At 64.7% G+C, this 55,608-nt stretch carries 55 protein-coding genes (2 of these 55 running past the window's edge); 36 read left to right on the top strand and 19 right to left on the bottom strand.

Annotation, left to right across the window (positions count from 1 at the left end; all coding sequences use genetic code 11):
* The 8 genes from trbE to H8S47_RS05360 form a co-directional block, all read left to right on the top strand.
* Positions 1-139, top strand: the 3' portion of a protein-coding gene (trbE, locus tag H8S47_RS05395; protein WP_187502888.1) for a conjugal transfer protein TrbE. The gene continues 2,297 nt to the left of window position 1, outside the view; 139 of the gene's 2,436 nt are visible here — the last part of the coding sequence; its start codon lies beyond the left edge, outside the window; the stop codon is at positions 137-139.
* Complete coding sequence (gene trbJ / locus H8S47_RS05390) at positions 136-879, top strand: P-type conjugative transfer protein TrbJ (protein ID WP_187502887.1); 744 nt, start codon at positions 136-138, stop codon at positions 877-879. The genes trbE and trbJ overlap by 4 nt, the downstream gene beginning before the upstream one ends.
* 4 nt (positions 880-883) lie before the next feature.
* A complete protein-coding gene (trbK-alt, locus tag H8S47_RS05385) occupies positions 884-1,210 on the top strand; it encodes a putative entry exclusion protein TrbK-alt (RefSeq protein WP_187502886.1) in 327 nt (108 codons plus the stop codon).
* Between the two features lie 2 nt (positions 1,211-1,212).
* Positions 1,213-2,520 (top strand): P-type conjugative transfer protein TrbL, encoded by a 1,308-nt coding sequence (gene trbL, locus H8S47_RS05380; protein ID WP_187502885.1) that lies wholly within the window; start codon positions 1,213-1,215, stop codon positions 2,518-2,520.
* A 21-nt stretch (positions 2,521-2,541) separates the two neighbouring features.
* Positions 2,542-3,225: a conjugal transfer protein TrbF gene (gene trbF, locus H8S47_RS05375; RefSeq protein ID WP_187502914.1), complete on the top strand. Its 684-nt coding sequence runs from the start codon at positions 2,542-2,544 to the stop codon at positions 3,223-3,225.
* Between the two features lie 89 nt (positions 3,226-3,314).
* Positions 3,315-4,280 (top strand): P-type conjugative transfer protein TrbG, encoded by a 966-nt coding sequence (gene trbG / locus H8S47_RS05370; RefSeq protein ID WP_235982621.1) that lies wholly within the window; start codon positions 3,315-3,317, stop codon positions 4,278-4,280.
* Positions 4,277-5,524 carry a TraB/TrbI/VirB10 family type IV secretion system protein gene (locus tag H8S47_RS05365; protein ID WP_187502883.1) on the top strand — a complete coding sequence of 416 codons (1,248 nt, stop codon included), beginning with the start codon at positions 4,277-4,279 and terminating at the stop codon, positions 5,522-5,524. Before trbG ends, H8S47_RS05365 begins: the two co-directional genes overlap by 4 nt.
* Positions 5,521-5,748 carry a DUF2274 domain-containing protein gene (locus tag H8S47_RS05360; protein ID WP_187502882.1) on the top strand — a complete coding sequence of 76 codons (228 nt, stop codon included), beginning with the start codon at positions 5,521-5,523 and terminating at the stop codon, positions 5,746-5,748. The genes H8S47_RS05365 and H8S47_RS05360 overlap by 4 nt, the downstream gene beginning before the upstream one ends.
* Here H8S47_RS05360 and H8S47_RS05355 read toward each other — a convergent pair.
* Positions 5,736-6,635, bottom strand: a complete 900-nt coding sequence (locus tag H8S47_RS05355; protein WP_187502881.1) for a LysR family transcriptional regulator — start codon at positions 6,633-6,635, stop codon at positions 5,736-5,738. The genes H8S47_RS05360 and H8S47_RS05355 overlap by 13 nt on opposite strands.
* 3 nt (positions 6,636-6,638) lie before the next feature.
* Positions 6,639-7,646: a zinc-dependent alcohol dehydrogenase family protein gene (locus H8S47_RS05350; RefSeq protein WP_187502880.1), complete on the bottom strand. Its 1,008-nt coding sequence runs from the start codon at positions 7,644-7,646 to the stop codon at positions 6,639-6,641.
* Between the two features lie 212 nt (positions 7,647-7,858).
* Here H8S47_RS05350 and H8S47_RS05345 point away from each other — a divergent pair, with 212 nt between their 5' ends.
* The 7 genes from H8S47_RS05345 to H8S47_RS05315 all read left to right on the top strand — a co-directional run bounded on the left by H8S47_RS05345 (position 7,859) and on the right by H8S47_RS05315 (position 16,879).
* Positions 7,859-8,749, top strand: coding sequence for an AraC family transcriptional regulator (locus H8S47_RS05345; RefSeq protein WP_187502879.1), 891 nt, complete (start codon positions 7,859-7,861; stop codon positions 8,747-8,749).
* Positions 8,750-8,852: 103 nt separating this feature from the next.
* A complete protein-coding gene (locus tag H8S47_RS05340) occupies positions 8,853-9,452 on the top strand; it encodes a TetR/AcrR family transcriptional regulator (RefSeq protein WP_187502878.1) in 600 nt (199 codons plus the stop codon).
* Between the two features lie 197 nt (positions 9,453-9,649).
* Positions 9,650-11,287, top strand: a complete 1,638-nt coding sequence (locus H8S47_RS05335; RefSeq protein ID WP_214654946.1) for an efflux transporter outer membrane subunit — start codon at positions 9,650-9,652, stop codon at positions 11,285-11,287.
* Positions 11,284-12,426, top strand: coding sequence for an efflux RND transporter periplasmic adaptor subunit (locus tag H8S47_RS05330; protein ID WP_187502877.1), 1,143 nt, complete (start codon positions 11,284-11,286; stop codon positions 12,424-12,426). Before H8S47_RS05335 ends, H8S47_RS05330 begins: the two co-directional genes overlap by 4 nt.
* Positions 12,423-15,536 carry an efflux RND transporter permease subunit gene (locus tag H8S47_RS05325; protein WP_187502876.1) on the top strand — a complete coding sequence of 1,038 codons (3,114 nt, stop codon included), beginning with the start codon at positions 12,423-12,425 and terminating at the stop codon, positions 15,534-15,536. The genes H8S47_RS05330 and H8S47_RS05325 overlap by 4 nt, the downstream gene beginning before the upstream one ends.
* Positions 15,537-15,569: 33 nt before the next feature.
* Entirely contained in the window at positions 15,570-16,463 is an 894-nt protein-coding gene (locus H8S47_RS05320; protein ID WP_187502875.1) for a MipA/OmpV family protein, read from the top strand.
* Positions 16,464-16,672: 209 nt separating this feature from the next.
* Positions 16,673-16,879 (top strand): hypothetical protein, encoded by a 207-nt coding sequence (locus tag H8S47_RS05315; RefSeq protein ID WP_187502874.1) that lies wholly within the window; start codon positions 16,673-16,675, stop codon positions 16,877-16,879.
* Positions 16,880-16,984: 105 nt separating this feature from the next.
* Here H8S47_RS05315 and H8S47_RS05310 read toward each other — a convergent pair whose 3' ends face one another.
* Complete coding sequence (locus tag H8S47_RS05310) at positions 16,985-17,482, bottom strand: MarR family winged helix-turn-helix transcriptional regulator (protein WP_187502873.1); 498 nt, start codon at positions 17,480-17,482, stop codon at positions 16,985-16,987.
* A 47-nt stretch (positions 17,483-17,529) separates the two neighbouring features.
* Between H8S47_RS05310 and H8S47_RS05305 the strand changes: the two genes are divergently transcribed.
* Both H8S47_RS05305 and H8S47_RS05300 read left to right on the top strand, forming a co-directional pair.
* The gene (locus H8S47_RS05305) at positions 17,530-19,050 is read left to right on the top strand and encodes an FAD-dependent oxidoreductase (protein WP_187502872.1); all 1,521 of its coding nucleotides are present in this window, start codon (positions 17,530-17,532) and stop codon (positions 19,048-19,050) included.
* Between the two features lie 424 nt (positions 19,051-19,474).
* The gene (locus H8S47_RS05300; protein WP_214654945.1) at positions 19,475-20,116 is read left to right on the top strand and encodes a TetR/AcrR family transcriptional regulator; all 642 of its coding nucleotides are present in this window, start codon (positions 19,475-19,477) and stop codon (positions 20,114-20,116) included.
* Positions 20,117-20,494: 378 nt separating this feature from the next.
* Here the strand turns inward: H8S47_RS05300 and H8S47_RS05295 are convergent, their stop codons facing one another.
* The 5 genes from H8S47_RS05295 to H8S47_RS05275 form a co-directional block, all read right to left on the bottom strand.
* Entirely contained in the window at positions 20,495-21,745 is a 1,251-nt protein-coding gene (locus tag H8S47_RS05295) for a MipA/OmpV family protein (protein ID WP_187502871.1), read from the bottom strand.
* 185 nt (positions 21,746-21,930) lie between these two features.
* Positions 21,931-24,237: a TonB-dependent receptor gene (locus H8S47_RS05290; RefSeq protein WP_187502870.1), complete on the bottom strand. Its 2,307-nt coding sequence runs from the start codon at positions 24,235-24,237 to the stop codon at positions 21,931-21,933.
* A 37-nt stretch (positions 24,238-24,274) separates the two neighbouring features.
* A complete protein-coding gene (locus H8S47_RS05285) occupies positions 24,275-25,240 on the bottom strand; it encodes a FecR family protein (protein WP_187502869.1) in 966 nt (321 codons plus the stop codon).
* Positions 25,230-25,796 carry an RNA polymerase sigma factor gene (locus tag H8S47_RS05280; protein ID WP_187502868.1) on the bottom strand — a complete coding sequence of 189 codons (567 nt, stop codon included), beginning with the start codon at positions 25,794-25,796 and terminating at the stop codon, positions 25,230-25,232. The genes H8S47_RS05285 and H8S47_RS05280 overlap by 11 nt, the downstream gene beginning before the upstream one ends.
* A complete protein-coding gene (locus tag H8S47_RS05275; RefSeq protein ID WP_187502867.1) occupies positions 25,786-25,965 on the bottom strand; it encodes a hypothetical protein in 180 nt (59 codons plus the stop codon). The genes H8S47_RS05280 and H8S47_RS05275 overlap by 11 nt, the downstream gene beginning before the upstream one ends.
* 293 nt (positions 25,966-26,258) lie before the next feature.
* Here H8S47_RS05275 and H8S47_RS05270 point away from each other — a divergent pair, with 293 nt between their 5' ends.
* A complete protein-coding gene (locus H8S47_RS05270; RefSeq protein ID WP_214654944.1) occupies positions 26,259-26,738 on the top strand; it encodes a Rossmann-fold NAD(P)-binding domain-containing protein in 480 nt (159 codons plus the stop codon).
* A gap of 323 nt (positions 26,739-27,061) precedes the next feature.
* Positions 27,062-28,027 (top strand): MBL fold metallo-hydrolase, encoded by a 966-nt coding sequence (locus H8S47_RS05265; protein ID WP_187502865.1) that lies wholly within the window; start codon positions 27,062-27,064, stop codon positions 28,025-28,027.
* 19 nt (positions 28,028-28,046) lie between these two features.
* On the opposite strand, the gene H8S47_RS05260 is transcribed toward H8S47_RS05265, so the two are convergent.
* Positions 28,047-28,958 carry a LysR family transcriptional regulator gene (locus H8S47_RS05260; protein WP_187502864.1) on the bottom strand — a complete coding sequence of 304 codons (912 nt, stop codon included), beginning with the start codon at positions 28,956-28,958 and terminating at the stop codon, positions 28,047-28,049.
* Positions 28,959-29,044: 86 nt separating this feature from the next.
* Here H8S47_RS05260 and H8S47_RS05255 point away from each other — a divergent pair, with 86 nt between their 5' ends.
* Complete coding sequence (locus tag H8S47_RS05255; RefSeq protein ID WP_187502863.1) at positions 29,045-29,926, top strand: MBL fold metallo-hydrolase; 882 nt, start codon at positions 29,045-29,047, stop codon at positions 29,924-29,926.
* Positions 29,927-30,196: 270 nt separating this feature from the next.
* Here H8S47_RS05255 and yczR read toward each other — a convergent pair whose 3' ends face one another.
* On the bottom strand, positions 30,197-31,657 hold the full coding sequence (gene yczR / locus H8S47_RS05250) for a MocR-like transcription factor YczR (protein ID WP_187502862.1): 1,461 nt from the start codon (positions 31,655-31,657) through the stop codon (positions 30,197-30,199).
* A 61-nt stretch (positions 31,658-31,718) separates the two neighbouring features.
* Here yczR and yczE point away from each other — a divergent pair, with 61 nt between their 5' ends.
* The 7 genes from yczE to H8S47_RS05215 all read left to right on the top strand — a co-directional run bounded on the left by yczE (position 31,719) and on the right by H8S47_RS05215 (position 37,404).
* Positions 31,719-32,342, top strand: a complete 624-nt coding sequence (yczE, locus tag H8S47_RS05245) for a membrane protein YczE (protein ID WP_187502861.1) — start codon at positions 31,719-31,721, stop codon at positions 32,340-32,342.
* 189 nt (positions 32,343-32,531) lie between these two features.
* A complete protein-coding gene (locus H8S47_RS05240) occupies positions 32,532-32,996 on the top strand; it encodes an RrF2 family transcriptional regulator (RefSeq protein WP_187502860.1) in 465 nt (154 codons plus the stop codon).
* Positions 32,986-33,879, top strand: coding sequence for an NAD(P)/FAD-dependent oxidoreductase (locus H8S47_RS05235; protein ID WP_187502859.1), 894 nt, complete (start codon positions 32,986-32,988; stop codon positions 33,877-33,879). The genes H8S47_RS05240 and H8S47_RS05235 overlap by 11 nt, the downstream gene beginning before the upstream one ends.
* Positions 33,880-33,882: 3 nt before the next feature.
* The gene (locus H8S47_RS05230; protein WP_187502858.1) at positions 33,883-34,560 is read left to right on the top strand and encodes a class I SAM-dependent methyltransferase; all 678 of its coding nucleotides are present in this window, start codon (positions 33,883-33,885) and stop codon (positions 34,558-34,560) included.
* Positions 34,561-34,957: 397 nt separating this feature from the next.
* A complete protein-coding gene (bla, locus tag H8S47_RS05225; protein ID WP_328805431.1) occupies positions 34,958-35,794 on the top strand; it encodes a subclass B3 metallo-beta-lactamase in 837 nt (278 codons plus the stop codon).
* Positions 35,795-35,800: 6 nt separating this feature from the next.
* Positions 35,801-36,466 (top strand): DUF969 domain-containing protein, encoded by a 666-nt coding sequence (locus H8S47_RS05220; RefSeq protein ID WP_187502856.1) that lies wholly within the window; start codon positions 35,801-35,803, stop codon positions 36,464-36,466.
* Positions 36,463-37,404 (top strand): DUF979 domain-containing protein, encoded by a 942-nt coding sequence (locus H8S47_RS05215; RefSeq protein WP_187502855.1) that lies wholly within the window; start codon positions 36,463-36,465, stop codon positions 37,402-37,404. Before H8S47_RS05220 ends, H8S47_RS05215 begins: the two co-directional genes overlap by 4 nt.
* On the opposite strand, the gene H8S47_RS05210 is transcribed toward H8S47_RS05215, so the two are convergent.
* Genes H8S47_RS05210 through H8S47_RS05200 form a run of 3 tightly spaced genes read right to left on the bottom strand, consistent with a single transcriptional unit; the run spans position 37,383 to position 39,531 of the window.
* Positions 37,383-37,874, bottom strand: a complete 492-nt coding sequence (locus H8S47_RS05210; RefSeq protein WP_187502854.1) for a cupin domain-containing protein — start codon at positions 37,872-37,874, stop codon at positions 37,383-37,385. The genes H8S47_RS05215 and H8S47_RS05210 overlap by 22 nt on opposite strands.
* Entirely contained in the window at positions 37,874-38,968 is a 1,095-nt protein-coding gene (locus H8S47_RS05205) for a Gfo/Idh/MocA family protein (protein ID WP_187502853.1), read from the bottom strand. Before H8S47_RS05205 ends, H8S47_RS05210 begins: the two co-directional genes overlap by 1 nt.
* On the bottom strand, positions 38,968-39,531 hold the full coding sequence (locus tag H8S47_RS05200; protein ID WP_235982614.1) for a gluconokinase: 564 nt from the start codon (positions 39,529-39,531) through the stop codon (positions 38,968-38,970). Before H8S47_RS05200 ends, H8S47_RS05205 begins: the two co-directional genes overlap by 1 nt.
* A gap of 359 nt (positions 39,532-39,890) precedes the next feature.
* On the opposite strand from H8S47_RS05200, the gene H8S47_RS05195 reads away from it, so the two are divergent.
* On the top strand, positions 39,891-41,003 hold the full coding sequence (locus H8S47_RS05195) for a lactonase family protein (RefSeq protein WP_187502852.1): 1,113 nt from the start codon (positions 39,891-39,893) through the stop codon (positions 41,001-41,003).
* Positions 41,004-41,030: 27 nt separating this feature from the next.
* Here H8S47_RS05195 and H8S47_RS05190 read toward each other — a convergent pair whose 3' ends face one another.
* Entirely contained in the window at positions 41,031-42,602 is a 1,572-nt protein-coding gene (locus H8S47_RS05190; RefSeq protein WP_187502851.1) for a carboxylesterase/lipase family protein, read from the bottom strand.
* 94 nt (positions 42,603-42,696) lie between these two features.
* Positions 42,697-44,028: a metal-dependent hydrolase family protein gene (locus tag H8S47_RS05185; RefSeq protein ID WP_187502850.1), complete on the bottom strand. Its 1,332-nt coding sequence runs from the start codon at positions 44,026-44,028 to the stop codon at positions 42,697-42,699.
* A 352-nt stretch (positions 44,029-44,380) separates the two neighbouring features.
* Here H8S47_RS05185 and H8S47_RS05180 point away from each other — a divergent pair, with 352 nt between their 5' ends.
* The 5 genes from H8S47_RS05180 to H8S47_RS05160 all read left to right on the top strand — a co-directional run bounded on the left by H8S47_RS05180 (position 44,381) and on the right by H8S47_RS05160 (position 50,934).
* Positions 44,381-46,822 (top strand): TonB-dependent receptor plug domain-containing protein, encoded by a 2,442-nt coding sequence (locus tag H8S47_RS05180; RefSeq protein ID WP_187502849.1) that lies wholly within the window; start codon positions 44,381-44,383, stop codon positions 46,820-46,822.
* A 132-nt stretch (positions 46,823-46,954) separates the two neighbouring features.
* Positions 46,955-48,103 (top strand): glycosyltransferase, encoded by a 1,149-nt coding sequence (locus tag H8S47_RS05175; RefSeq protein ID WP_187502848.1) that lies wholly within the window; start codon positions 46,955-46,957, stop codon positions 48,101-48,103.
* A gap of 69 nt (positions 48,104-48,172) precedes the next feature.
* A complete protein-coding gene (locus H8S47_RS05170; RefSeq protein ID WP_187502847.1) occupies positions 48,173-49,576 on the top strand; it encodes an NAD(P)H-dependent flavin oxidoreductase in 1,404 nt (467 codons plus the stop codon).
* Between the two features lie 283 nt (positions 49,577-49,859).
* Positions 49,860-50,486, top strand: coding sequence for a LysE family translocator (locus tag H8S47_RS05165; RefSeq protein WP_187502846.1), 627 nt, complete (start codon positions 49,860-49,862; stop codon positions 50,484-50,486).
* Positions 50,487-50,643: 157 nt separating this feature from the next.
* Positions 50,644-50,934, top strand: coding sequence for a hypothetical protein (locus H8S47_RS05160; RefSeq protein ID WP_187502919.1), 291 nt, complete (start codon positions 50,644-50,646; stop codon positions 50,932-50,934).
* A 229-nt stretch (positions 50,935-51,163) separates the two neighbouring features.
* On the opposite strand, the gene H8S47_RS05155 is transcribed toward H8S47_RS05160, so the two are convergent.
* Both H8S47_RS05155 and H8S47_RS05150 read right to left on the bottom strand, forming a co-directional pair.
* Complete coding sequence (locus tag H8S47_RS05155; protein WP_187502845.1) at positions 51,164-51,355, bottom strand: hypothetical protein; 192 nt, start codon at positions 51,353-51,355, stop codon at positions 51,164-51,166.
* 87 nt (positions 51,356-51,442) lie between these two features.
* Complete coding sequence (locus H8S47_RS05150; RefSeq protein ID WP_187502844.1) at positions 51,443-52,441, bottom strand: 2-hydroxyacid dehydrogenase; 999 nt, start codon at positions 52,439-52,441, stop codon at positions 51,443-51,445.
* 126 nt (positions 52,442-52,567) lie between these two features.
* On the opposite strand from H8S47_RS05150, the gene H8S47_RS05145 reads away from it, so the two are divergent.
* Positions 52,568-53,065, top strand: coding sequence for an SH3 domain-containing protein (locus tag H8S47_RS05145; protein ID WP_187502843.1), 498 nt, complete (start codon positions 52,568-52,570; stop codon positions 53,063-53,065).
* A gap of 124 nt (positions 53,066-53,189) precedes the next feature.
* Here H8S47_RS05145 and H8S47_RS05140 read toward each other — a convergent pair whose 3' ends face one another.
* Both H8S47_RS05140 and H8S47_RS05135 read right to left on the bottom strand, forming a co-directional pair.
* Complete coding sequence (locus H8S47_RS05140; protein WP_187502842.1) at positions 53,190-53,573, bottom strand: endonuclease domain-containing protein; 384 nt, start codon at positions 53,571-53,573, stop codon at positions 53,190-53,192.
* Positions 53,574-53,649: 76 nt separating this feature from the next.
* Positions 53,650-54,843, bottom strand: coding sequence for an acetyl-CoA C-acyltransferase (locus H8S47_RS05135; RefSeq protein ID WP_328805430.1), 1,194 nt, complete (start codon positions 54,841-54,843; stop codon positions 53,650-53,652).
* An 88-nt stretch (positions 54,844-54,931) separates the two neighbouring features.
* On the opposite strand from H8S47_RS05135, the gene H8S47_RS05130 reads away from it, so the two are divergent.
* Both H8S47_RS05130 and H8S47_RS05125 read left to right on the top strand, forming a co-directional pair.
* On the top strand, positions 54,932-55,183 hold the full coding sequence (locus tag H8S47_RS05130) for a hypothetical protein (protein ID WP_055879041.1): 252 nt from the start codon (positions 54,932-54,934) through the stop codon (positions 55,181-55,183).
* On the top strand, positions 55,176-55,608 hold the 5' portion of the coding sequence (locus H8S47_RS05125; protein WP_187502840.1) for a prepilin peptidase. Its footprint extends 323 nt past the window's final position; the window shows 433 of its 756 coding nt (coding positions 1-433); it begins with the start codon at positions 55,176-55,178; its stop codon lies off the right edge, out of view. The genes H8S47_RS05130 and H8S47_RS05125 overlap by 8 nt, the downstream gene beginning before the upstream one ends.

Genomic DNA, 55,608 nt, shown 5'->3' with positions numbered 1-55,608 from the left:
CAAATCCGATCAAACCCGCATCGCCGAACTTGTCGGCGAGCATGGCCGCGACCGTTTCGCGGCCGCCTGGCTGCGCGCGCGCGGAGCCGGCTGGGCGGCCGATCTCCTCCCTTCCGCGCAAGAGGAACCAACCCCATGAAGCCCCATATCCTTCGCCGCACGCTGCTCGCGGCCGCCGCCGCCTTGTCGGTCGCGACCGTCTCAGCGCCCGCCCAAGCGCAGTTCAGCGGCATCGTCTACGATCCGACCAACTATGCGCAGAACGTGCTCTCGGCCGCCCGCGCACTGGAGCAGATCAACAACCAAATCCAGTCGCTGCAGAATGAAGCGACCTCGCTCATTAACCAGGGGCGTAACTTGACCTCGCTGCCGCTCAATCAGCTCTCGGAGTTGCAGGGCCAGTTCCAGCGTACACAACAGCTGCTCGGCCAGGCGCAGCGGCTTGCCTACGATGTCCAACAGGTCGACCAGCTTTTCGAGCAGAAATACCGCGGGACCAATCTGACCGGATCGGACCGGGCATTGGTCGACGACGCCAAGAGCCGCTGGCAGAACAGTGTCGCCGCATTCGAGGATGCGTTGAAGGTCCAGGCGGGCGTGGTCGGCAATATCGACGGGTCGCGCCAGACGATGGACCGGCTCGTCACCGCCAGTCAGTCCGCCGACGGCGCGCTGCAGGCCGCGCAGGCGGGAAACCAACTCATCGCCCTGCAATCGCGGCAACTCGCCGACCTCACCGCGCTGGTCGCGGCGCAGGGGCGGGCGCAATCGCTCGACATGGCCCAGCGCGCAGCCGCCCAGGCGCAGGAACAGCTGCGCCGCTTCCTGATACCGCGCACCGGCTATGTGCCCGGCAACGCGCGCATGTTCCACGACTGATCCGATGGACACCAAGCTCCTCGCCCGGATCGGCGCCGTCATATTCGTCGCGGTCGCGATCACCATGACGGCGATCGAGCTCAGCCGCGACCCCGAGGCTGGCCGGGACGAAACGCGGGTGGCGCGGCCGGCGGCGGCTTCGGCAGATCCGCTGATGGCCGAGCTCCAGCGCTGCCAGATGCTGGGGCAAGCCGGAGCCACCGATCCAAACTGCCTGCGCGCCTGGGGTGAGAACCGTCGACGGTTTCTTAGCTCCGGCGCTAGGCCCGCCGCCCGCATCGCCGATGGCGCTGCGCCAGCCACCAATGGGGCCTCGCCCAAGGAGAATTGACCATGGGCGGCACCGGCGTCGTCGATCGCTTCCTCGAAGTGTTCACCAGCTACATCGACAGCGGCTTTGGTCTGCTCGGCGGCGAAGTGGCGTTCATCGCCACCACCCTGATCGTCATCGACGTGACGCTGGCCGCCCTGTTCTGGACGTGGGGCGAAGGCGACGACATCATCGCCCGGCTGGTCAAGAAAACCCTGTTCGTCGGCATCTTCGCCTACATCATCGGCAACTGGAACAGCCTGGCACGCATCGTCTTCGAAAGCTTCGCCGGGCTCGGCCTCAAGGCTTCCGGCACCGGGTTCACCACCGCTGAGCTGCTGCGTCCGGGCCGCGTCGCCCAGGTCGGGCTCGACGCGGGCCAGCCTATCCTGGAATCGATCTCCGGCCTGATGGGCTATGTCGCCTTCTTCGAGAATTTCATCCAGATCGTCGTGCTGCTGATCGCCTGGCTGTTCGTGATCCTGGCCTTCTTCATTCTGTCCATCCAGCTCTTCATCACCCTGATCGAGTTCAAGCTGGCGACACTCTGCGGCTTCGTGCTCATTCCGTTCGGCCTGTTCGGCAAGACCGCCTTCATGGCCGAGCGCGTGCTCGGTCATGTCATCTCGTCGGGTGTGAAGGTGCTGGTCCTCGCCGTCATCATCGGCATCGGCTCGACCCTGTTCGACGAGTTCACCGCCGGCTTCGGCGGCGCCACGCCGACGATCGAGGACGCGATGACCATCGTCCTGGCCTCACTTTGTCTGCTCGGCCTCGGCATCTTCGGCCCCGGCATCGCCAACGGTATCGTCTCCGGCGGCCCCCAGCTCGGCGCTGGCGCCGCTGCCGGAACGGCGCTCGCCGCAGGCGGCGTCCTCGCCGGCGGCGTCGCCGGAGCCAAACTTGCTGCCGGGGCGGGTGCCAGCGCCTTCGCCGGCGCAGCCACCGGCGGCTCCCGTGTGGCGGGCGCCGCCAGCGGCGCCTATGCGCTCGGCTCCGCCGGCAAGACCGGCGCCGGTGCAGTAGCTGGCGGCATGAGCGCTGTCGGCCAGGCGGCCGGAAGCGCGGCCATGTCGCCGCTGCGCCGTGCCGCCAGCGCGATGCGAGACAGCTTCCGCCAGGGTGGCCGGTCGGCCCTCACCGGTACGGGCGGCACGATCTCCGGCGGACCTGCGCCGGATTCGCGCAGCCCCTCCGGGCCACCCGCCTGGGCCAAGGCGATGCGCCAGCGCCAGGCCGTTACGCATGGCGCGACCGTCGCTGCCCATACCCTGCGCGGTGGCGACGGCGGCGGCTCCGGCGCCGCCGTCGACGTCAGCCAGAAGGATTGATCCCCAGAAAGGCCTATGAAGATGTTTCGACGCCCCAATGTTCGCTACGGCAAGACCCCCGAGCCCGAGACGCCCTATCAGCGCGCCGCTCAGGTCTGGGACGACCGCATCGGTTCGACCCGCGTCCAGGCCAGGAACTGGCGCCTAGCATTCTTCGGCACGCTGGCGCTGTCGGGCGGCCTGACCGCCGGCCTGGTCTGGCAATCGGCGCGCGGCCACATCGTCCCGTGGGTGGTCGAGGTCGACAAGCTCGGCGAAGCGCGCGCCGTCGAGCCAGCCACCGCCGACTATCGCCCGTCCGATCCGCAGGTCGCGTTCCATCTCGCCCGCTTCATCGAGCAGGTCCGCTCGATCCCGGCCGATCCAATCATCGTGCGCCAGAACTGGCTGCGCGCCTACGAGTTCACGACCGATCGCGGCGCCCTGGCGCTCAACGACTATGCTCGCGCGAACGACCCGTTCGCGCAGGTCGGCAAGGTCCAGGTCGCCGTCGACGTCTCCAGTGTGGTCCGCGCATCCCCCGACAGCTTTCGCATCGGCTGGACCGAGCGCCGCTATCAGGACGGCAGCCTCGCCGCGACCGAACGCTGGTCGGCGATCGTCACCGTCGTGGTCCAGCCCCCGCGCACCCCGGACCAGCTCCGCAAGAATCCGCTGGGCCTGTTTGTCAACGCTATCAACTGGTCGAAGGAGTTGTCTCAATGACCGCCACCGCCAGGCGGATCTCCGCCGATGCCCATTCACGCCAATCCGTAACCCCACATTTCCGTAAATCCGTGGGCCTGGCGCTGTTGATGTCCGCAAGCACGCTGGCTGCCTGCGCCAGTCGAGGCGAAAAGCCCCCGGCCATCGCCTACGACGCGCCGCCCGTGGCCGCGGTGGAGGCGCCGCCGCCACCACCCAATGCGGTCGAGGTGGTCGCGATCCCGCAGCCGCTGCCGTTGCCCGGTCAGCTGAAGCCCATCGACGAGACGCCGCCCCCGCCTGAGGCGGGCGATCCGCGCATCCGGGTCGGCGAAGCAAACGCCGCCGCTCGCATCGAACCAGTCCGCAATGGCTTTCTCAACGCGATGCAGCTTTACCCGTGGAGCGACGGCGCGCTCTATCAAGTCTACGCCGCGCCCGGGCAGGTCACCGATATCGCGCTGCAGGAAGGCGAGCGGCTGGTCGGGCCAGGGCCGGTGGCGGCCGGCGACACGGTGCGCTGGATCATCGGCGACACGATAAGCGGCGCCGGCCCGGCCGCGCGGGTGCATATCCTGGTGAAGCCGACGCGGCCGGACCTTACCACCAACCTCATCATCAATACCGACCGGCGTACTTACCATCTCGAGCTGAAAGCGACGCGCGCGACCTGGATGGCGTCGGTGAGCTGGACCTATCCCGCTGATCGGCTGATTGCGCTGCGTGGATCGAATGCGGCGGCGCAAGCGGCGGCGCCCGTCGCTACGGGCCTCGACATCGCCGCGCTCAATTTCCGCTACAGGATCCAGGGGGACGACCCGCCCTGGCGGCCGCTGCGAGCTTTCGACGACGGCCGCCAGGTGTTCATCGAGTTTCCGGCCGGCATCGGCCAGGGCGAAATGCCGCCGCTCTTCGTCATCGGCGCCAGTGGTCAAGGCGAGCTGGTGAACTACCGCGTCTCCGGCCGGCACATCATCGTCGACCGGTTGTTCGGAGCGGCCGAGCTCAAGCTCGGCGACAAGCGATCCGAGCAGCGCGTGCGCATCGAGCGCACCGACGGGAGGGATCGGCGATGAGCGACATTGTGCCTGACCGGGAGGTAGGGGAGGCCGATCCTCCCGCGCGGGACGCGCCGCCGCCGGACCTGCGTCTGCGCGGCGATCCGCCGCGCGTCATGCGGCTATCGCGCAAGGCGCTCGCCGTGATGGGCACGGTGGCCGGCGTTGGGATCGGCGGCGCATTGATCTACGCGCTGCAGCCGCCGTCTGAAAAAACGGCTGAGGAACTTTACAACACTGACAGCCGCACGACGGCCGAGGCGATCACCAGCGCGCCCAAAGACTATGGCGACGTTCCCCAGCTTGGACCGCCGCTCCCGGGCGATCTCGGCCGGCCGATCGTCAGCGCACAGCAACGCGGTGAGGCAGTGCCTCCGCCGCCGATGGGCGGACCCGCCGCTGCACCGCCGACGCCGGCCCAGACTGCGGCCGAGGCGGCGCGGCAGCGCGCCCTTCAGGAACGCGACACTGCGCGAACCAGCGGCGTGTTTCTAGGCGGTCAGAGCGCCTCGGGTCGCGGCGCCGGGTCGCCGAACGCTGGGCCGGCCATGGGTCTCCCCTCGCTGGCGCTTGGCGCGCCGCCGGCGGCGCCCGCATCTGCGCCAGCGGCCTCGTCCGGCAGCGCCCGCCGGGCTTTCCTCAATGGCGATACCGATCGGCGCACCATCAGCGCTGAGCGGCTGGCGCCGCCCGCGTCTCCCTATGTGCTCCAGGCAGGCAGCGTCATTTCCGCAGCGCTGATCACCGGCCTGCGATCCGATCTTCCCGGCCAGATCACCGCGCAGGTTACCGAGAATGTCTACGACAGCCCAACCGGGCGCATCCTCCTGGTCCCGCAGGGGTCGCGCCTGATCGCGGACTATGATGATCAGGTCGGCTTCGGCCAGCGCCGGGTGCTGCTCGCCTGGACGCGGCTGATCTTGCCCGATGGACGCTCGATCGTGCTCGAGCGCCAACCCACTGGAGACGCCGCCGGGTTCGGCGGACTGGAGGACAAGGTCGATGAGCATTGGGGCGGGCTGGCCAAGGCCGCGGGTCTCTCGACCTTGCTGAGCTTCGGCGCCGAGCTGGGAACCGATAGCGACGATGATCTGGTTCGGGCGCTGCGTCAGGGCGGCCAGACCACGCTAAACCAAGCAGGCCAGGAAATTGTCCGCCGCCAGCTCAATGTATCACCCACCCTGACCATTCGAGCGGGATTTCCGGTACGTGTGCTGGTCAGCCGCGACCTTGCTCTCGCACCGTGGAGAGATATGCAATGAGCGGACTCAAGCTGGGACGGATCGTCGAAGAGCGCCCCGTGAAGTTGACCATCGACCTCCCGGCACCGGTCTATCGCAATTTGATGGCGTATGGTGAGGCACTGGCTCACGAAACTGGTGAGCCGAAGCCGATCGAACCCGCAAGACTGGTCGCGCCGATGCTCGCCCGCTTCATGGCTACCGATCGCGGCTTCAAGAAAGGCCGCCAGGCTCAAGGCGGATAGCGGTCGCCAACAAGCTTGAGCAAGCGCGCGAGCGCCGGGCTCGAATTGTCGCTGCGCCAATATCCGGCGTAGGAAATGTGGCTGATGTGCGCGGACAGCTCGTGGATTTCTCGCAGCACAACGCCGGGCAGCACGCGACCGAGCACAGTGTCTGTTGTGAGCGTTACATAGCGTCCGATCGGAACGAAGTTCGCGACGTTCTCCCGGCTAACCTCTTGTGTCTCGACATCCGGCTGCCAGCCGGGCTCGCCGAGGCGGGCCCGGACCAGATCGGCAAGGTCGGTCCCGGAGCCTTGTCGCGGAAGAATGAAGCGCTCTGCCCGAAGGTCTGACCAATAAACACGATCCTTTTGCGCTAGCATATGCTCGTCATGGAGCATGACCATGATGCGCTCGCTCCACATCGCGCGGCGCTTCAAGCCGATCTCGGGGACGTCTCCGCTAATCACGGCGAAGTCAATCGAGCGCGCATGGAGCGCCTGTGCCAGACGACAGCGATCACCCTCGATGTTGAGGAGGCGTAATTGCGGGAAATCGTGAACAAAATCCACGATCAGGGCGCGCATATTTCCTGCGGCCAGCGAGGTTGAGAAGCCAATTCCTAGTTTTCCACCATGACCGGCCCCAATTGCCCGCCCATTCGCCTGCAAGGCTTCAAGGTCGAACAAAATCCGCCGAGCGACATCGAGAAAACCTGCACCTGTCTCGGTCGGGACTGCTCCACGAGTTGAACGTTCGAAAAGGTTCAGGCCGAGGCGGCTCTCCAAGGACGCAATACGTTTGCTAAGTGTCGCTTGTTTGACTCCTTCTTGCGCGGCTGCGCGCGCAAAGCTTAGGGTGTCCGCCGTGAGAACCGCGTATCGGAGCGCGATTATGTCGAAAGACATGCTTCAGATCTCGAGAACGATCTTGCCAAAATGCGCACCGGACTCCTCATACCGGAACGCATTTGCAAGCTCCTCGAGCCTGAAGCTGCGATCGATGATCGGCCGGATTTCATTAGTAGCCAGAAACTCAACTAGGTCCGACTGGTCCTGCCAGCTGCCGTTGAGACAGCCCTGGAGCCGAACCTGCTTGGCGAACACCGGGATCATCGGGATCGCGGCCTCCGTGCCGCTGAGAATCCCGATCATAGCGACATGGCCACCGATCTTTACGGCCTCGATCGACTGCGGCAGCGTAGCCGGCCCGCCAACGTCGATGACGTGGTCGGCCCCCTTACCACCGGCCCATTCGTAAGCAAGGCGCCCCCATTCGGGCTCGTCGCGGTAGTTGATGACATGGTCCGCACCAAGCCCGCGCAGCCGAGCGAGCTTGTCGGGCGACGAGGATGTCGCGATGACTCTGGCACCAACCGCCTTGGCGATTTGCAGCGCGTAGAGCGAGACGCCCCCCGAACCCTGCACCAGCACTGTTTCACCGGCCTTGAGGGGGCCGTTCACCAGCAACGCTCGCCATGCAGTAACGCCGGCGGTTGTCACGGTCGCTGCCTCCGTCATGCTGTAACCCCGTGGCGCCCGGGTGAATAGGTCGGTCGACGCGGTGAACATGTCGCGTGCGACCCCGTTCACGCCGTCGCCCGGAGTCTGTGAGAAATCGGCGACCTGAGGCGGTCCCGAACGCCATTGTGGGAAAATGCAGGTCAGCACGGCGTTACCGAGTTCGAAGTCCGTTACCTCGCTTCCCACCGCTTCGACGATTCCTGCTCCGTCCGCCAGCAGGATGCGACCATCTTCTGTCGGCGACCGGCCACTCGCTACCCCGTAATCGTGATAGTTTATGCAACTCGCTTTCATCCGCACGCGCACCTCCTTCGCGCTCGGCGCGTGCGCGTCTTCGATCTGCGCGAGACGAATGCGATCGAGGCCTCCAGGCGCATCAAGGATCATAGCTCTCATCTTAGTTGCTCCTGAAATTCGTAGCCGCGTCAGATTAGGGGCGACGTCTGGAAGCACTCGTCGGCAGAAGCACTTCCTCTAATTGATGCTGTTGCCTGCCCGTTCTGCGCATGCCGGATTTACTGATCGTAAGGAACGTGAAATCTGATCCAATCCTTGCCTAATCGGATCGATGGCTTGTGCGTTTGCACGCGTCCTGGTAGCTTTGACCTATGCAGAACTTGCTCGAACGAATGCGTGAGCGCGTGTTGTGCCATTTCACCGAGTCGCGGATGACGACCCCCATTCCGCGCGTAAGCGTTGCAATCTCGCGCGGCACCGGCGATCCGGAGAGCACGATGTGCGGGCCGGGGTTCTGTTTGGTGCTTCAAGGAACCAAGCGGCTCGCGATCGGCAACCGGGAGTTGGAACAGGATCCCGGACGATCATTTGCATCACTGGTCGAACTACCTGCGACGCGGTGCCTGTACGAGACAGCAAGGCGAGAGCCGTATGTAGCGGTTGGGCTCACCGTAGATCCCGTGCTGCTCGCCGAATTACTGACAGATTTGCCTCCATCGCCGCCAATGCCAGAGCCGTCTAGCTTCAGCGTGGCGGATGAAGCGCCCGACCTTCTTGAGGCATGGAACCAGCATTTGGCGCTGTTGGACGCCCCCGGTGATATCGCTGCGCTGGCAAGACCACGGGAGCGAGAGCTGCTGTACCGCCTGTTGCAGAGTGCGCACGGCGGCCTGCTGCGGCAGTTTGTTTGGGAGGAGGGCAGTCTGGCGCAGATCCGTAAAGCCGTGGACTGGCTACGCTCCCACTTCGATCAGCCTGTCCGCGTTAAGACCCTCGCTGAAGTCGCCGCAATGAGCGTTCCAGCCTTCAACCGGCATTTCAGGTTGGCCACGGCTACGAGCCCGCTTCAGTATCAAAAGGCGTTGCGGCTGCAGGCTGCACGGCAGTTGCTTTCCAAGGGCAACGACGTGACGCGGACGGCGCAAGCTGTCGGCTACGAGAGTATCTCCCAGTTCAGTCGCGAATATGCGCGGAGGTTCGAACGCTCGCCCAAACAGGATGCGTTAGCAATGCGGGAGGGACCGCCGCTTCCCATGATCTGACGGTCTGATTGTGATCGTTCGCACAAAGGTCGAGCCCTCAGCTCGGACTTGCTACCCAGCCGAAGATTGATAGATTGATCATTCTATTTTTAAGAAGGCAATTATGCGCAAGCTCGATCCCGTCAAGCACGAGGAAAAACGACGGGAGATTCTAGACGCGGCGGAGCGCTGCTTCGTGCGTGACGGATTGAAGGGCGCAAGCATCTCGAGCATCTGCGCAGAGGCCCGTATCAGTCCCGGTCACCTCTACCACTATTTTACCAGTAAGGAGGCGATCGTCGGTGCGATGATTGAGGCTCGCCTTGAAGAAGCCGCTGCACGCTTTGCCAAACGTGCCGAAGGAGCAGACGTGCTCAGCACCCTTTTTGGCGAGATGAAAGTCACACGATCGGGCCATCCAGCGCTCTTGCTGGAAGCATTAGCCGAGGCCAATCGCAGTCCCCCGATGGCAAAGGCTTTGCAAGATCACACAAAAGGCGTGCATTCACTTCTCGCCGATCTGCTTGAGAAAGGGCAGGCAGCGGGCACGATTGATCCCACGCTGGACCGGCATGTCACGGCGTCCCTTCTCATCAGCATCATCGATGGGTCGAAGACCTTGTATCTGCGCGATCCGAAACTGGACGTGCAGGAAGCGACCAGGGCGCTTCAGACCATGTTAGTCCGCTATTTGGCGCCGGCCTCGGACACGCAGAAAGTGTGATTCGCTCAGCGCGGGCGCTAAGCCCCCGCTCAAGCCGAGACCCGATCCATACGGGATAACACTGTCCGCTGCGCCTATCTGCCGTGGAGGTTGCCGCGCGTGCAAGCGTCCGAGACGGCACAGCTCCTCAAACGTAAAATAGAGCGAATGCTCTATTAGCGCTTGCCGCCGTCGTTAGGTCTCGATAGTTAGAGCGAATGATCGCTCTATTAAATGACGAGCGAGGCGCTTTTTTGCGGCTCACGAGAATGCCGGCGATCGGCATCAGCCAAGCGATGCGGTGGCGCTTAAGCGTTGTCCCGGCGCTGGCTCTGATACCGATGTTATTGACGGGCTGCGCGACTCAACCGGCGTACCAAAAGCTCAGGTTGAGCGTGGCCTCCGCATGGGACAACGGCGCACAGCCAGCATCGACATCGTCCGCATCCGACACCGTGATCCATGGCTGGTGGAAAACGTTGGGTGACCCAGCGATCGACACGCTGGTAGACGCCGCTCTTATCGACAATCCGACGCTCGGGCAGGCGATCGCCCGAATACAGCAGGCCCAAGCGACGGCGCGTGTGTCCGATGCACAGCGCCTGCCGCAGATTTCGGCCAATGGAAGCGCAACTCGCGCGCGGGTGGGCGGCGCTCAGACCGGCAGCGGCGGCGCCACGACCATGCAGAGCATCGCGGCGTCCGGCGCCAGCCTTGGCTGGGAACTGGATCTCTGGGGGCGCCTCAAGGAAACCACGCGTGCTGCCGAGGGTCGCCTCGGCGCGCGAACCGCTGATGCCGAGCAGGCTCGGCTTTCGCTATCGGGCCAGATAGCGGACGCTGTTCTGCGGCTGCGGGCCTGCAATTTCTCGCTCGCCGTTCGAAACCGGGACATCGCAGCCCGCGAACTCGAACTCGCAGTGATGCGCGAACGGTTGTCACTCGGGAATGTCGCGCCGATCGAAGCCGCCAACGCGGCCAGCAATATTGCAGCGGCGCGCACCAATCGGGTCGCCCAGCAGGAAGCGTGCGCGCGCTTGGTCAATGAACTGGTCGCACTGGGCGGCCGTGACGCATCAGCCATCCGAATGCTCGTGGGGGCTCCGGAAATCAGGATCGCGGTCCTGCCTTCTACGCAGACCCAAACAAGCAGGTTAGCGCCGATTCCGGACGTGGATGCGGGCACGATCATCCCGGAGCCTCCGCCCCTCACGCTTGCCTTACCTGCCGCCATCCTTCTTCAGCACCCGAACGTCGTGGCCGCCGAACGCGAGGCGGCTGCCCGTTGGGCGGAAATCGGAGTGGCCCGCGCTGATCGGCTGCCCCGGATTGATCTTGTCGGGCTCCTTACCGGCAACTGGATTCGGGTGCTGGGGTCCGCCAGCAGCTTCGATACTTGGTCAGCAGGCGCGGAGCTGTCCGGCCCACTCTTCGACGGCGGGGCAGGCGCAGCAAATGTTCGCGGCGCGCAGGCGCGCTACCGCGAGGCAACCGAAGCGCTTCGCGGCGCCGTTCGCGCGGCGACGCGGGATGTCGAGGACGCGCTCGCCGGCCAGCAGTCGGCGCAGCAGCGGGTCATTACCTCCCGGCAGGCCGTGGACGCCGCCGGGATTGCCTTGCGCGCGAACGAAGCGCGCTGGCGCGCCGGCGCGACCGACATGTTCGAACTTGAGGACTCACGGCGACAGTTCAACAGGGCACTGGAGAGCGCAATAGCGGCCGCCCGCGATCGCGCCCAGGCCTGGGTCGCGCTGGTTCGCGCTGCGGGCGGCCAAGTCAGCTTGCAGGCTGCGGACCTGACAGGGCCCGACACCATAACCTCCCAATCTGATCAAGGCGGCGCGCAACGGCGATGACCAATCTACCTTTCAAATTAGGGGGTTCTCCGGTCCGGCGGCTGGTCATTTATAGCGCCGCAGGCGCCGCGCTGCTGATAGCAACCGGCGTCGCTGTCGTCACCATCACGGGCGAACCCTCTGCCCCGACGACGGCCGCCAAGCCAGCGGCCGCCTTGACCGTCACTGAAGCGACTGCTCGCCGTGAGCTCTGGCCCATGACCGTCGAGGCGTCCGGCGCGATCGCGCCATGGCAGGAGGCGAGCATCGGCACGCAGATCGGCGGTTATCAGCTGATCGACGTTCGGGTGAATGTCGGCGACCGGGTGCGCCGCGGGCAGCTCCTTGCCCGTCTCGACCCCGCGCTCCTCAATGCCGAAGAAGCCCAGTTACGCGCCGGCTACGATCAGGCCGAAGCCAATCGACAGCGGGCGCTCAGCCTGCAGGCGAGCGGCGCCGTCAGCGATCAAGATGTCCTCCAGTTTGTGACAGAGGCTAGGACTGCGGCTGCGGGGCTTGCCGCGAAGCGTCTGCAGTTACGCTACACTAGCGTTGTCGCGCCTGACGATGGCATCATCAGCGCTCGCACCGCCACCCTGGGTGCCGTCGCGCCGGCAGGTCAGGAGTTCTTCCGCCTGATCCGTCAAGAGCGTCTGGAATGGCGAGGCGAGCTGACCGCCCCGCAACTGGCGCGCGTGATTCCCGGGCAGAAGATCATGCTAGAATTGCCCGACGGGACACATTCCGCCGCAACGGTGCGGCAGACTGCACCGATCCTGGACGAGCGTTCCCGCCTCGGCATCGCCTATGCCGATATCGTCGGAGGCAGCCGCGCACGAGCTGGGATGTACGCCAATGGGCGGATCGAAATGGCTGAAACGCCTGCGATCACCGTCCCGGCGCAGAGCGTCGTGATCCGCGACGGGCGTTATTATGTTTTGAAGCTCGGGCGGCCTGAAGCGGCGCCCCGCGCGTCGCTTCAGGCCGTCACCATCGGCCGGCGCCGCGGTGATGCGGTCGAAATCTTGAGCGGTCTCGCAGTGGGCGCTCGCGTCGTGGTCCAGGGGGCGGGCTTTCTCAACGATGGCGATGTCGTTCGTCTCCCGCCCACGGCTCCTGCGAAGCTCACTAAGCGTGCTGCTCAGGGCGCACGCTCATGAATTTCGCCACTTGGTCAATTCGCAATCCTATTCCCTCGATCCTGCTGTTCATCCTTCTGTCGCTCGCCGGCGTCGTGGGGTTCAACCAGCTTCGCGTGCAGAACTTGCCGGACGTCGACATGCCGACGGTGGACGTCAAGCTGGCACTCCCGGGAGCCGCGCCGGCGCAGCTTGAAACCGAGGTCGCGCGGCGCGTCGAGGATGCACTGTCCAGTGTCACCGGGGTCAAGCATCTGCGAACCTCCATCACCGACGGCAGCGTGGCGATCTCGGTCGAGTTCCTCTTGGAGAAGAACCTTTCCGACGCGCTCATAGAAACCAAAGACGCAATCGACGGGGTCCGCTCTGATCTGCCCGCCGATCTGCGTGAGCCTGTAGTTACCGCAGTGCGCAGCGGCGCGAACGTCATGCTGGTCTATGCGGTCGCTGCGCCTCAGATGGATGAGGAGGCGCTGTCCTGGTTTGTTGACGATAGCATCGGCAAGGCGGTGCTCGGCGTGCCGGGCGTCGGTCGGTTCGCCCGTGTCGGCGGCGTCCAGCGGGAGGTCCGGATCGAAGTCGACCCCGTGCGGCTCGCCAGTCTCGGGGTTACGGCGGCGGAGGTCTCGCGCGCCCTGCGCGAGGTTGAGCAGCAATCGTCGGGCGGTCGCACCCAACTTGGCGGGGACGAGCAGTCGGTCCGCACCATCGCCACCATCCGGCACGCCTCCGAACTCGATGCGCTTCCCATTGCGCTGGCGGGCGGGCGGCAGGTTCGTCTGGATCAGGTGGCGACTGTACGCGACGGCATAGCCGAACGCACGCAGATCGCCATGCTCGACGGCCAGCCCGTGGTGGGCTTTCAGATCTACCGGGCCAAGGGCTTCGACGAGACCAAGATCGCCGAGCAGGTCCAGAAAACGCTTGATGCCCTCGCTGCCACGCATCCGTCGCTCTCATTCCAACTTGTCACCGACAACGTCGAGTACACCCGGGAACAGTATAACGGCTCGATGGACATGCTCTACGAAGGCGCGTTACTCGCCGTCCTCGTAGTCTGGTTCTTTCTGCGCGACTGGCGTGCCACGCTCGTTGCCGCCACAGCGCTTCCGCTATCGATCCTGCCGACGTTCGCCGCGATGGCCTGGCTCGGCTTTTCCCTCGACATCCTGACGCTGCTCGCACTCGCGATCGTCGTCGGCATCCTCGTCGACGACGCCATCGTCGAGATCGAGAACATCGAGCGGCATCGCCACATGGGCAAGTCGCGGATCAAGGCGGCCGAAGACGCGGTCACCGAGATCGCCCTCGCCGTCATCGCCACGACGATGAGCATTGTCGCCGTCTTCGCGCCGACCGCCATGATGCAGGGCATCCCCGGCATGCTGTTCAAGCAATTCGGCTGGACGGCGGTCATAGCGGTGCTGTCATCGTTGCTCGTCGCACGATTGCTGACGCCGATGATGGCGGCCTATCTGCTCAAACCCCAGCCGGCACGCGAAACCCCGGACAGCTGGATAATGACCCGCTACCTGGCGGCGATTCGCTGGTGCCTGGGGCACCGCCGTGCGACGATGGCAGCGGCTGTCGCCTTCCTGATCGCATCGGGTGCGCTTGTACCGTTCATTCCGACGGGGTTCATTCCCGCCTCGGACGTAGGCTACACAACCATTACGTTCGAGCTGCCGCCCGGAAGCTCCTTGCAGCGCACGCTCGGCGTCGGCGAGGCGGCGCGTAAAGCGATCGCCGGTATTGACGGAGCCGAAAAGGCCTTCATCACGGTCGGCGACGCCCAGGAAGCGGGTCGCGGTGCCCAGCAAGCCGGCGAGGTTCGGCGTGGCGCCCTGACCCTGAAGCTCGGGCCGCGCGGTGAACGGGACGGGCAGAGCGACATCGAGAACGCGGTGCGTTCCCGCCTCGTGCAGGTGCCGGGAGCCCGCTTTTCCGTCGGCGGTGGCGGACTGGGCGAAAAGCTTTCACTCATCCTGGCCAGCGACAACGCACAGGCGCTTACGGCAAGCGCGAAGAGCTTTGAGCGTCAGTTGCGCGGAATTCCGCAACTATCGAACATCACCTCGACAGCGAGCCTAGAGCGCCCCGAGTTGGTGATCCGGCCGGACGCGCGCCGGGCGGCCGAACAGGGCGTAACCACGGCTGCTATTGGCGACACCATCCGTATCGCCACGGCGGGTGACTTCGATCCCCTCGTCGCGCGGCTCAACGCCGACACGCGCCAGATTTATATCCGAGCACGAATTTCCGACGCCGCCCGGCAGGACCTGTCGACGATCGCCAACATGCGCGTGAACGGCCGCGAGGGCCCGGTGCCCCTCGCAAGCGTCGCGTCCCTTTCCCTGGAGAGCGGCCCGGCTCAGATCGATCGCTACGATCGCCAGCGCTATGTCACCATCGGCGCGGACCTTGGCGGCATGGCGCTCGGCGCCGCCACGACGGCCGCGCACGAACTGCCGGTGGCCAAAAGCCTCCCGTCAAGTGTAAAGCTGATCCAGACCGGCGACGCCGAGCTGCAAGCGGAGCTAAGCGGCGGATTCATCATGGCGATCCTGATCGGGATCCTGTGCGTGTATTGTGTGCTGGTCCTGCTGTTCAAGGATTTCGTACAGCCGATCACCATACTGTCGGCGATCCCGCTCTCGATCGGCGGCGCTTTCTTCGGATTGCTCGTCTTCGACAGCGAACTTGGCCTGCCAGCGATGATCGGCCTGATCATGCTGATGGGGATCGTCACCAAGAACTCCATCCTTTTGGTCGAATACGCGATCGTCGGTATCCGTGAGCGCGGCTTGACGCTTCCTGACGCCCTGATCGACGCCTGCCACAAGCGCGCCCGGCCAATCGTGATGACCACCGTGGCGATGATCGCGGGGATGATACCGATTGTCCTCGGTCTTGGCGCGGATTCAAGCTTTCGCCGGCCCATGGCAGTCGCCGTAATCGGCGGTCTTCTGACATCGACGGCGCTCAGCCTGCTCGTGGTCCCCGTCGTGTTTAGCTACGTCCACGGCTTCGAGCGCCGCCTACGACGCTGGCTTCAGCACAGCCAAGATCCTGCCTCGCCGTCTGAACCTGCCTCAGTCCACACGCCGCCAACGGCATCTGCGGACACCTGACCCCGTGCCTGCCTAGCTGGAAGGAATACCACTATGTCTTACTCGCTTCGTCGTTCTCCTCGCATCCTGGCGTACCTCATGCTCCCGGCTCTCGCGGCACCGTTTGGGGCGCACGCGCAAATCGCCACTCCAGAACCCGATCCGACACAGCTCGTCGATCGGCTTATCGACGAGCCCAGGAACGACAGAGAGGTGGAGATCGGCTTGTTCTCGGCCTATACGCCCGCGTTCCTTGGGTCGAAGGACTACCAGCTCATCGCGGGCCCCAACATTCAGGTCCGCTATGACCGCGCCTTTTTCTCCATGCAGGATGGTCTTGGATATGACGTCATCCGGAGCGGCGGATGGCGTGTCGGCCCAACTATCGGCTTTCGCCAAGGCCGCCGTGAGAACGGCAACAGCATTTTCAAGATCGCCGGCGACGGCACGGACGCGCTAAGGGGACTGGGCAAGATCGAGGCGACGGCCGAAGCGGGCGGATATGTCGGCTATCAGAGCGGCAACTTCGCGGCCAAGCTCGACGTCCGTCAGGCGCTGAGCGGCGGGCAGGGTTTAATCGCGACCTTGGGCCTCCACTATGTAGCAGCCATTCCCCTGTCCTCGGCCTCAAACGCGCAGCCCATCAGGATTGCGATGGGGCCTCGGGTGACCGCCGTCGACGACAAGTATAATCAGACATATTTTGGTGTGACGGCGATCCAGTCCAGCCGCTCCGGTTTGCGTCAATATGACGCCAACGGCGGCCTGTTATCTGCCGGTTTCGGCCTGAGCGCCCACGTCCCTCTCACGGAACGAATTTCGGGCGCATTCCTGATGGGCTTTGACCGACTCACCGGAGACGCCGCTCGGGCCCCCCTCGTCAAAGATCGCGGATCGAGAAACCAGGCAACCGTCGGTCTCGGACTGACTTACAAGTTCGGCCTTTAGAGCCGGCCCATGTCGCACGTCGGGCGCTGCACTCTGCCCCCGGGAAGCGCCCGACGTGCGGCACCTTCATGGTTCAGCAGAATGGATTGCCATTCGATCACAGGCCCCGGACTCGGGAGGTCGGTGTGACACACCCCACATCCCCATTGTTTGAAGATCTTGAGCTCGCCGTAATTGGCGTCGCCAGATGCGACCCTTTGACCAGGAAGATGGGGCCGAAGATTAGAGCGATCGCATGGCTATTCGGCATTACCGCGCCTAACTCGCTGGCCGATCCGCGATTGGAAGCCCTTCGGCTTCTCGTGATCGCGTTGCGCCGACGGGATCGCTATCCAGAAGCGGAGGTCACCGCGGCATTAGCACGCGGATTTTCGAAGGTTCAGATCGATTGGTTGTCACGCAGCCTCGAAAATTAGCGGCCAGCGTCGCTCCATCTATACGCTCGGGTCGAGGAGCGCGAGGGCAGTCACGAACTTGCGCCCCTCGATCCGCGTTAGGAACAAGCGATCCTACATCGAAGATCAGTTGGCGGACAGGTTAGACCGTGCCGGTTCTTTGGCCATGCCCTCGGCAAGTTTCTCCATGAGCCGCACCAACTCGTCGAGATCCTCGCGAGACCACTCGTGGAACAAGCCTAGCGCCATAATCTCGCGGGCGGCATCGAGAGCGTCGGTCGCCGACTTTCCTTTCGGTGTGATGATCGCCTCGCGCACGCGCTTGTCCGCCGACCCGGCACGACGCTCGACGAGGCCGAGTTCTTCCAGTCGCGCAACCTGGCGACTGACGGTGGTGTAATCGCGGCCAATCCTGCCGGCCAGATCGACCACCCCGATTGGCCCCTTTCGCTCGACGAAGACGAGCAGAGGGAAGAGCGCACGCTCAAGCGTCAGGCCCGCCAACGCCAGTAATTCGTCGTCCCTTTCCGGCCTGTTCAGCACGGTTACAATTTCGAGCAGCGACGCATGTAGCGAGGGAAGCAACGCCCTAATATGTGCGTTATGCACTTTCTTTGTTGACATCCATCAGACCCTCCTTGATATGTGTATTATACATATTGGAGGTTCGAATGGAAGAGCGAAGCCAGCCTGCGGTCCTGATTTGCGGGGCCGGCGCAGCCGGCCTGACCCTCGCGGTTGACCTCGCGAGACGGGGCGTGCCGTTCCGGCTGATCGAGAAGCTGGAGCGTCCGTTCGCCGGCTCGCGCGGCAAAGGCATCCAGCCGCGATCACAGGAAGTATTCGAGGATCTCGGGGTGCTCGACCGGCTCGTTGCCATGGGCGGCACCTATCCGCCGCCTCGCAAGTATCACGATGATGGCACCCATACGGATGAGCCCTTCGAAGTCGAGCCGCCCACGCCTTCCGAACCCTACCACATTCCCCTCATGCTTCCGCAGTTTCTGACAGAGCGACTGCTGCGCGAGCGCCTCGCCGAGCTCGGCGGCCGCGTTGAGTTCGGGTTCGAGCTGCTTGGCTTTGAGCAGGAAAGGGATGGCGTCGTGGCGCGAATTCTCGGTCTTCAAGGTGAAGAACTAGTCCGTGTTCAGTACCTGATCGCGGCCGACGGTGGGCGCAGTTCCATCCGCAACGCGCTCGGCATTGATTTCCTCGGCAAGACACTGGGCGCGCGTGCGATGGTGGCCGATGTCGATCTGGTGGGGTTGAACCGCGATGCGTGGCACCAGTATAATTCCGGCGACATGCGGCGGTTGATGTCGCTATGCCCGCTAGCCGGGACCGATCTGTTCCAAATCCAGGCTGCGATCCCGCCGGAAGGCGACGTCGACCTCTCCATCGATGCGCTCAACGCCATGGTGGTGGAGCGATCCGGACGCGACGATATTCATGTTCAGTCGGTGTCGTGGGCCTCAGCCTACACGATGAGCGCTCGTCTGGCGGATCGCTACCGCGTCGACCGCATATTCCTGATCGGCGATGCAGCTCATGTCCACCCGCCAACGGGCGGGCAGGGTCTCAATACGAGTGTTCAGGATGCTTACAATCTTGGCTGGAAGCTGGCGGCGGTGCTGGGCGGCGCGCCTGATAAGCTGCTCGATACCTATGAAGAAGAGCGGCGGCCGGTGGCAGAAGAAATGCTGGGGCTCTCAACCCGGCTGCTCGAAGCGCAGAAGCGCGGCTCCATGCGCCGCGGACGCGAAGTCCATCAACTCGACATTGGCTATCCGGAATCGGCGCTCACCTTCGAGCCGTCCTCCCGGTCTGCCATCCTTCTCCCTGGCGACCGGGCGCCGGACGCGCCGCTGCGCGGAGCAGCCGGTTGTCCTCGACGCCTTTTCGATCTGTTCACCGGCGCTCACTGGAGTCTGATTGGCTATGAAACGACCCACGAAATCGCAGCACCCAGAAGCGACCTCCACATCCATCACGTCGGGGCCCGACACGAGCTTTCAGACGATGGCGGCCATCTACGCGACGCCTATGGCCTTGCACCTGGCGAGTGGGTGCTGGTGCGGCCTGATGGTTATGTGGGCGCGATCTTCGGCTCCGACGAAGGCGGCGCGCTAGAAACCTATCTCAAGAAAGTCGGCTTGGTGTTCGTTGACCGGCCCTCATCGACGAGCGCGTGAACGTTTTCAGTTGGACGGCGCCTCTCACCAGACGCACTTTCACGTGACGATTGGGATCGCAATAAGTCAGTTCTTGATCATGAAGCTGCTTTTCCGCGACCCTTCTTAGACGGTACTCGGGATTTTCTCATCACTGTTGCTGAGAACGTCGCGGTCAGCATCGATACTATTTACTCGCACCACCCCGCGGGAACTGTCGGGCTTGTGTGGTCGTGACGCTACCGACGTACCTGTCAACGAATTGATCACACGATTGAACGGGGAATCACAGGCCTGGCCAAACCCCTTCAAGTCAAACAACGCCGCGCCGCTAAGTTCTCTCCTCAGTACCGTCTCCATATTTCCCCCTCGGTGGGGAATGGCCTAGGCATGCCTCCGCCCGCGCGGGTGAGCGTGAACGTGTCTAGTTGCCACGAGGTATTTAATGACGAGCGGCATGTCAGGGGACAAACTGCAAAGTGCAAGCCGGGACGATTCACGTCGGCGCGGCAAGTCGCTTGAGGAAGCTATCTTGGCCTCCACGTGGGCAGAGTTGACGGAAAGCGGCTACTCGAGCCTCACCCTCGAAGCGGTAGCGAGGCGCTCCGGTACAAGTCGTCCGGTTTTGCACCGACGGTGGAAGAGTCGGGCAGATCTCGTTGCCGCAGCACTAATCCGTCATTTTGCCTTACACCCTGTCGACGTGCCGGATCTCGCCAACCTAAGAGACGAGCTTGCACTGTTATTGCGCCAGCTTGCGGACCGGAGCACACCAATGGTTGTTCAGATCATACTCGCAATGAGCGAAGATCTGGCGCGAGAAGGGCGGAATATCGCCGTTCTCCGATCACGGATCGTTGATGACGGCCCAATGAACGCAATTATACAACGAGGCATTGGTCGCGGTGAGATAGATTCCTGCAAACTCACGCCGCATATCGCGTCGCTGCCTCAGGATCTCCTTCGCCATCAAGCAATCATGACGAATGACGGTATTTCAGACGATTTCATCTTCATCGTGCTCGACCAGATATTTCTGCCATTGGTTTCACGCGCCGATCAGGGCGAACCACCGGCTATTCCTTAATTTCCCGATTGTCGGTGGAGCGTGAACATCACTAGTACCACCAGCAGCCTGAGCGTTGTCGAGGTCAGAGGGGGTATCGTAACTCCCCGGGCTATCAGCGTCGCGAGGTGAGCGATGACCAGATGGAAGCCGCCACAAGGAAAGTCATGCAGCTGCTCATCAAGCCGATGAGCACGGAACCCGTTTCCTTTGCCGCGAAGACACCGACTCTGATGAGAATGACCAAGCCAATCAACCATAGCGTCACCCACCATAATGGGAGTGCCTTCGGGCACGCGAACAGAAGCCGGCGATGCGGCGATCGCCGCGCAAGTGCTGCGCGGCTACGACGCACGACGGTTTTCACGGGGTCAGAAGGCACCCCTTCTTTCCCTCCTGTCAGAAAGTGTACGCCACGCCTAGAATTCCGACCGGCTGCCAGCGGCGTTCGGTGAACGGGCTGTCCATGACGCGGTCAAGGTTGCGCGTCATCAGCGCGGAACCGACAAAGCTAATATGATCCGTCAGACGATATTTGACCGCCAGCGTGGCGCCCACGTCCTGAAGACCGCTCGAGGGCTTGTACTGGGGAAGACCAGAAGCCGCTGCCTGTTGGGCGTTCACCCCGAAATAACTGGTCAGATATTTCTTGTCCGCCCATGTGGCACGAACGCCGGGAACAACGAGAAGCCGATCGGTGACACGCACCGGGTAGCTGATTTCTCCGTCCACGAACATGCCTTTAGCGTCGCCGGTGAATGGGGCGGTGACAGCCAGCGTCCCCACGAAACCGCCAACAGTCCCTGAAACGAATCCGCGCCCACCGATACTGGTGCCAAGCTTGCCAACGCCCTTGGGGACCTTGTCGGCGTCATAGCCGCGCACCGGGGTAATGCTGAAACCGGCCTGAAATTCGGGAGTGTCGACCACATTGACGCCGATGCCGTCGCCAAGGCGCAGGAAGAAATGTCCCTGTTTAATGTCCACCACAGGAAGCGGTTGGATGAAATAATCTTTCGAGCCTTGGAATTCCGGAAGCGCCGCGCCGCCGATCCCGATGGTGATATGGTTGTCGGAAGTCGCTTCCCTGGCAACGTTGGAGCCGTAACTGTCCTGCGCTTGTACAACGGTGGGCGAGGAGACAGCGACTAGAAGCGCGATTGGCGCAAGTGGAGAAGCATATTTAATAGAAGAATATCGCATTACTTTGCTCGCTTCTTGGGGGTCGAGGATATCGACCGGTGCGCGGGTGATGCGCCCGGCTATGGGTGCCTTGGAGGCAATCGCTGGATCGGGGGCGCGGTTACGCACCTCGGAATGCTCGTACGGGACAGGCGTGCACTTGTGCGAAGCAGCCTCCGCGGGATCCTGTTCGCTAACCAGGCGGTTGATTTCACTTATCTGCGGATCGTCGAAGCCAGCCAGACGCAACTTTACGTGCTCCGCCTCGGCCAAGGCGGCACCATGCACGCGACGAAGTATCGCGTAACGTCGCAGTGCCTCGAGCCGCGGCGCTGCGAGCGGCTGGTGGACGTGCCCCCCGAAGATCCGCCGGACGAGACTGCGACGCGGCACACAGCTGGAAACTGGGTCGGCGCGGGCGAGTCCGATCACTACCAGTTCGATGTTCGTGAGCGCTTGATCGGACATCAGGGCTTTCTCCTTTCAGCCCTGAGACACCGACGATCGAACACAACCTCATCAAAAAAATGCGGAGCAAACTCTCCAACCACCAAAGAATTGCGTGACGCCGGCCCTGCGAACCAAAGCGAGCCTCCGCGGTCACGCGGAGCGCCCGATCCACGACGCTCATCGCATTTTTCACGACGGCTTACTCAGAAGCGAGTATCAATCCCCAGCCTGATGGTTCGGGGCCGGAGCGGCGTTACCTGATCACGCTGGCCCAGGCCGTAGGGATTGCCGTAGGCGAAAGTGTTGGCTCGCACGTCGCCAAGATTCGATATGTCGAGCGAAATGCCGATGTTGCCGAACGCGAGGCGGCCGCCCATTTCCGCGACCAGATACTCCCCCTGCGAAACGCCGAGAAGCGGGCCCGGGCCGAGTTGGGACTTGCCGACATAACGCATGGATGCGTCGCCTGTCAGATTGATCCCGGGAGCGATGTCCGTTCGCGCTTCAAACCCGACGCGCACGCCATCGCGCGCGATGTTGGGCAAGGCATTATGCTCTTCGCCGGCCATCACAGGTTCAGTGCGCAGCCTGCTGTCGTTAAGAAATGCGGCCGCCGTTACCGTTACGTCCGGTGAAAGCCGCCACCTGATTTCCCCATCCAACCCATAGATCCGGCCGTTGCCAATATTGGCCGTGTACGGCAGGCCCGAGCCGCCGATCAGGTCGGCCTGTATATGGTTCCATTCGGCAAGAAACAGCGCCGCGCGCACCGACAATGGATCGTAGACCTTGCCCCAGCGCACGCCCAATTCAATCTGCGTGAGGTCGTCAGCCTCGAACCGGCGGCTTTCATTCGTCGAGCCAGACGAAGCGGCCAGCCCCCCTGCTCGATATCCCTGCTGATAACGCAGAAAACCCGTCAGCCGCCCCGCCGGGCGCCAGTCGAGTGCGATCGTGGGTGAGAAGCGGACCTTGTTGCGGAACACTTCCTCCGGAAACTGACCTTTTCCGCCAAGCGCTTGCCCGGCACTGCCCGCGATGGTGAGCCGTCCGCCAACAGTCGCCACCAGCCTCCGACCAACCGGCTGCGAGGCTTGGCCGAACAGGGAAAACTCGGCCTGAAGGTTGCGGACACCCGCGAGCGGCGCGGGCGCATCGGGCGTCCCTAGCGTGCGCGTAATCCGACTGACATCATGGAGGGCGCCAAGCCCTGCGACCCATGATCTATCGCGCGCGCCTCCCGCGATGCGGGTCTCATGCGCTATAAGGGTAATATCGCTCCTCTCCTCGAATTTCGCGGGCGACAGGGAGCCGGCATGCCCGGTCGCATCGAAGACCGATGACAGATCGTGCCGGACCACAGAGGTCGTCGAGACCAGTTCGGCGCTTCCGATTGCCCGGCGGACATCGAGATAGACCAAGCGATAGTCGTTGCGGAAAGGCTGGGACAGGACGTTAGCGCGCGTGAGCGGCGGGTCTCCATGCAGCACATACTGCCCGTCACGGCTCACGATGTTCTGGAACACACCACCCAGATCGACGGTCCACCCGGCGATATCGGAAAATCGCCAGACCAAACGCGCCCCATATTTTCGGGTGCTGTTGATGTTCTTGAGATCGCGCGATGGATCGTCGATGTAGCCTGCCTCGCGAGCGGCGTGGACGACGGCACGAACGGCAATACGATCGCCGCTGATCGGAAGATTGATCATCGCGGCGGCGTCCGCGCCGATGCCGCCGGACCCTGTTGTGCTAAGGCCTGCGGCTGCCGTAGCGCTGGCATTGGCGCCATCGGGAATGCTCGGCACCAGACGGATGACGCCGCCGAGCGAGCCCCCGCCGTAGAGCGTTCCCTGGGGGCCCGCCAGCACCTCGACCCGCTTCATGTCATAGAGATTGAGATCCGGATCGGGCGCGTTGTAGTTCAGCCGCACATTGCCGAGATATTGGCTCACCGTCGCTTGGGTGGGGCCATTGAAACTACTGTCGGCTATACCCCGGACAAACAACTTGTCTCGCCCCGGTCCGAGATTCGTCGAAGCGAGCGCTGGAAGGATTTTCGCGATGGCTCCGGTTCCCTCCGCGCCGTTCCTCGCAAGCCAGTCCGGCCGGAACTCGATGACCATGGCGGTGCCGGGATAGGTATTGAGAGTATTGTCCTGTTTGCTCGCGGTGACGACGATTTCCACCGGGCCCTGCTGAACCTCCGGCGGTTTCCCGACCGGCCCCGGCCTGGGCTTGCTCGGCCGGGGCGGCACGACGCGTTTGCTGACAATCCTCACGGTCACCGCGTCATAAAACAGGCCCTCCGTGCCGGTACCACGCAAAGCTCGGGCCAATGCCGCGCGCACCGAATGCCGGCCGCGCACACCGGGCGACCGCCGGACGGCAATGCCGGGATCCGTGACTGTTATGGTAATTCCAGCTTGGCTTCCTAATGCCGCCGCGACTTCACCCAGCCGTCCTGCGGGTACATCGAAAGTCTCTGCGCCGGCTTCGTCGGCGCTCACAAGGCTGCCCGCAACGGCGATCAGCGCCGTCGCCCATCTAACGCCCCGCACCGTCCGCAGGCTTCATTGTCCAGCCCTCGGGCCCTTGTTCCAGTCGCACGTTCAGGGCACGTTCGAGGCGCCTAACCTGTTCGGGTCCTTTCCCATTGAGAACAATCGATCCCGAGAAGGGGCGGTCCGTAACAGACGGCGCCACGATGATGCGCACGCCGAGCGCCCGCGACAGATCGCCCGCAACCTGCGACATGGGGTCTCCCGTGTAGCTGAGCCCTCCCTTCTCCCAAGATCCGACTCCCTGAACGGGCACGCGCGTGACGCGAATGCGAGTGGAGCCATCTCGGTCCGCCAGCACCTGCCCGGGATCGAGTACGATCCGGTCGCGATCGGGATTGTAGATCACCTTGCCTTCCGCCACGGCGACCCGCACTTCGCTTGGGCTCCGCACGACATTGAACACTGTTCCTGCGTCTTCGACACGGTTTTCGCCGAGCTTGAGCACGAACGGATGTACGCTGTCATGGCGAATTCGGAACAACGCCTCGCCCTGCGCCAACTCGGCAAAGCGCGCGTCCTTGCTATCGAAAGTCATGCGCGTCGATCCATTCATCACGACCTGCGTACCGGGATCAAGCGCGACGGTCCGGCGCTCGCCCGGCCCGGTTACCACGTTGTAACGGCTCGATATCAGCGACGGCCCGAGCGCGAACGCCGCGACAATCGCCGCCGCTAGCGCTCCTCCGCTCAGAAACCAGCGGCGCGTCGGACGCGATAGCGGTGTGGCGAGTTCGTCACTGTCATTCGCAGCTTCACGGAAAACCAGGTCGGGCAGCAGCGGTTCGATGGCATGATCTACACGCTCGATCGCATCATAGGCCTCCGCGTGTTGCGGATCTTCGGCCAGCCAAGCGGCGAAGTCCTCCCAGGCATCGTCACCTCCGTTACGAAGACGAATGTGCCATTCGATGGCGCGCGCCTGAATGATGTCCTGTGCCTCAGTTGCCATGACGCCCTCTTTGGACGTTGAGATGCCGGGGAACGATACTATCCGCATCAAGGCGCAGCTTTGCGGTCGCGATTTCCGCATAGGCTCGCGCGAGATGCTTCTCCACCGCGCTCACGCTGATCCCGAGATCCTCAGCTATCCCGCGTTGCGTCTCGCCATCGATCCGAAAGCGCTTGAAAATCATCCGCGTGCGTTCCGGTAGCCCATCCAGAACCCGCTGCAAGATAGCAAGCTGCTCACGGGCAATGAGGGCGGTCTCGATCGTGGGCCGATTGTTCACTTCCGCGTCATTGCCCCCATGGACCCCCGCCCAATCGTCTTCGCGGCGCGCGCGACGGTCGGCGGTGCGACGAGACAGCGAAAAACCGTTACTGGCCATTTTATACAGATAGGCGCGCGGCTCCGTGACCGGCCCTAGACTTTGGGCCAGCAGTTTCAAGTGCACCTCCTGAAGGATGTCTTCGGCGTCGGCCAAAGACGCGCCGCGTAACTGAAGAAAGCGCAGCAAGGCCTCGCGCGTTTCAGCGAGAATTCCAAGAAGTCCACTATTCGACATTCGGCATCCGCAGTCGCACGCCGACACCATGCGCCCGCCGATCCGCGTTGCGCCGCGTCAGACCTGTACTTGCCGGTATTTTACAGTGAAGCCGCAGCGCCGCGCCGGTGTCGTAACGGGGTAAGGAGTCTGCGCCCATGCCCACCATCCCAATATAGATCATGTCCATCAGGTCGGACACACCTGTTCGCAAGGCGCAGATCGATCGCACCGCGTAAGCTGGGACCCTCGACATCAACGAATTCCCCTTTCCGATTCATTCCCGCTCGGTTCGTCACTCCGCGCGAAGGGTCCTCGCTGTCGGAACTTTAGGATGACATGATGCATCGTACAATGCGTGGCAGGCGCAACGGCGCGGCCTTGCTGTTCGACCGATGCGCTGCCTGACGGCTGGATGCGCAACACCGTTGATCACATCGAGTGGCGAGCTCACTTCCTAGTGTTAAGAAGAAACGGCGCGCAATGACCACGCAGGTCGGCCTGGCCGGCTGTCCGGCGCGTGTCGCGCGAATGCTGCAGAAGGCCGCAACAGTCGGCGCTGGGTCGGCATATGGTCGCGGAGGCGATGTTTATTCACCGTGCGCCTTGGACGCTGTCCTCAATCCTCGGACCATCCCGGTAATCAGAGCAAGCGTCATCGCTGGCGCTGCCAACAATCAGCTCAGCGACCCGAGGCAGGACGCCCGTCTTCAGGAGCGTGGCATTACATACTGCCCGGATTACGTGGTGAATGCTGGCGGCGTCCTTTCCGTGGGCGAGCGTGGCAAACGGTTCGACCGCTCAAACGCGCTGAAGCGCGTCGAGAGGGGTCCGGCAGACGACGACGAAGGTACTGAACTTGGCGCATGCCGAAGGTTTGCCGACCGGAGCCGCTGCAGACCGTCTAGCCGAACGCCGGCTTCGGCCCAGGACCAAGACTCATCGGTCATAGCCGAAAGATGACGGTGGCAGCCAGGGGATGGCAAGAAGATGGTTGGCACCGACAGTAGCGAGTGGCGACGCGGCGCGCATCATTCAGACGATCTAACATGATCTCGACGCGTGTGCGGCTACACCGGCACTTGTCGTATCCAACCCGTTCGTTGGAGAGTTTGAAGCGGGATGGAGGACTGGATGCCATTGGCTCGAGGGCACCGTGAGTCGATCAGCATCATAGTCCTGCGGTTGTGATCAACCGGGCTGATGGCGGCGATTGTCGGTTTCGATTTCAAACTCCGAGTTGATGTTCCCAGTTGTGGTTCTTCAATTATCGAAGAGTTTTTTAGATGACCCGAACCGCTACTGTCTTCGCTGCCGTCTTTCTCCTATCGATCACATCCACACCCGCTATCGCTCAAACGGCCAATCGCCCGCTGTCTACTGCACCTCAGGCGGGTGACATTCAGCGATTCAGGTTCGGAGACCTGCGCGTTACGGCTTTGTCCGACGGAACCGTCCCGCAGGACCTCCACAAGTTGCTGCTGGGGATCACACCGCAGGAAGTCGACAAGCTGCTTGGTAGAGCATTTCTAAAAAACCCTGTCGAAGCGTCCATCAACGCGTTTCTGCTCGAAACCCATGAGGGTCTAGTGCTGATCGACGCCGGGGCAGGCGAAGTGTTCGGTCCGGGCTATGGCGGTCGGCTCGTCCACAGCCTGGCGGTCGCCGGCGTCGACCCATCGCAGATCCGCCACGTCCTGATCACCCATGTACATTCTGACCATTCCGGCGGGCTCGTGGTCAAGGGGAATCCAGTTTTCCCGAACGCCGTGATCCACGTCGGCAAGCCGGACGTCAACTTCTTTCTCGGGGCGCAAGGCACGGAACGGCGGGGCTATGCGGACCACTATTTCAGCGAAGCAGAAACAGCGCTTCGGCCGTATCTGGCACAAGGGCGGCTGAAGACATTCGAAAACGGCGAGGAAATCCTGCCGGGCATCACTGCGGCTATACATCCCGGTCATACGCCCGGGGCCGCGTTCTTCACTGTGCGCAGCGGCAAGGACGCCATGGTCTTCATCGGTGACACCCTGCACGTAAGCTCAGTCCAGTTTCCGCGCCCTGGCGTGACCATCGTCTACGACGTCGTCCCGGACCAGGCGAGTGCCGTACGTCGGACTGCGTTCGACCTGTTCGCGCGAGAGCGCACACTCGTTGCCGCGCCCCATCTGCCGTTTCCCGGTATCGGGCACGTCCGACGGGATAAGGACGGCTACGCCTGGGTTCCGGCCGAATATGTCGACCGGGACTGAGGGCGGAGTGGGGCGGGCATCAGCTTCGCCCCTGCTCCTGGGCGGCGGCGAACATCTGCCCCCGCAACCAGGCATGGCCCTCGTCTTCCTGATGCCGGGGGTGCCAGAAGGCGGTGAGACCGATGGCATTGAGCGCAAACGGCGGCTCCATGACCTCGATGGCGGCGGCATATTTCGCGAGGAAACGGCGCGGAAGAGTGCACAGGCAGTCGCTGTTGGCGACGATCAGCGGCGCCAAAGCGTAGGTTTGCACCGACACGGTCACTCGCCGGCGCCGGTTCGTCATGGCCAGCGTGTCATCGACGAGACCGGAAAAGCCGCCGCCTTCAGCGGAGATGAGGACGTGATCCAGCGCACAATATTCGTCGAGCGTAAGCGGCCCCCGGCCGCGCGGATGACCGGCTCGCTGGGCGACGACGAATTGCTCTTCGAAAAGGGTCCTGCTGAGCCACAGGCTGGACGTCCTTCCCGATCCGACAAACATGTCGATCGAGCCGTCTTCCATGCCCTCGGACATCCGCTCGGGATCCGGAGCGATCACAGCGATCCGGATGTGTGGACCCGTCGACTGAAGCCTGCGGACCAGATCCGGGATCAGCATGACCGCGGGATTCTCGTAGAGCGCCAGCCGGAAGGTGCGCTCGCTCGTCGTCGGCTCGAACGTCACTGGCTCGCCGAGGCGAGCCAGTCGCGTGATCAGGTCGCGGACGCCCGGATCGAGTTGATCCGCCCGCGCGGTCGGAACGACGCCTCGCCCGGTGCTCGATGGCGTGAACAACGTATCGCCGAACAGGGTGCGCAGCCGCGTCAGCCGGGCGGAGAGGGCGGGTTGGCCGATGCCAAGCTGTTCGGCGGCCCGCGTCACATTCCGGTGGGCGTACAAGGCCTCGAAAGCCCGCAGGAGTCCGGTGTCCAGATCCGGATCACTCATCGGGCATATGCCTGACGAACCTCCCGATCGCGCCCCGAACCTGCGTCGCCCGGTCTGATGCAACTTCGCAAAAGGAAGCTCTCCTGATGTTTCGACTTCTTGCCTTAACCCTCGCCACCGTGCTTGTCAGCTTGTCGTCTCCCGCAGATGCGCAGGTCCGCACCGCTTTCCCGGTAGAGCGGGGTCTCAGTATTGCCGACTTCCCCCGGCTCGTGCCGTTGGGGGGCAGCGTCTATGCCTATGAAGCGCTGAGGGCGCCGGGTTTCACGACAGTATCCATGATCGTCGTGGGCTCTGACGGCGTGCTCATTGCCGACGGCCAGGAATCGCCGGATGCGACACGGGCGCTGCTGGCGGCCGTCGCCACGGTGACCGAAAAGCCTGTCCGGTGGATGGTGGTCGGTTCGGTTCATGAGGATCATACCGGCGGGACCGAAGCACTCCCGGCGAACACCGTACTTGTAGTCCATCCCGATGGCCTCTCACAGATCAGGAGCGGCGGCCGAAAGGTCGAGACCGGACCGCGTGCGATCGGGGAAGTCAAGTCTATTGATCTGGGCGATCGGGCGGTGGATATCCTGTTTCTCGGCCGTGCCCACACCGCATCGGATCTGGTCGTGCGCGTCCCGGACCAGAACCTGGTCTTCATGAGCGAGGTTTTCATGAACCGGGTGTTCCCTCCGATGCGATCTGCGTTCCCTAAAGAGTGGGAAGCCAGCCTGCAGCGCGCGCTCGAGCTCAAGGCCCACCTTTATATTCCGGGACACGGGTTTGTGGACGGCCCCGAGCGGTCGCGTGAAGAGATGCAGGCCTTTCGCGCGGCCATAACGCACATCCGCTCGGAAGCCCGTCGTCTGCGAAACGCATCGCCGGGAACCGTTGCGGATTGGGGTGAGTACGCGTCATGGATGCTGGCGGACAGTCAAGAGCCCATCGCTCTCAAACGCCTCGCGGCGCTGGGCGAGTGAGACCGGCGTCGATATTTCTTCCGCTAACTGCGCAATGAAGGTCTATGTTCGCATCGGGCGGTGAGGGACCCCCACCGCCCGTCACGTATATGCCAGCTCCTGGAGCCTGGGTCTTACCGGAGGGACACGGAGGTCTCCGTCGAAGCGAGCGCGGCGCGCAACAGCGGTGCGCCCGTCGTGGCCAACCAGTTTTCGAAAGTCTAGAGTTCCGGAAGGTCTGAAGTTCTCCGAAGGTCCCGCAGCGGGCCGTGCGATCTCGGCGCGCACGCGTTAGATCATGCGGTCCGCCTCCACGGCCAACAATGGGCTGTCGAAGCCACGCGCGGCTCGACGATGCAGGCTCCGGTCAGCTTGTGCGAGCCGCTGTACCGCGCGCTGCAGATCAGGCTCAGTCAGGGTGAAAGGCAGGCGTACGAAGCGCTCGAACCCACCGTCGACCGCGAAGCGCGGTCCTGCAGCAATTCGCACGCCCAGGCTTTGCGCCATTGCCGCGAGCGCAGATGCGTCAGGGCGCGGCAGCTCCGCCCAAAGGGCCAGTCCGCCCTCGGGTACAGACGCGCGCCAATGTGGCAACGCCTCGGCAAGCAGTGCGATCAGCCGGTCGCAACGCGCTCGCATGAGAGAGCGTTGGTCGTCCGTCCGGCGATCCCTGTTCAGCATCACTGTTACGGCGAGTTGCTCCAACACGGGCGTCGCCATGTCCAGGATTGCGCGCAGACGGCCAAACTCGGCGATGCGCTGCTCGCTCGCGCGAATCCATCCAATGCGCAGGCCGCCCCAGTAACGTTTGCTCGCCGAGCCCAGGCTGATGATCATATCTCCGTCGGGATCGTGCGCCGCGACTGGTGCGGGCGCAGTGGCTCCCAATCCCGTTTCCACCATAGTTTCGTCGATCAGCAACGGCGTCCGCGTCCGCGCTGCGATTGAGACCAACTCCCGCCGCCCCGGTTCGTCCATCAACCGTCCCGTGGGGTTGTGAAAGTCCGGTAGCAGGTAAGCAAAGCGGGGGCCGGCTTGACGGAAAACCGCATCCAGGGCTTCGAAATCCCAACCCGTTTCGGGGAGACTGATCGGCACCGGCTGGCAATAGTTGCGCGAGATTGCGCCCAAGGCGTTGTGATAGGTGGGATGATCGACTGCGATGCGATCACCGGGTCCCGCCAGCGCACGCAAGACGAGCGTGAGCCCATTTTGGGCGCCGCTCGTCACGATGATCTGCTCGGGCCGGGTTGGACAGCCGCGTCTTTCATAGTCGCGTGCGATCGCCTCTCGTAGGCAGGGGAGACCCAAGGCCTCATAGCCGATGCCCGAGAGCCAGGCGGGAAGCTGCCGCAACGCTTCTTCATAAGCTTCCCAGAGTCCGGCCGGTGCAGGCACGGCGGCCGCTGTCCAGTCGATGAACGGATTTTCCCCTTCGTTGTCATCCGCCTCCACGGCGGCATCGCGACCGCCGGGGAGCTGCGTGACGCTCCCCGATCCTCGTCGGCTCAGGAGATAGCCATCCTCTCGCAGCTGCCCATAAGCGGCCGTCAAAGTTGTCCGGCTGACACCGAGCGCGTGCGCAAGCTCGCGCTCCCCCGGGAGCCGCACGCCCAGTCCGATCCGACCGTCCACAATCAGCAATCGTAGCGCCCGCGCGAGCAAGTGGTAGGCTGCCTCCCGCGTGTCCTCTCCTCGCCAATGGCCGAGAAGGCGTGAAAGGGAGCCAGAACTAAGACGGATCGGAAGCATTAGAGGCCACTATCACCAAAGTGGATATTTGTAACGGCGCCACTTTAGCTCATCTGGCGCCATGTTCGATCATGATCGCCTCTTCGCTCGCCTCGTGCAACTCCTCGGTGGGTTGAGTCTGTATGGCATTTCCATGGCCATGCTGGTCCGCGCCAATTTGGGTCTCGACCCATGGGACGTGCTGCACCAGGGGGTTGCGCCACGAATCGGCCTCAGCTTTGGACAGACGGTCAACTTGGTTGGGCTCGTCGTCCTCGTGCTATGGTGGCCATTGCGACAGAGGCCGGGACTGGGCACCGTGCTCAACATCGTGGTGATCGGGACCGTTACCGACATAGCGCTCGCATTGATGCCGGCGCCGGAAGGTCATGCACCGCGGATTGCGCTGCTCGGCCTCGGCATTCTGCTCAACGGTATAGCTGGCGGCGCTTATATCGGTGCAGGACTCGGTCCCGGTCCGCGCGACGGCCTGATGACCGGCCTTTGCCAGCGCCTGAGGCTACCGATCAAGCTCGTGCGCACTGCGATAGAACTGGCGGTGCTAGGCATCGGCTGGATGCTGGGCGGCACGGTTGGAGTTGGGACGATCCTGTACGCAATCAGCATCGGTTGGGTGGTCCATCACGCTTTGCCGTTCTTCATGATCGACAAACGGCCTGGAAGCTCTTCGCCAGTGAAAAGCTAGAGTCCAGATGCGTTAAGAGCCAGATCGATGGCCGAAACATCCAGCGCTAACGTCCAATGAGACCGACTGCGCCGACAATTGCGGGCAGGACGGTCCCATGACTCCTGAACGCGAAAACCAGTGCGAAGCCGCTACACTTGTCTAGCACGACCATTGACGTGCAGGTGATCACGCATCATATGAAGTTACATGAGACGAGATAGCCGATTATCCGGTGTCCTCCACGTGCTGCTGCACATGGCTGAACAGCCCGGGCCCCAGACTTCCGAAACGCTTGCCCGCGCCATGAACACCAATCCGGTGGTGGTGCGCCGGATCATGGCCGGCCTGCGTGACCAGGGCTTCGTTAGTTCAGAGAAGGGGCATGGCGGTGGCTGGACGATTGCCGCGGACTTCGAGGCAGTCACGCTCCGCGAGATCTATGATGCGCTGGGCCGGCCGGAAATGCTGGCTATGGGCAATCGCACAGACGCACCTGGATGCCTCGTCGAGCAGACCGTCAATGCCGCCTTGGGCCAGGCTTTTGACGAAGCCGAGGCGCTGCTCCTGAACTGGTTCGGAGAAATCACGCTGGCGCAGCTGAGCGAGGACTTTCACGCCCGCCTTTCCGATCTTGGCGGAGCCGTCACTCTGGAGAATGCGCATGAAGCATGATGCCATCATAGTCGGCGGCGGTTTTGCCGGGCTGGCGGCCGCAACTTATTTGGCGCGGGCACGCCGGAACGTCAGGGTTGTCGACACCGGCAAGCCCCGCAACCGGTTCGCCGATGCTTCCCACGGCTTCCTCGGGCACGACGGCAGTGATCCGCGCCATATTCTGGCAACCGCGCGCAAGCAGCTTCTGGCCTATCCCACCGTGGAACTGATCGAGGCTGAAGCAAGCGTGGCGCGGATCCATGAGGATGGCTTCTCGGTGCGTCTTGCTGGCGGCGAAGAGATCGTGGCACGCAAGCTGATCCTCGCGTTCGGCATGCGTGACGAACTGCCCGATCTTCCCGGCCTGCCGGAGCGCTGGGGCAAGACAGTGCTGCATTGCCCCTACTGCCACGGGATCGAGTTCAGCGACGAGCTACTGGGCGTGCTCTACCGCACACCGATGTCGGTGCATCAGGCCAGCCTGATCGCCGAGTGGGGGCCAACGACGCTGTATCTAAACGGTGCAGAACTGGCCGAAGGAGAAAGGGCAACGCTCCACGCGCGTGGTGTTAAGGTTGAGACCGCACCTGTCGCAGGATTGATCGGCGAAGGTTTGGGCCTTTCCGCCATCGAGATGGCTGACGGGCGTCGCAGCGCAATTGCCGCTCTCTACATTGCGCCGCGCTCCTGTTTCACAAGCCCGCTGGCACAGCAACTGGGCGTAGAGATTGATGACGGCCCACTTGGTCCCGTCATCCACACCGATGGTGACAAGATGACATCCGTTCCGGGCCTATACGCAGCGGGTGACATTGCCCGGATGCCGCACAGCGTCAGCTGGGCCGTCGCGGACGGGGTGACGGCAGGGACGTCGGCGCATCGCTCGCTCGTGTTCGGCTGAACCATGGACACAGTACGTCTCTTTACCGATCGGGCCGCTATCGCCAGCTATGCCGAAGATACGCCGCGCAGGGTGCCAGGCTATGCGGATCTCCACCGCATGGCCATGCTTCTGCTCGCGGAACGCGCGCCACGGGCGGCTGACATTCTGGTTTACGGTGCTGGTGGCGGTCTGGAACTCAAGGCTTTCGCCGGTGCCCAGCCGGATTGGCGGTTCACCGGCATCGATCCTTCGGCGGAAATGCTCGATTTGGCGCGGGAAATCCTCGGACCGCTGCACTCACGCGTCATCTTGCGGCAGGGCTATATCGACGACGCCCCACAGGGGCCCTTCGACGGGGCGACATGCCTGCTCACCCTTCACTTCTGCGACCGCAAAAGCCGGCTGGAAGTGCTGCAAGCCATACGCCGACGGCTGAAGCCGTCTGCCCCCCTCATTGTCGCGCACCATAGCTGCCCAGCTGGAAGCGACCTGAAACCGTGGCTGACGCGCTCGATTGCCTTCGCAGATCGGGCCGGCCACGATCTGGCAAAAGCGTCGGCTTCTGCAGAAACGATGATCTCGCACCTGCCAATCCTGTCTTCAGACGAGGACGAAGCACTGCTCCGCCAGGCAGGCTTTTCCGATGTAGCGCTCTTCTATGCCGGTTTCAGCTTCCGCGGTTGGATTGCTACAGCATGACCGCTTTCTAGCTAGACGTGCTAAGATCGGCAGGCGTGTTGCGGCCGTCAGGAACGGACTACGCTGCCGATTGTCTTCGAAAGGTTCTTATTCAGAAAATACCGAAATTCTCGGATGAAATCAAAAGCGTAGTTATTCGACGGCCCTGCGGTCGGTAGTCATAGGTGAAAAAGTATTTTCGAGCGTGATTTCAAATGTTTACAGGATCCCGAACAATCGAGTGGGAATAAGCTAGAAGAGGAAGTCTGCGATCCTCCCCCGCAAGGGGGAGGTGGCGCCAAAGGCGTCGGAGGGGGAGGAAATGATGCAGACGTTACCGCTTACCGCCCCCTCCGTCAGGCTACGCCTGCCACCTCCCCCTGGCGGGGGAGGATCGCTAAGCTCTCGCGCACGGTCGGTGATCGGCGCACTGGCGATCGCCGCCAGCGCACCGCTCCTCCTGGGCGCGGCCGACCCGCCCGCATGGACGCGCCCACAGGCGCCATTCCCGATCGCCGGCCCGATCAGCTATGTCGGCAGCGAAGGTATCGCCGCCTACCTCATCAAGACCAGCGCCGGCGCGATCCTGATCGACGGCACGCTCGCGCAGAATGCGGGGATGATCGAACGCAACATCGCCAAGGCCGGAGTCCGCCCCCGTGACGTGAAGCTGATCCTCGTCACCCACGCCCATTTCGATCACGCCGCGGGTGTAGCCGCGCTCAAGCGTGCAACCGGCGCGCGGGTTGTCGCCGGCATCCGCGACGTCCGCGCGCTCGAAACCGGTACGCCGCCCGGCGAGACCAACTATGGCGTCATCCGCTTCCCGAAAGTGCACGTCGATCGCGGCATACGCGATGGCGAAACGGTGACCCTCGGCACCACTACGCTGACCGCGCGCGCGACACCGGGGCACACGCCGGGCTGCACGACCTGGACGATGCGCATCCCCGCCAAGCCGCGCCCGCTCGACGTCGTGTTCCCGTGCAGCGTCAGCGTCGCGGGCAACCGCCTGCTCGGCAACCGCGCCTATCCCTGCATCGTCGCCGACTACCGCCGCAGCATCGCGATGCTCGGCACGTTGCACGCCGACATCGTCCTCCCGTCGCATCCCGAACTGGCCGATGTAATCGCCCGCGGCAAGCGCCGCCAGGCCGGTGACACCACTGCGTTCGTCGACCCCACATTGCTCCCGAAGATTGTCGCGAAGGCCAAGGTCGCGTTCGACGCTGATCTCGCCAAGCAGGCACGCTGAGCGGCGATGCTGGTCCTGTGCGGCATCGCGGTGATCGTCGCCGGCTTCCTGCTCCGGTTCAATCCGCTGCTCGTCGTCGCCGTCTCCGCGCTCGTCACTGGCCTGGCCGCCGGCATCGCACCGCTCGCGATCCTCGCCGCGTTCGGCAAGGCGTTCAACGAGAACCGCTACGTTACCGTGATCTACATCGTCCTGCCGGTGATCGGCCTGCTCGAACGCCACGGCCTTCAGGAACGTGCGCGCCTCGCTATCGCCAAGCTGAGGGGCGCGACCGTGGGGCGCCTGCTAATCGGCTATCTGCTGTTCCGCCAACTCACCGCAGCACTCGGCCTCACCTCGATCGCCGGCCCGGCCCAGAGCGTCCGTCCTTTGGTCGCCCCGATGGCCGAAGCCGCCGCCGAGGCGCAAGGCGTCGCGCCCGGCGGCGACCGCATCCCCGCAATGGCGGCGGCGACCGACAACATCGGACTGTTCTTCGGCGAGGACATCTTCATCGCGATCGGCTCGATCCTGCTGATGAAGGGCGTGCTGGAGGGCTACGGCATCGTCATCCAGCCGCTCCACCTCTCGATGTGGGCGATCCCGACCGCGATTGCCGCGTTCCTGATCCACGGCTTCCGCCTCTGGCTGCTCGATCGCCGTCTGGGGCGCGCCCGGAGATCCGCCAAGTGATCGGCACCGGCTTCATCTACGGCGTCGCCGGCCTGATGTTCGCGGCGTTCGCGATCCTGAGCGCGACCGACCGCACCAACCCGAAGCGTTTCGGCAACGGAGCCTTCTACGCGGTTTTGGCGATCAGCTTCCTGCTAGGGGGAAAGCTGGGCGACATCGGCAACGGCGTCCTCGTCCTCGCCCTCGTCGCGATTGCCGGATCGGGTGCGATGGGGCGGGGCGGGCGTGCCACCACCACACTCGGCGAACGGCGCGCCGAAGCTGCACGGCTCGGCAACCGTATATTCCTGCCCGCGCTGATCATCCCCGCCGCAGCACTCGGCGGGACCGTCCTGTTCCGCGCAGTCCCTAGCCTCGTCGACCCGAAGCAGGCGACGCTCGTCGCACTCACCTGCGGCGTCCTGATCGCGCTGGTCGCCATGCAGCTCTGGTTCCGCCCCCGGATCGCGACACCGCTCGCGGAAGGCGTCAGGCTGATGGACGCGATCGGCTGGGCCGCCGTCCTCCCGCAGATGCTGGCGAGCCTCGGCGCGGTCTTCGCGTTGGCCGGCGTCGGCGACGTCGTCGGCGGGCTCGCCGGCCACGCGATCCCCGAAGGCAGCCTGATCGGCGCAGTCCTCGCCTACACGCTAGGCATGGCGCTGTTCACGATGGTCATGGGCAACGCCTTCGCGGCGTTCCCCGTCATGGCTGCGGCGATCGGCATCCCCCTGCTGGTGCGCCACTACGGCGGCGACCCGGCGGTAGTCGCCGCGATCGGTATGCTCAGCGGCTTCTGCGGCACGCTGATGACGCCGATGGCGGCGAACTTCAATCTCGTCCCCGCCGCGCTGCTCGAGTTGAAGGACAAGAACGCCGTCATCCGCGCGCAGATACCGACCGCGCTGCCGCTGCTCGCGGTCAATATCGGCCTGCTCTACTGGCTGGGCTTCCGCTGACCCGACATCCTGATCTTCGTCCCGAGCATGACCAGCTTGCCGTCAATGCCGAACCAGTGCGGCACCCCCGCGGGGATCAGGAACACGTCCCCGACCGCGAGCTTCCGCGTCGTCCCGCCCTCGATCCGGTCACCTTCGACGAGCCCCGCAAAGCGCAGCTTCGGCGCGACCAGCGTGCCGCCCGAGACCAGCGTCCCCGATCCCGCCATCACCGTCGCATATTCAGCCTCGTCGGGGTGTACCGCAGGCTTGCCCGGCGCCTTCCAATATTCGAGCGCGGCGCTTGTCCCATCCGCCTCCACCAGCGAAGCCATGGCGAACCCCTGGCCCGGCTTCATCGTCTTTTCGAGCTTAACGACCCGTGCGCGAACATCCGCCGATGCGGCAAAGCTCGTCGGATCGGTCGCGGTCTGCGCGGGCAGGGCAGAGGCTGAAACGAACGCCACCGCAGCGACGAGCAACGACCGCATCACAGCTTCACCGTCCGGCCTTCGCGGACGGAGCGATAGATCGCCTCGACGATCCGCATGTCGCGCAGGCCTTCCTCACCGGAAACGATAGGCTCGCGTCCGTCGAGAATGCATTCCGCCAGATGATCGAGCTGCCCCGCGAACTGCGTCTTGCCGGGGCCGGGCGGGGGGCTGGTGATCGTAGTCTCGCGACCGTCGCGTCCGGTCCACATCTTATTACCGTCATAGCGCGTCGCGGGTTCCAACTCGACGCGACCCTTGTCTCCCATCAGCAGGATGTGGTTCTGGTTGGCGCTGTACATCGACTGGCACCCTGCGATCGCGCCAGACGGAAATTCCAGCGTCCATTCGATCATGTCCTCGACCTCGCGAAATCGCGGATCGCGGCGATCGGTCGATTCGCGTGCGGTGACCGCGATCGGCTCCTCGCCGGTCATGTAGCGCGCGGCTTGGAGGCTGTAGATGCCCATGTCCATCAGCGACCCGCCGCCTGCCATCGCGCGCTTCAGGCGCCACTTGTCCGGGTCGCGCTGGACGAAGCCGTGCTCCGAACGGACATACCGGATCTTGCCCGCCGCGCCGGACTTCGCGAGCCGCATCGCCTCCAGATTGAACGGTTCGAAATGGCAGCGATAGCCGATCATCAGCTTCTTGCTCGCGGCCTTGCACGCGCGGATCATCGCCTCGCACTCGGCGACCGAGATCGCCATCGGCTTCTCGCACATCACGTGCTTGCCGGCCTTGGCCGCGCGGATGGTGTAATCGGCGTGCATCGAATTGGGCAGGCAGACATAGACGATATCGACGTCGGGATTGTCGCGGATGCGATCGAAGTCGGCATAGGTATAGATCGACCGCTCGGGCACGTCGTATTTCGCTGCGGCCCCAAGCGCCTTGGTCCGGTCGCCGCTGACCAGCGCGGTCACCCGCGAATGCTCACAATTGACGAACTGCGGCAGAATCGTCTCGAGCCCGTAATACCCGAGCCCGACGATCGCATAGCCGAGCTTGCGCGGAGGCGCAGCGCAGGCTGCGCTCGACGTCGCCGCCAGCGTCGCCGCCGCAACGAGCAGATCACGTCTTCCGAGTTCCATTAGACAGCCCTCCCGAGGCGCTCTTCGTCGTGGACAGGTCTCTCGCGCAGAATCCAGTCCAGCGCGACGTCGCAGGCCCGATCGGGCGACAGACCGGCGGCGAGGGTAAGGGCACGCTCATCGGGCTGCGGCTTTTCCAGGGTGTCGAGCTGGCTCGCGATGAGGCTGGTGGGCATATAGTGCCCCGAACGATGCGCCAGTCGCCGCGACAGTTCGTCCTGGTCGGTGGTGTCGAGGAACACGAACAGCAGCGGGATACCCGCCATCCTGGACAGCCGATCGCGATAGATACGCTTCAGCGCGGAGCAGGCCCCGACCGCAACGCCGTCGCTATCGGCCGTATCGCGCAAGCTGGCGGCGACGCGGTCGAGCCAGGGCCAGCGGTCCTGGTCGTCGAGTGGCTGCCCCGCCCGCATCTTCGCAACGCTGTGCGGCGTATGGAAGGCGTCTCCCTCGAGGAATTGGCATCCGAGACGTGCCGCCAACGCGGCCCCGATCGTCGATTTTCCACTGCCGCTAACCCCCATGACGACGATCGCATAACAGGCTGCGGCGGATGGCATTCGTACTGTTTCGTCGAGGGAAGACACGGGCTCTCCATGGCAGGACGGGTTCGGTCGTATCATCAGACGCGCGCCGCGGGTCCCTCTATCCGGGAAACGCAGTGCGTAGCCTATTACGACCTTGGTCGTGATCGTCCGCGGTGGACGGATGCACTATTCGAAACGACCGATGCAGGAGTCCGTTTCATGATCCTCGCCCAGCGAGCGAATACGCGCGGTATCGTGGTCCTTGTCACCGCCAGGGCCCGCGGAGCGCGTGTTCGTCAGCAATGGCCGCGCTTCGGCGCACGCTGCGTTGCCTCCGCGCTGGGCATGACGCATGAACCGCCATCGATGCCGCTTTTAGCCGAGGACCGACGATGACCGACTGGACGACGACACGACGGTCCGCCCTTGCCGGGATGGCGGCAACGATCGCCTTCCCGGCAGTCGCCAAGCACGCCTCATCGGGTGCGATCACGCTGATCGCCGGGACGTACGCGCGCGAGGGTGGCAAGGGCCTGTACCCGGTCGCGTATGATCCGCGCCAAGACCGATGGCGGGTCGGAACGCCGATCCCCGGGATCGCGGACGCCTCGTTCGGCGCCGGTGGTGGCCCCGGCGGTGCCTATTACCTCGTTCGCGAAAATGCGGCTGGCGAGATCGCGGCCTACGCGCCGGGCTGGACACGGCGTGGGATCGTGCCGACCGCTGGCGCCGACCCCTGCTATGTCGCGATCGACCGGGCCAGCGCGTGCCTCGCGATCGCCAATTACTCCAGCGGCAGCGTCGCCTTTTATCAACTCGACAAGCGGACCGGCGTGCCCAGCCAGCCGACGCTGTTCCGCCATACCGGCAGCGGCCCGAACCATGACCGGCAGGACGGACCGCATGCGCATTGGGTAGGATTCAGCCCGGATCGGCGCTGGCTGCATTCGGTCGATCTCGGCGCGGACGCGATCTTCGCCTATCGTTTCGATCCGCGCGCGCGGACGCTCGCGGAGCCCGTGGTCGCATGGCGCGCGCCGGCGGGGGCCGGGCCGCGGCATCTCGCGCGCCATCCGACGCGACCGATCGCCTATGTCGTCTGCGAGATGGCGAACACGCTGATCATGCTAGACGCAGGGGCGGACGGGCGGTTCGTCACGCGGCACAGCGTCTCGACGCTGCCGGCCGGGCATCGCGGTGCGTCGCAGGCCGCGCATATCGCGGTCGACCGCGCCGGACGGCGGATCTACGTCTCGAACCGCGGGCACAACAGCATCGCCGTATTCGCGCTCGATTCCGCAGGCGTGCCGAGCCCGCTCCAGCACGTCGCGAGCGGCGGCAACTGGCCGCGCGCGTTCCTGCTCCTCGACGCGGAGCGGCAGTTGGTGGTCGCTAACGAGCGGTCCGGCACGGTCGCGATCTTCAAAATCGAGAGCGATGGCCGGCTGACCGCCACTGACCAGACGCAGACGGTGCCCGGCGCGGTGTTCCTCGACCGGATCTGACGCGCCGCGCGACGCCAGCCCGCGCGGTCAGGGCCGGCGGTTCTCGAGCAGGGGAACCGCAGCCTCGTAGCGCGCCTGATCGACAAACGGCTCGGCGCGCGTCTGCACGTCGACGGTCTGCCGCACGATCGCGGCATTGCCCGACGCTGCGGCCGGCCAGGTCGGCAGGCCGGTCGCGTTCGGGTTGCCGGTCTTGATGAACGCCGCGAAATAACCCTGGAACACGGCGGCTATGCGCCGATCCTCCGCCGTCCAGGCATAGGCCGGGTTCGTATCGAGATTGCCGAGCGCGTATTCGATCTCGGCACTGTGCACCGCGCCGATCGGCGGGACATCGGGATTGGTCAGCGGTGGCAACGCCGCGGGCCGGGGATGCGAGAAATAGTAGTAATAGGTCGGCTGCCGGGTCCGGCGATGCAGGTCGAACCACTTCCAGGTCGAGGCGCCGAGGAACGCGTCGCTCGCCAGCGCGGTCGCAGCGGCCGGCACGTCCGCATCGGTCCGCGCGGGGTATAGCGCGAACAGGGCATCGGCATCGGTGTAAAGCCGGGCGATACCGGCGTGGTAATTGGCGACCGTCGGCGGCTGGCCGTTCAGGACGCTGGTCCAACTGCCCTCCTGCGAATTCGAACCGACCAGCAACGGCACGCGCGCCGCTCGTCCCGCCGCGTAGGTGTCGATCGGCGCCTCGGCGAGGAACTGGCCGTCGACGATGAAGTCCGCGCGGAGGCGCTGCGTACCCTGCGCGGCGAGCAGTGCGTCGGCCGGCATCGCGCGGAGGTCTGCGATCGAGCTCGCACCCGCCGCGCGAACGAACGCGTCGCCATCCGCGGTCGCCTGCGCCAGAGACTTGGGGCGGAAGCTCGGCGGCATCACCCCGCCGCTCTCGCCGATCGCGCCGGCGAACTGCGTGCGGGTCAGCGGCGAGGTCATCAGCACGCTCACCGACATCGATCCGGCACTTTCCCCACCGATCGTGATGTGCGCCGGGTCGCCTCCGAATGCGGCGGCGTTGCGACGAACCCAGGCGAGCGCGGCGGCCTGATCGAGCAGGCCGTAATTGCCCGCGGTGTGCGTCGGCGATTCCGCGACGAGGTCGCTGGTCGCGAGGAAGCCGAATGCGCCGAGCCGGTAGTTGATCGTCACGACGACGATGCCCTGCCGCGCCAGTGCTGCACCGTCATAGCGGAGTTCGGATCCATCGCCTGCGATCGCGCCGCCGCCATGGATGTAGAACAGCACGGGAAGCTTCGCGCCGGGCTTCGTGCCGGCCGGCGCCCACATGTTCAGCGTCAGGCAATCCTCGGCGATGCCGGGCGAGCGGAACTTCATGTCGGCGAACAAGGGTTGCTGCATGCAGCGTGCACCGAATGCGTCCGCCTTCCGCACGCCGCTCCACCGCGCGGCACGCTTGGGCGGCTGCCACCTGAGCGCACCGACAGGCGGCGCCGCGTAGGGGATGCCGCGATAGGTATCGACCGGGGCTTGCGACGTCGTCAGGCGGACACCTTGGAGCGTGCCGCCTTCGACGCGTACGCTTTGTGCCGCGGCTGGGGCTGCGCACAGCCCGATCCCCAGAATCCATCCCGCCCGTAGCATGTCGTCGTTCTCCGCGATCGTCTGACGCCGACGGTCGCAGTTCGGCGGGCATTTGCCAAGGCGACCGGTTCGATTGTATCGTCCGGAACCGCAGTCAGGTGCCGGGTTGCGGACCCTTTGCGATCGCGCCGCGGTGCATCACGAAGTCGACATGCTCGAGGCGGGTTACGTCTTCGAGCGGCGAGCCCCGCACGGCGATGATGTCCGCGGTCTTGCCGATGGCGAGCGTGCCGATGTCGTCGCGTCCGAGCAGGTCGGCGGCGCCGGTCGTCGCGGCCGCGATCGCCTGGGTCGGCGTGAGGCCGTTCCTCACCATCAGCGCGAACTCGGTGGCGTTGTCGCCATGCTTCGATACGCCGGTGTCGGTGCCGAATGCGACCTTCACACCGGCCGCATAAGCGCGGCGGTGGCTGGCGGCCATGGCGGCGGCGGCAGCCTCGGCCTTGACGATCGTCGCTGGCGGCAAGGCGCCACCGCGCGCCTGTGCAAGCGCTGCGACGGGCGCGATCTCGGTCGGCACGAGGTAGGCGCCTTTGGCTTTGAAGAGCCGGATGGTGTCCTCGTCGAGGAACGTGCCGTGTTCGATCGAGTCGACGCCGGCTTCCAGCGCCGCCTTGGTGCCCTCGGCCGCGTGGCTATGCGCGGCGACCTTGCGGCCCAGCGCATGCGCCGTCTCGATGATCGCGCGCATCTCGTCCGGAGTCATTGCGCGGCCGAGGCCACCGCTCACATTCGAGAGAACACCGCCGGTGGCCGCGAATTTGATGACGCGGGCGCCCAGCGCCACCTGCGCCCGTACCGCGCGTCGGCAATCGTCGGGGCCGTCGCACAGATTGATCTCCTTGCCATGGACCATGTCGGCGAACTCCTCGGCAAGCCCGTTGCCGCCGTCGCCATGGCCGCCGGTCACCGAGATCATCTCGCCCGCGTTGGTTATGCTCGGGCCCTCGACCGTCCCCGCGTCGATCGCATCGCGCAGCGCACGGATACCGCGCGGGTCGCCACCGAGATCGCGGACCGAGGTGAAGCCGGCGTTCAACGTCGTGCGCGCGTTCGCTACGGCGGTCATCTCGTCGTCGAACCGGTCGCGGTTCAGCGCCTCCAGTCGTGCCCGCATCGGATCGCCGCCGATACCCCATAGGTGGACGTGCATATCGACCAGCCCCGGCATGACGAACGCGGTGCGCAGGTCGACCAGTGTCGCGCCCTGCTCGGGCGCGACGAAACCCTCGCGCAATTCGGCGACCTTGCCGTCGCGGACGATGATCGTGGTGTTGCCGCGCGGCGGCTGGCCCGGCCGATCGAGCAGCGTGCCGGCCTGGATATACGTGGCGGCGGCTGGCCGGGTTTGCGGCGCAGGTGTCGTCTGCGCGTAGAGCGGCAGCGCAACGGTGGCGGTCAGGCCGATCAAGAGTGCCTTGAGCATATGGTTTCTCCCCTTTCGCCCATGCTTGCCGAACCGCGGTGTTTCGGCAAGCGCCGACCGTGCCATCCTTCCGGTGCGCCAACTAAAAATTGCTTGGTCGAAAGCTCAATCGACTGGGAACTCCCACCACGATAGGGGATGATCGTCATCTTGGATGGAGACGACCATGCGGCGGCGACGTGCTGGCGGTGCAAAGGCATCCCGAATGGGACGTTGCAGCGCGTGCATTTAGCCGCGCGTTCTTTTCACTTATCGGCCGCGCGCTCGGTACCTATCGGGACCGGTGAATGCGTCCGTTCGTTCATCACGTACCGAGATCGTCGCAGAACGATCCACTATCAGGGATTACCGCATGACTGCCTATCGCACCGCGTTGACGCTCGCCGTCTCGACTCTCGCCTTTGCCAGCGCCCAGGCCGCGTATGCCCAGAATGCGCCGCTGCCCGCCGCCTCAGACCCAGCGGCGGCGCTTCCCGATACGCAGGACGACATCATCGTCACCGGGACTCGGTCTGTCGGTCGCTCGCGGCTCGACAGCGCATCGCCGGTCGATGTGCTGAGTTCGGCAGCGCTTCAGCGGCAGGGGACTACCGAACTCGGTGCGGCGCTGTCGGCGATCGCGCCCTCGATCGACTTCCCGCGGCCCTCGGCCGTCGACGGCACCGATGCGATCCGACCGGCCACGCTGCGCGGCCTGTCGCCCGATCAGACGCTGGTGTTGATCAACGGCGTGCGGGGGCACACTGCGGCGTTGCTCAACGTCGGAGGCTCGGTCGGTCGCGGCTCGGCGGCGGTCGATTTGAACACCATTCCAACCGTCGCGCTAGACCGGATCGAGGTGCTGCGTGACGGTGCATCGGCACAATATGGCTCCGACGCGATCGCGGGCGTCGTCAACCTGCGCCTGCGCGAGGCAAGGTCGGGCGGCGGCGCGACGGTCAATTACGGCTTCTACAACACCGACATCGATACCGCGCGCGGCAGCCGCAGCACGAACGGCGAGCATGCCGTGACGGTGTCGGGGTGGCAGGGCGTCGGCTTCGGCGAAGATGGCTTCCTGACCGTGTCGGGCGAGTATCTGAACCGCCAGGCCACCAACCGTGCCGATTTCGACCCGCGTGTCACGCCGTCACGCGTGACCGGCCGGTTCGGCGATCCCGCCGTCGAGCAGTACAGCATCTTCGCCAATGCCGGCACGACGCTGACTGGTTCGTGGAAGCTGTACGGCTGGCTCGGCTATCAGGACCGCGACACGCGCAGTGCCGCGTTTCCACGGCTCGCCAGTGCCACGACGGCGCTGGCCGGCTACCCCGATGGCTTCCTGCCGATCATCAACACCAAATCGCGCGATCTGAACTCGGCGGTCGGCATCAAGGGCGAGGTCGCCGACTGGTCGGTCGATCTGAACGTCAGCTACGGCCGCAACAAGATCGGTTTCCGTACGCTGAACTCGGCGAACTACGCCTATGGCAGCGCGACCCCGAAGGACTTCTCGGACGGCGCGCTGGTCTATGATCAGCTCGTCGCGGGCCTCGACGTCAGTCGCAAGCTCGACGTCCTGCAGGGCCTGAACGTCGCGTTCGGCCTCGAAGGGCGCCGCGAAGGTTTCCAGATTCAGGCGGGCGAACGGGCGTCGTACGATTATCCCGTTGCCGGCACGATCACCGGTGCGGCGGCGAACGCGGCGCCCGGCGCGCAAGGGTTCGGCGGCTTCTCGCCCGCCAACGAAGTCGATCGTCATCGCCGCAACGGCAGCGTCTATCTCGATCTCGAAGCGCAGGTGACCGACAAGCTGCTCGTCGGGCTCGCTGGCCGCGGCGAGGATTATTCGGATTTCGGCACCACCGCTACCGGCAAAATCTCGGCACGCTACGACTTCGCACCCTGGTTCGCGCTCCGCGGCACGGCCTCGACCGGGTTCCGCGCGCCTGCTCTCCAGCAGCAGTATTTCACGTCGATCGCGACCGTCATCCAGAACGGCAACCCGATCCAGACCGGCACCTTCCCGTCGGTCAGCCCGGTTGCGACGCGGCTAGGCGGCCTGCCGCTCGAGCCCGAGAAATCGACCAACCTGTCGGTCGGCACCGTCTTTCGCTTCGGTCGGTTCGACCTGACCGTCGATGCCTATAGGATCCGGATCCGCAACCAGATCGGCCTGTCGGAGAACATCACGACGTCGGCGACCCAGTCTGCGGCGGTCAACGCACAGATCACCAGTCTGCTTGCAGGATCGGGTGCGACCGCCGCGCGCTTCTTCATCAACGGGCTCGCCTCCACCACCAAGGGTATCGACGCGGTCGCACATTATCGCCTGCCGACCGACGCGGCCGGGACGTTCGACTTCACGATCGCGGGCAACATCAACGACAGCGACGTGACGCGCGTGCCGACCTCGACGTCGACGCTCAACCCCGCGCCGGTGCTCTTCGCGCGCAGCCGTATCCTGACGCTCGAAGACGGTACCCCCGGCGAGAAGGTGACGGGATCGATCGACTGGTCGCTCGATCGACTGGGGGCACTCGCCCGCGTCACCTATTACGGCGACGTCAACCAGCCCGGCACCACCGAAGCCGCAGACGTGCACAGCGGCAAGCATCTCATCACCGATGTGGAGCTTCGCTATCAGGCGACCAAGGGCGCGCAACTCGGTTTGGGCGTCAGCAACCTGTTCGACGTGTACCCCGATGCGACGGTCGTCGCCAACAACGTGACCGGCGTGATCGGCTTTCCCTATTACTCGCCATTCGGGTTCAACGGTCGCTATCTTTACGCGCGGGCGGGGCTGAGCTGGTAGTCGCCCAAGGGGCGGCGACTCAGGCTTGTCGATGTCGTTCTTCCCGGCGGGCGTTCCGCGGGAGGACGACATCGGCAGTGCGCGACGCAGCGCTCTCTTGAAACCGCCATCGGAAATCGGCATCGCACGCCGATGGCCGCTCCCGTGAACATCCTGCACCTCCATTCCACGTTCGACCTTGGCGGCAAGGAGGCGCGGGCGGTTCGGTTGATGAACGCGTTCGGGGATCGGGCGAAGCACACCATCGTGTCGGGCGTGCCCGACGCGTTGAGTGCGCGGGATTCGATCGCGAAGGGCGTTCGCTATGAGATCGCGCAGAATCCCCCGCCGTTGACGGGCAAGCCTTCGGTCAAGCGCTACGAGGCGATCGCGCAGTATATGCGGCGGTTCGATCTGGTGTTGAGCTACAACTGGGGCGCGATCGACGGGGCGATGGCACGGCGCGCGTTCAGTAAGGGCGCGCCGCCGCTCGTCCATCACGAGGACGGGTTCAACGCCGACGAGGCAGGCGGGCTCAAGATCGAGCGCAACGTCTATCGGCGGCTTGCGCTAGGCGCGGCGCACGCGCTGGCGGTGCCCTCGGAGGTGCTCGAAGGCATCGCGCTGAAGACCTGGAAACAGCCGCGCGAGCGCGTCCACCGGATCGTCAACGGGATCGGCACCGCCTATTACGCGCAGAAGCCCGAGCCCAAGGCGATCCCCGGTTTTACGCGCAACGCCAAGGAAGTCGTGATCGGCGCGCTGGCGGGCCTGCGCGAGGTGAAGGACCTCACCGCGCTGGTCCGTGCGGTCGGTGGCGTCTCGGGCCGGGTGCGCCTCGTGATCGTCGGCGAGGGCCCGGAGCGCGCGAACATCCTTCAAGCTGCCGCGGCGATGGGGATGGCGGACAAGCTCGTGCTGCCCGGTTTCCTCGATCGACCCTATCGGTATATCGGCCATTTCGACATGCTCGCGGTGTCGTCGCGGAGCGAGCAGTTCCCGATCTCCGTGGTCGAGGCGATGGCGGCGGGCCTGCCGATCGCGAGCTATCCGGTCGGCGACATCAGGCGGATGGTCTCGCCCGAGAACCTGCCGTTCGTCACCGACATCGCCAACGAGGTGCGGCTGCGCGATGCGTTGCAGGCGCTGGTCGCGGACCCGGCCCTGCGGGCGTCGGTCGGCGCCGCGAACCAGGCCAAGGCACGGGCGGAGTACGACGAGGCGGTGATGATCGCCCGCTATCGCGCGCTGTACGAGGATGCGCTCGGCCGCCCCGGTGCACTAGGCGATATACTAACCTAGGTCTTAATATTGCTCGCGCGCTGCGTCCTTGCGATATAGGGGGCCGTATTTTCCGGGAGAGGTGACGTCGTGTTCAAGGGCCTGAAGCCTATCGTCTATAACGGTCGGGAAGTCTGGCCTCTGGTTGAGGGCGGCAAGGGCGTCGCTGCGACCAACCACGCCTCGGCCGGCGCCTGGGCTGCAGCTGGGGGCATCGGCACGGTCTCGGCCGTGAACGCCGACAGCTACGATCCCGACGGCAAGATCATCCCGCAGGTCTACGCGGCGCTGACGCGGCGCGACCGCCACGAGGAACTCGTCCAGTACGCGATCGAGGGTGCGGTCCAGCAGGTCGAGCGCGCCTATGAGATCGCCGACGGCAAGGGCGCGATCAACATCAACGTGCTGTGGGAAATGGGCGGCGCGCAGCGGATCCTGCACGGCGTGCTGGAGCGCACGCGCGGCAAGGTCGCCGGCGTCACCTGCGGTGCGGGCATGCCGTACAAGCTGTCCGAGATCACTGCGTCCTACGGTGTCAGCTATCTGCCGATCGTCAGCTCCGGCCGCGCCTTCCGCGCGCTGTGGAAGCGGGCCTATTCGAAGGCGGCCGAGTGGCTGGCTGCGGTGGTGTACGAGGATCCGTGGCTCGCGGGCGGGCACAACGGCCTGTCGAACGCCGAGGACCCGTTGAAGCCGCAGGACCCGTATCCGCGTGTCAAGGAACTGCGCGATGTGATGCGTGAGGGCGGCATCAGCGACGACGTGCCGATCGTGATGGCAGGCGGCGTCTGGTATCTGCGCGACTGGAACGACTGGATCGACAATCCCGAGCTCGGCACGATCGCGTTCCAGTTCGGCACGCGGCCGTTGCTCACGCGCGAGAGCCCGATCCCGGAGGGTTGGAAGAACGCGCTGACCCAGATCGAGGAAGGCGACGTGCTGCTGCACAAATTCTCGCCGACCGGGTTCTATTCGTCGGCGGTGCGCAATCCGTTCCTGCGCTCGCTCGAGGCGCGGTCCGAGCGCCAGATCGCGTTCTCGACGCAGGAGGCCGGCGATCACGTCTTCCAGCTCGACGTCGGCGTGAAGGGCAAGAATTTCTGGGTCACGCGCAACGACCTGCTGCGCGCACGCCAGTGGTTCGGCGAAGGCTATACCGACGCGCTGAAGACGCCCGACAACACGCTCGTGTTCGTCAGCCCGACCGAGAAGGGCATGATCCGCAAGGACCAGGCCGACTGCATGGGCTGCCTGTCGCAATGCTCGTTCTCGAGCTGGGCGGATACCGAGACCAACTCGACCGGGCGCCTCGCCGATCCGCGCAGCTTCTGCATCCAGAAGACGCTCCAGGACATCGCGCACGGTGGCGACATCGACCAGAACCTGATGTTCGCGGGGCATGCGGCGTATAATTTCAAGAAGGACCCGTTCTATTCGAACGGCTTCGTGCCGAGCGTCGGGCAGCTGGTCGATCGGATTCTTACGGGGGATTGAGGCGAGGGGGCGTCGTACATCGATGATGACGACTTTTCGATAGTATCGGCTTCGCAAGGTCTCGGGCGCTGAACAGAGTGGCACTTATCGGCCGGGAGCAAGGGTAGCGTGTTTCCCCGCGAAGGCGGGGATCCAGACTGGGCTCCCGCCTTCGCGGGAGAACAAGGAAGAGCGGACCGTCGTTCGAACGCGGCCGCTCTCTTGCTTCGAGACGATAAACACCGAACACGTCCGGCGTGCTGATAGTCGCTAAGTTACGGTTCTTTGAGAGGCAGGGGCAGACATGACACTCCACGCATGGTGGCTGTTCGTCATCGCGATCGTCCTGCTGTGCGGGACGCCGGGTCCCAATATGCTGCACGTCATGACGCGCAGCGTGGCGTTCGGCGCGCGCCGCAGCATCGCGGCGATGGCGGGGTGCCTGACCGCACTGATACTCGTGCTTGCGGCATCGGCGGCGGGCGTATCCGCGTTGCTGGCCGCATGGCCCCGCGTGTTCGACGCGCTGCGCTATGCCGGGGTCGCGTATCTCGTGTTCCTCGGCATCAAGGCATGGCGCGGGGCAGGGTCTCCGATCGACGTCGGCGCGGACGCGCTGCCGGTGACGGTCTCCACCCGCCGGCTGTTCCGCGGCGGGTTGGTCATCGGCATCAGCAATCCCAAGCTGTTGCTGTTCGCCGCGGCCTTTCTCCCGCAATTCGTCGATCGCGCATCGCCACAGGCGCCGCAGTTCGCGATCCTCGTCGCGACCTTCGCGGTGGTCGAGAGCATCTGGTACGGCATCTATGCGGCAGGCGGCCGGACGCTCGCCAGATACCTGACGCGACCGGCGCTGCGGCGGGCGTTCGACCGGGTGACGGGCGGGATCTTCATCGGCTTCGGACTGGCCCTGTTGCGGGTGCGGGCGTAGCGCGGCCATTGCCGTTTCCGGGCATTGCGCGCATAACGGATCCATCGCGGCGCTTCGTACGGGCAGGCTGCGACTGAGAGATGCTTTGCGCTCCCGCTCCGAGCCGGGAATGCCGCATGACGATCTATCCATACATCGCAACCGGGGCGCTCGCATCGTGACCACGGGCGCAGACAAGCCGGCCGTCGACAAGCAGGTCGTCGCAAAGCAGGTCTCCGAGACGGTCGTGCCGATTTCGCGGGCGGTGAACGTCAGCGTCGAGCAGCCTCAGGTCGTTGCGATGTGCAAGAAGCACGGAGCGATCATCAGCGCGATCGAGACGCTGCCGTCGGGGGGCACGCGGGTCGTGCTGATGAACAGTGCCGACGCCGCCAAGATCATTAAGGCGTTCGGGTCGAAAGTGCTGACCGGAACGGTCGCCCGCACGCACTGGATGCGCGCGGTCTGAGGCGAGCGGTCTGAGGCGTTTGGTTTAATCCTCCCCCGCTAGGGGGAGGTGGCTGGCTCTTGCCAGACGGAGGGGAGGAGAGGGCAACCTCTGTTCCGCGTCCTCCCCCTCCGTCACCTTCGGTGCCTCCTCCCCCTGGCGGGGGAGGATTAATGGCTCACCAAACTGTCGGACGCCGTAATTTGGTGGGACAGGGGCAATATTCCCGCATGTCCCACCAAGTTCTCGATCAGTCGGCGACCGTGCCGACCACCGCGCCACCGGCACCGCCAACGGCCGCACCCTTCTCGATGCTACCACCAGTGGCCGCCGCGACGCCTGCGCCACCGGCGGCGCCGATGCCCGCGCCCTTAAGCGTCGAGCACGCGCTCATCGACACGGCGGATGCGACCAGCAGGGCGGAAATAGCAAACGTCTTCATGGGGATACTCCTGTTCACCGGGGGTATCTGACAAATGCTGCATTGCGATATCGGTTCCGCAAAGTTGATGCAGTTTATCCTCCGCCGTCAGGCCCAGCCGTCGAGAACCTGATCCGGCGGTCGATGCCCGTCCGCCCACATCCGGATATTCTGGATCACGCGCTCGCCCGATGCCATCCGGCCTTCGAGCGTGGCTGACCCCATATGCGGCAGCATCACCACGTTGGGCAGCGCGAGCAGGCGCGGATCGATCACCGGCTCATGCGCCCAGACGTCGAGCCCAGCACCAGCGAGCCGCCCGTTCTCCAGCGCCTCGACCAGCGCCACCTCGTCGACGATCCCGCCGCGCGCCGCGTTGATCAGGTAGACATGCGGGCGCATCAGCGCGATCCGCCGCGCGTCGAGCAGGTCGCGGCTGTCGGCATTGAGCGGCGTGTGGATCGTGACGATGTCGACCGCCGCAAGCATCTCGTCGAGCGATTCGTGGAAGGTCGCCGCCAGTTGCGCCTCGCGGACCGCGGGCAGGCGGGTGCGATTGTGGTAATGGATCGTCAGCCCGAACGCGCGCGCCCTGAGCGCAACCGCCTGGCCGATCCGCCCCATGCCGACTATGCCTAGCGCTTTGCCGCCTATCCGGTGGCCGAGCATCCCGCCCGGGCTCCAGCCGTTCCACTGGCCCGACCGCACCAGCTTTTCGCCCTCGGCTAGGCGGCGGGGGACCGACAGGATCAGCGCCATCGTCATGTCGGCGGTGTCCTCGGTGAGCACCCCCGGCGTGTTGGTGACGATGATGCCGCGAGCCCGCGCCGCCGTCAGGTCGATATGGTTCACGCCCGCGCCGTAGTTCGCGATCAGCTTCAAGCGGTCGCCGGCGCCGGCGATCAGGGCAGCGTCGATGTCGTCGGTAACGGTCGGGACCAGCACGTCGCAATCGGCCATCGCGGCGGCGAGCTGCTCGCGCGTCAGCTTGGCGTCGGGGCGGTTGTTGTGGGTATCGAACAGCGCCTCCATCCGGTCCATGAGCGTATCCGCCAGCTCGCGGGTGACGACGACCTTCGGGTTCGGACAGCGGCGTGTGTCGATCATGCGACCGGCTTGGCGAAGGCGCTCGTGCCCGTCAACGTCTCGTCGCCGTCCCGTCGCCGTCGAGCCTTCAACTTCGGTTGAGGAATGCGGTTCGTCGCGATAGGACGTCGTCTCGCCAGTTAGGACATGACCATGCGCATTCTCGCCGCCGCGCTTTCCGCTTTCGTCATCGTGGCGCTGGTGCCGGACCCGGCGACCGCCGCTGATGCGAAGCGGAGCGTACCCTATTATGCGTCGATCTCGGCGACGCGCGCGCGCATGCGGACCGGGCCCGCGCGGACCTATCCCGCGAGCTGGCTGTACCAGCGCCAGGATCTGCCGATCAAGGTCGTCGCGATCTTCAAGGAATGGCGCAAGGTCGCGGATCCCGACGGGACCGAGGGCTGGATGCAGGCGAATTTGCTGAGCGGCACGCGGACCGCGATCGTTCGCGGGGCGGGGCCTGTGGAGCTGCGGGAGAAGCCGGTTTCAGGGAGTCGGCTGTTGTGGCGCGCGGCGCCGGGCGTGGTCGGCCGGTTGAGCCAGTGCGGGAATGGCTGGTGCCGGATGGACGTGAAGGGGCAGGCGGGGTTCGTGCAGATTAGCGGACTTTGGGGTGTGGAGGCTGGTGAGGTTCTGCCTTGAGGGGTCGGGGTTTAGCTTCCGGGGCGGCGGTGCGTGATACGGAAGCCGACCCACCCCCAACCCCTCCCTTCCAGGGAGGGGGTAAGAAGAGGGGTTCGGTACCGATTACCCTTCTTGCCCCCTTCTAGCTCCCCTCCCTGGAAGGGAGGGGTTGGGGGTGGGTCGGCCGCTGGAGGTCGATCACCTTTGCCAGGATCGTTTCCGCTACACCGTCCGGATTGCGGGCGACGTCGGAGTTCCAGAACTGGATTAACGTCCAGCCTAGCGCTTCCAGACGCTGCGTGCGCGCAAGGTCGCGAATCGAATCGATATGCTGACTGCCGTCGAACTCAACCGCGAGCCGGACCTCACGACACGCCAAGTCGACGATGTACCGCTCCACCACCAACTGCCGCGTGAACCGAGGCCGAAAATACGCGACCTTGTGCCAGATCGCGATCTCCGCATCCGTCGGATGATTGCGCAACTCCCGAGTACGCCGTGTCATCGCGGGGGGAACGCGCCGCATCTCCCGAGACTGCGCGCGCGTGATGCGGAGGGCAACCCACCCCCGACCCCTCCCTTTCAGGGAGGGGGGAAGAAGACTAGCGCATCAATTCCACCGCCATTGCGGTCGCTTCGCCGCCGCCGATGCAGAGCGAAGCGAGCCCGCGCTTTTGGCCGGTAGTCTCCAGCGCTGACAGCAACGTCGCCAGAATACGCGCGCCGCTTGCGCCGATCGGATGGCCTAGCGCACATGCGCCGCCGTGGATGTTCACCTTGTCATGCGGCAGCCCGAGATCGCGCATCGCGATCATCGCGACGACGGCGAAGGCTTCGTTGACCTCGAACAGGTCGATGTCCGACGCCGACCAGCCGGCCTTCTCCATCGCCTTGCGCATCGCGAACACTGGTGCGGTCGTGAACAGCGACGGCGCGTGGGCATGCGCGGCATGCGCCACGACGCGCGCAATCGGCGTGATCCCGAGGCGCTCGGCGACGCTCGCACGCGTCATCACCAGTGCCGCGGCACCGTCGGAGATCGACGAGGCGTTGGCGGCGGTGATCGTGCCGTCCTTCGAGAAGGCAGGCTTCAGCGTCGGAATCTTGGCGACATCACCCTTAGCCGGCTGTTCGTCGAGCGAAACCGTGGTCGTGCCCTTGCGTCCGGCGATATCGACGGAGACGATCTCGCGGTCGAACGCGCCGGACTTCTGCGCGCGTTGTGCCCGGTGGAGCGATTCGATGGCGTAATCGTCCATCTGCGCCCGCGTGAACTGGTATTCGTGCGCGGTGTCCTCGGCGAAATTGCCCATCAGCTTGCCGGGTTCATACGCATCCTCGAGCCCGTCGAGATACATGTGATCGTACATCCGGTCATGGCCGATCCGGGCGCCGCCGCGGTGGCTCTTCGAAAGATAGGGCGCGTTGGTCATGCTCTCCATGCCGCCGGCGACGAGCAGGTCGACCGAGCCCGCTGCCAGCGCATCCGCCGCCAGGATCGCCGCCTGCATCCCCGATCCGCACATCTTGTTGACCGTCGTCGCCTCGACATGATCGCCGAGCCCGGCGTTGATCGCAGCCTGTCGCGCAGGGGCTTGGCCAAGCCCGGCGGGGAGCACGCAGCCCATGTAGATTCGCTCGATCTCGGCAGCCGATACGCCCGACCGCTCTACCGCACCGCGCACCGCGTCGGCGCCAAGCTGCGTCGCTGTCGCGCCGGAGAGCGCGCCTTGGAACGAACCCATCGGCGTGCGCGCGTAGGACAGGATGACGATGGGATCTCGATCGGCGGCCACTTCAGCTCTCCATGTATTTTTCTGCCCCGTATCTGGGGTTGATGTGCGGCAATACAAAGCACGGGCGGACGCGCCTAGACCCGTCTGCATGGAAACCCTTATCACGACGCTCAAATGGTGTGCCGCCGCGTCGGGGGTGATCGCAGCGTTCATGGTATCGCTCGATTTCGGGCGGCGCGTGACGGGGTGGGGGTTCGTGCTGTTCGTCGGCTCGTCGATCGCGTGGCTGAGCGGTGCGGCCTTGACCGGGGACTGGGCGCTGGGCACGCAGAACATCGTGTTGTTCGGGATCAACCTCCTCGGCGTGTATCGCTATCTGGTGCGGAAAACGGGTGTCTGAGGCGGCGTTCTGGGCGGCGTCGCTGGGCGTGCTAGGCGCGATCATCGGCAGCTTCGTCGCGGCGCTGGTGACACGCTGGCCCGATGGGCGATCTGTGATGCACGGGCGCTCGGCCTGCGATGCGTGCGGCAGAACGCTGCGCGCGATCGACCTCGTGCCGCTGCTCAGCGCTCTTGTGCTGAGAGGACGCTGTCGTTCGTGCCGCACACCGATCAGCCCCGTCCACTGGCGGATCGAGCTGGCTGGCCTCGCGATCGGCGCCGCGGCGGGGCTCGTCGTGCCGGGGCCCATCGGGATCGTGGGGGCGGTCTTTGGCTGGCTGCTCCTCGCGCTCGCCAGCCTCGATCTCGTCGCGTTCTGGCTACCCGATCGACTCACTCTTCTGCTTGCCGCCACCGGAATAGCGAGCGCGGCGCTCGGCATCG

This window comes from Sphingomonas albertensis (assembly GCF_014358075.1).
Classification (GTDB): Bacteria; Pseudomonadota; Alphaproteobacteria; order Sphingomonadales; family Sphingomonadaceae; genus Sphingomonas; species Sphingomonas albertensis.
This window is presented reverse-complemented; position numbering and strand designations above follow the sequence as displayed.

What these genes read in the sequence shown, in the direction of transcription:
- trbJ (WP_187502887.1), top strand. Translation starts at nt 136, where the DNA reads ATGAAGCCCCATATCCTTCGCCGCACGCTGCTCGCGGCCGCCGCCGCC.
- trbK-alt (WP_187502886.1), top strand. Translation starts at nt 884, where the DNA reads ATGGACACCAAGCTCCTCGCCCGGATCGGCGCCGTCATATTCGTCGCG.
- trbL (WP_187502885.1), top strand. Translation starts at nt 1,213, where the DNA reads ATGGGCGGCACCGGCGTCGTCGATCGCTTCCTCGAAGTGTTCACCAGC.
- trbF (WP_187502914.1), top strand. Translation starts at nt 2,542, where the DNA reads ATGTTTCGACGCCCCAATGTTCGCTACGGCAAGACCCCCGAGCCCGAG.
- trbG (WP_235982621.1), top strand. Translation starts at nt 3,315, where the DNA reads ATGTCCGCAAGCACGCTGGCTGCCTGCGCCAGTCGAGGCGAAAAGCCC.
- H8S47_RS05365 (WP_187502883.1), top strand. Translation starts at nt 4,277, where the DNA reads ATGAGCGACATTGTGCCTGACCGGGAGGTAGGGGAGGCCGATCCTCCC.
- H8S47_RS05360 (WP_187502882.1), top strand. Translation starts at nt 5,521, where the DNA reads ATGAGCGGACTCAAGCTGGGACGGATCGTCGAAGAGCGCCCCGTGAAG.
- H8S47_RS05355 (WP_187502881.1), bottom strand. Translation starts at nt 6,635, where the DNA reads ATGTCTTTCGACATAATCGCGCTCCGATACGCGGTTCTCACGGCGGAC.
- H8S47_RS05350 (WP_187502880.1), bottom strand. Translation starts at nt 7,646, where the DNA reads ATGAGAGCTATGATCCTTGATGCGCCTGGAGGCCTCGATCGCATTCGT.
- H8S47_RS05345 (WP_187502879.1), top strand. Translation starts at nt 7,859, where the DNA reads ATGCAGAACTTGCTCGAACGAATGCGTGAGCGCGTGTTGTGCCATTTC.
- H8S47_RS05340 (WP_187502878.1), top strand. Translation starts at nt 8,853, where the DNA reads ATGCGCAAGCTCGATCCCGTCAAGCACGAGGAAAAACGACGGGAGATT.
- H8S47_RS05335 (WP_214654946.1), top strand. Translation starts at nt 9,650, where the DNA reads ATGATCGCTCTATTAAATGACGAGCGAGGCGCTTTTTTGCGGCTCACG.
- H8S47_RS05330 (WP_187502877.1), top strand. Translation starts at nt 11,284, where the DNA reads ATGACCAATCTACCTTTCAAATTAGGGGGTTCTCCGGTCCGGCGGCTG.
- H8S47_RS05325 (WP_187502876.1), top strand. Translation starts at nt 12,423, where the DNA reads ATGAATTTCGCCACTTGGTCAATTCGCAATCCTATTCCCTCGATCCTG.
- H8S47_RS05320 (WP_187502875.1), top strand. Translation starts at nt 15,570, where the DNA reads ATGTCTTACTCGCTTCGTCGTTCTCCTCGCATCCTGGCGTACCTCATG.
- H8S47_RS05315 (WP_187502874.1), top strand. Translation starts at nt 16,673, where the DNA reads ATGGGGCCGAAGATTAGAGCGATCGCATGGCTATTCGGCATTACCGCG.
- H8S47_RS05310 (WP_187502873.1), bottom strand. Translation starts at nt 17,482, where the DNA reads ATGTCAACAAAGAAAGTGCATAACGCACATATTAGGGCGTTGCTTCCC.
- H8S47_RS05305 (WP_187502872.1), top strand. Translation starts at nt 17,530, where the DNA reads ATGGAAGAGCGAAGCCAGCCTGCGGTCCTGATTTGCGGGGCCGGCGCA.
- H8S47_RS05300 (WP_214654945.1), top strand. Translation starts at nt 19,475, where the DNA reads ATGACGAGCGGCATGTCAGGGGACAAACTGCAAAGTGCAAGCCGGGAC.
- H8S47_RS05295 (WP_187502871.1), bottom strand. Translation starts at nt 21,745, where the DNA reads ATGTCCGATCAAGCGCTCACGAACATCGAACTGGTAGTGATCGGACTC.
- H8S47_RS05285 (WP_187502869.1), bottom strand. Translation starts at nt 25,240, where the DNA reads ATGGCAACTGAGGCACAGGACATCATTCAGGCGCGCGCCATCGAATGG.
- H8S47_RS05280 (WP_187502868.1), bottom strand. Translation starts at nt 25,796, where the DNA reads ATGTCGAATAGTGGACTTCTTGGAATTCTCGCTGAAACGCGCGAGGCC.
- H8S47_RS05275 (WP_187502867.1), bottom strand. Translation starts at nt 25,965, where the DNA reads ATGGACATGATCTATATTGGGATGGTGGGCATGGGCGCAGACTCCTTA.
- H8S47_RS05270 (WP_214654944.1), top strand. Translation starts at nt 26,259, where the DNA reads ATGACCACGCAGGTCGGCCTGGCCGGCTGTCCGGCGCGTGTCGCGCGA.
- H8S47_RS05265 (WP_187502865.1), top strand. Translation starts at nt 27,062, where the DNA reads ATGACCCGAACCGCTACTGTCTTCGCTGCCGTCTTTCTCCTATCGATC.
- H8S47_RS05260 (WP_187502864.1), bottom strand. Translation starts at nt 28,958, where the DNA reads ATGAGTGATCCGGATCTGGACACCGGACTCCTGCGGGCTTTCGAGGCC.
- H8S47_RS05255 (WP_187502863.1), top strand. Translation starts at nt 29,045, where the DNA reads ATGTTTCGACTTCTTGCCTTAACCCTCGCCACCGTGCTTGTCAGCTTG.
- yczR (WP_187502862.1), bottom strand. Translation starts at nt 31,657, where the DNA reads ATGCTTCCGATCCGTCTTAGTTCTGGCTCCCTTTCACGCCTTCTCGGC.
- yczE (WP_187502861.1), top strand. Translation starts at nt 31,719, where the DNA reads ATGTTCGATCATGATCGCCTCTTCGCTCGCCTCGTGCAACTCCTCGGT.
- H8S47_RS05240 (WP_187502860.1), top strand. Translation starts at nt 32,532, where the DNA reads ATGAGACGAGATAGCCGATTATCCGGTGTCCTCCACGTGCTGCTGCAC.
- H8S47_RS05235 (WP_187502859.1), top strand. Translation starts at nt 32,986, where the DNA reads ATGAAGCATGATGCCATCATAGTCGGCGGCGGTTTTGCCGGGCTGGCG.
- H8S47_RS05230 (WP_187502858.1), top strand. Translation starts at nt 33,883, where the DNA reads ATGGACACAGTACGTCTCTTTACCGATCGGGCCGCTATCGCCAGCTAT.
- H8S47_RS05220 (WP_187502856.1), top strand. Translation starts at nt 35,801, where the DNA reads ATGCTGGTCCTGTGCGGCATCGCGGTGATCGTCGCCGGCTTCCTGCTC.
- H8S47_RS05210 (WP_187502854.1), bottom strand. Translation starts at nt 37,874, where the DNA reads ATGCGGTCGTTGCTCGTCGCTGCGGTGGCGTTCGTTTCAGCCTCTGCC.
- H8S47_RS05205 (WP_187502853.1), bottom strand. Translation starts at nt 38,968, where the DNA reads ATGGAACTCGGAAGACGTGATCTGCTCGTTGCGGCGGCGACGCTGGCG.
- H8S47_RS05200 (WP_235982614.1), bottom strand. Translation starts at nt 39,531, where the DNA reads ATGCCATCCGCCGCAGCCTGTTATGCGATCGTCGTCATGGGGGTTAGC.
- H8S47_RS05195 (WP_187502852.1), top strand. Translation starts at nt 39,891, where the DNA reads ATGACCGACTGGACGACGACACGACGGTCCGCCCTTGCCGGGATGGCG.
- H8S47_RS05190 (WP_187502851.1), bottom strand. Translation starts at nt 42,602, where the DNA reads ATGCTACGGGCGGGATGGATTCTGGGGATCGGGCTGTGCGCAGCCCCA.
- H8S47_RS05185 (WP_187502850.1), bottom strand. Translation starts at nt 44,028, where the DNA reads ATGCTCAAGGCACTCTTGATCGGCCTGACCGCCACCGTTGCGCTGCCG.
- H8S47_RS05180 (WP_187502849.1), top strand. Translation starts at nt 44,381, where the DNA reads ATGACTGCCTATCGCACCGCGTTGACGCTCGCCGTCTCGACTCTCGCC.
- H8S47_RS05175 (WP_187502848.1), top strand. Translation starts at nt 46,955, where the DNA reads ATGGCCGCTCCCGTGAACATCCTGCACCTCCATTCCACGTTCGACCTT.
- H8S47_RS05165 (WP_187502846.1), top strand. Translation starts at nt 49,860, where the DNA reads ATGACACTCCACGCATGGTGGCTGTTCGTCATCGCGATCGTCCTGCTG.
- H8S47_RS05155 (WP_187502845.1), bottom strand. Translation starts at nt 51,355, where the DNA reads ATGAAGACGTTTGCTATTTCCGCCCTGCTGGTCGCATCCGCCGTGTCG.
- H8S47_RS05150 (WP_187502844.1), bottom strand. Translation starts at nt 52,441, where the DNA reads ATGATCGACACACGCCGCTGTCCGAACCCGAAGGTCGTCGTCACCCGC.
- H8S47_RS05145 (WP_187502843.1), top strand. Translation starts at nt 52,568, where the DNA reads ATGACCATGCGCATTCTCGCCGCCGCGCTTTCCGCTTTCGTCATCGTG.
- H8S47_RS05140 (WP_187502842.1), bottom strand. Translation starts at nt 53,573, where the DNA reads ATGCGGCGCGTTCCCCCCGCGATGACACGGCGTACTCGGGAGTTGCGC.
- H8S47_RS05130 (WP_055879041.1), top strand. Translation starts at nt 54,932, where the DNA reads ATGGAAACCCTTATCACGACGCTCAAATGGTGTGCCGCCGCGTCGGGG.